At 68.2% G+C, this 57,671-nt stretch carries 50 protein-coding genes (2 of these 50 only partly in view); 15 read left to right on the top strand and 35 right to left on the bottom strand.

From position 1 onward, the window contains the following. The 3 genes from BLV57_RS02430 to BLV57_RS02420 all read left to right on the top strand — a co-directional run. Positions 1–588: the end of a glycoside hydrolase family 28 protein gene (locus BLV57_RS02430; protein ID WP_176968474.1), read on the top strand. 918 nt of this gene lie to the left of the window's left edge; the window shows 588 of its 1,506 coding nt (coding positions 919–1,506); the start codon falls outside the window, past its left edge; the stop codon is at positions 586–588. A 69-nt stretch (positions 589–657) separates the two neighbouring features. Further along, positions 658–1,221 (top strand): GIY-YIG nuclease family protein, encoded by a 564-nt coding sequence (locus BLV57_RS02425; RefSeq protein WP_091285999.1) that lies wholly within the window; start codon positions 658–660, stop codon positions 1,219–1,221. Between the two features lie 69 nt (positions 1,222–1,290). Further along, positions 1,291–2,517, top strand: a complete 1,227-nt coding sequence (locus BLV57_RS02420) for an SGNH/GDSL hydrolase family protein (RefSeq protein WP_245757109.1) — start codon at positions 1,291–1,293, stop codon at positions 2,515–2,517. 40 nt (positions 2,518–2,557) lie between these two features. On the opposite strand, the gene BLV57_RS02415 is transcribed toward BLV57_RS02420, so the two are convergent. The 3 genes from BLV57_RS02415 to BLV57_RS02405 all read right to left on the bottom strand — a co-directional run bounded on the left by BLV57_RS02415 (position 2,558) and on the right by BLV57_RS02405 (position 5,083). Further along, on the bottom strand, positions 2,558–2,968 hold the full coding sequence (locus BLV57_RS02415; protein ID WP_091285997.1) for a histone-like nucleoid-structuring protein Lsr2: 411 nt from the start codon (positions 2,966–2,968) through the stop codon (positions 2,558–2,560). A gap of 151 nt (positions 2,969–3,119) precedes the next feature. Next, entirely contained in the window at positions 3,120–4,055 is a 936-nt protein-coding gene (locus BLV57_RS02410; RefSeq protein WP_218134563.1) for a catalase, read from the bottom strand. Between the two features lie 86 nt (positions 4,056–4,141). Next, entirely contained in the window at positions 4,142–5,083 is a 942-nt protein-coding gene (locus tag BLV57_RS02405; RefSeq protein WP_176968473.1) for a PQQ-dependent sugar dehydrogenase, read from the bottom strand. 186 nt (positions 5,084–5,269) lie between these two features. Here BLV57_RS02405 and BLV57_RS02400 point away from each other — a divergent pair, with 186 nt between their 5' ends. Beyond that, a complete protein-coding gene (locus tag BLV57_RS02400; RefSeq protein ID WP_091285990.1) occupies positions 5,270–5,695 on the top strand; it encodes a pyridoxamine 5'-phosphate oxidase family protein in 426 nt (141 codons plus the stop codon). A gap of 59 nt (positions 5,696–5,754) precedes the next feature. Here the strand turns inward: BLV57_RS02400 and gcl are convergent, their stop codons facing one another. From gcl to BLV57_RS02365, 7 genes are read right to left on the bottom strand one after another with little or no spacing between them, the layout of a single operon-like run. After that, on the bottom strand, positions 5,755–7,434 hold the full coding sequence (gene gcl / locus BLV57_RS02395; protein ID WP_091285989.1) for a glyoxylate carboligase: 1,680 nt from the start codon (positions 7,432–7,434) through the stop codon (positions 5,755–5,757). 2 nt (positions 7,435–7,436) lie between these two features. After that, positions 7,437–8,327, bottom strand: a complete 891-nt coding sequence (locus tag BLV57_RS02390) for a 2-hydroxy-3-oxopropionate reductase (RefSeq protein WP_091285987.1) — start codon at positions 8,325–8,327, stop codon at positions 7,437–7,439. After that, on the bottom strand, positions 8,324–9,130 hold the full coding sequence (locus BLV57_RS02385) for a hydroxypyruvate isomerase family protein (protein ID WP_091285985.1): 807 nt from the start codon (positions 9,128–9,130) through the stop codon (positions 8,324–8,326). Before BLV57_RS02385 ends, BLV57_RS02390 begins: the two co-directional genes overlap by 4 nt. Continuing rightward, complete coding sequence (locus BLV57_RS02380; RefSeq protein WP_091285982.1) at positions 9,123–9,983, bottom strand: 2Fe-2S iron-sulfur cluster-binding protein; 861 nt, start codon at positions 9,981–9,983, stop codon at positions 9,123–9,125. Before BLV57_RS02380 ends, BLV57_RS02385 begins: the two co-directional genes overlap by 8 nt. Further along, positions 9,980–11,680, bottom strand: coding sequence for an NADH-ubiquinone oxidoreductase-F iron-sulfur binding region domain-containing protein (locus tag BLV57_RS02375; protein WP_091285981.1), 1,701 nt, complete (start codon positions 11,678–11,680; stop codon positions 9,980–9,982). Before BLV57_RS02375 ends, BLV57_RS02380 begins: the two co-directional genes overlap by 4 nt. Before the next feature lie 11 nt (positions 11,681–11,691). Then, complete coding sequence (locus tag BLV57_RS02370) at positions 11,692–13,599, bottom strand: molybdopterin oxidoreductase family protein (protein ID WP_091285978.1); 1,908 nt, start codon at positions 13,597–13,599, stop codon at positions 11,692–11,694. Next, positions 13,596–14,573, bottom strand: a complete 978-nt coding sequence (locus tag BLV57_RS02365) for a 2-dehydropantoate 2-reductase (RefSeq protein WP_091285977.1) — start codon at positions 14,571–14,573, stop codon at positions 13,596–13,598. Before BLV57_RS02365 ends, BLV57_RS02370 begins: the two co-directional genes overlap by 4 nt. Before the next feature lie 1,062 nt (positions 14,574–15,635). Between BLV57_RS02365 and BLV57_RS02360 the strand changes: the two genes are divergently transcribed. After that, positions 15,636–16,364: a GntR family transcriptional regulator gene (locus BLV57_RS02360; protein WP_091285974.1), complete on the top strand. Its 729-nt coding sequence runs from the start codon at positions 15,636–15,638 to the stop codon at positions 16,362–16,364. 208 nt (positions 16,365–16,572) lie between these two features. Here BLV57_RS02360 and BLV57_RS02355 read toward each other — a convergent pair whose 3' ends face one another. The 4 genes from BLV57_RS02355 to BLV57_RS02340 form a co-directional block, all read right to left on the bottom strand. After that, a complete protein-coding gene (locus tag BLV57_RS02355; RefSeq protein ID WP_091285973.1) occupies positions 16,573–17,946 on the bottom strand; it encodes an OFA family MFS transporter in 1,374 nt (457 codons plus the stop codon). Between the two features lie 62 nt (positions 17,947–18,008). Then, positions 18,009–20,129, bottom strand: coding sequence for an acetate--CoA ligase family protein (locus BLV57_RS02350; RefSeq protein ID WP_091285970.1), 2,121 nt, complete (start codon positions 20,127–20,129; stop codon positions 18,009–18,011). A gap of 10 nt (positions 20,130–20,139) precedes the next feature. Next, positions 20,140–21,369, bottom strand: a complete 1,230-nt coding sequence (gene frc / locus BLV57_RS02345; protein WP_091285967.1) for a formyl-CoA transferase — start codon at positions 21,367–21,369, stop codon at positions 20,140–20,142. 11 nt (positions 21,370–21,380) lie between these two features. Next, on the bottom strand, positions 21,381–23,057 hold the full coding sequence (locus tag BLV57_RS02340) for a thiamine pyrophosphate-binding protein (protein ID WP_091285964.1): 1,677 nt from the start codon (positions 23,055–23,057) through the stop codon (positions 21,381–21,383). 126 nt (positions 23,058–23,183) lie between these two features. On the opposite strand from BLV57_RS02340, the gene sucC reads away from it, so the two are divergent. Together sucC and sucD are read left to right on the top strand one after the other, a co-directional pair. After that, positions 23,184–24,329 carry an ADP-forming succinate--CoA ligase subunit beta gene (gene sucC / locus BLV57_RS02335; protein WP_091285960.1) on the top strand — a complete coding sequence of 382 codons (1,146 nt, stop codon included), beginning with the start codon at positions 23,184–23,186 and terminating at the stop codon, positions 24,327–24,329. Continuing rightward, positions 24,329–25,192 carry a succinate--CoA ligase subunit alpha gene (gene sucD / locus BLV57_RS02330; protein WP_091285958.1) on the top strand — a complete coding sequence of 288 codons (864 nt, stop codon included), beginning with the start codon at positions 24,329–24,331 and terminating at the stop codon, positions 25,190–25,192. Before sucC ends, sucD begins: the two co-directional genes overlap by 1 nt. A gap of 55 nt (positions 25,193–25,247) precedes the next feature. On the opposite strand, the gene fdhD is transcribed toward sucD, so the two are convergent. Together fdhD and BLV57_RS02320 are read right to left on the bottom strand one after the other, a co-directional pair. After that, complete coding sequence (gene fdhD / locus BLV57_RS02325) at positions 25,248–26,072, bottom strand: formate dehydrogenase accessory sulfurtransferase FdhD (protein WP_091285955.1); 825 nt, start codon at positions 26,070–26,072, stop codon at positions 25,248–25,250. Beyond that, positions 26,060–27,382: an OFA family MFS transporter gene (locus tag BLV57_RS02320; protein ID WP_091285953.1), complete on the bottom strand. Its 1,323-nt coding sequence runs from the start codon at positions 27,380–27,382 to the stop codon at positions 26,060–26,062. Before BLV57_RS02320 ends, fdhD begins: the two co-directional genes overlap by 13 nt. Before the next feature lie 96 nt (positions 27,383–27,478). Here BLV57_RS02320 and BLV57_RS02315 point away from each other — a divergent pair, with 96 nt between their 5' ends. Both BLV57_RS02315 and BLV57_RS02310 read left to right on the top strand, forming a co-directional pair. Continuing rightward, positions 27,479–28,609 carry a molybdopterin molybdotransferase MoeA gene (locus BLV57_RS02315; protein ID WP_091285951.1) on the top strand — a complete coding sequence of 377 codons (1,131 nt, stop codon included), beginning with the start codon at positions 27,479–27,481 and terminating at the stop codon, positions 28,607–28,609. 80 nt (positions 28,610–28,689) lie between these two features. After that, positions 28,690–29,403 (top strand): heparin lyase I family protein, encoded by a 714-nt coding sequence (locus BLV57_RS02310; protein ID WP_245757108.1) that lies wholly within the window; start codon positions 28,690–28,692, stop codon positions 29,401–29,403. 367 nt (positions 29,404–29,770) lie between these two features. Here BLV57_RS02310 and BLV57_RS02305 read toward each other — a convergent pair whose 3' ends face one another. The 16 genes from BLV57_RS02305 to BLV57_RS02230 form a co-directional block, all read right to left on the bottom strand. Continuing rightward, on the bottom strand, positions 29,771–30,121 hold the full coding sequence (locus BLV57_RS02305; RefSeq protein WP_091285949.1) for a ClpX C4-type zinc finger protein: 351 nt from the start codon (positions 30,119–30,121) through the stop codon (positions 29,771–29,773). A gap of 53 nt (positions 30,122–30,174) precedes the next feature. Further along, on the bottom strand, positions 30,175–30,564 hold the full coding sequence (locus BLV57_RS02300; protein ID WP_091285946.1) for a hypothetical protein: 390 nt from the start codon (positions 30,562–30,564) through the stop codon (positions 30,175–30,177). A gap of 81 nt (positions 30,565–30,645) precedes the next feature. Then, positions 30,646–32,547, bottom strand: coding sequence for an ATP-binding protein (locus tag BLV57_RS02295; protein WP_091285943.1), 1,902 nt, complete (start codon positions 32,545–32,547; stop codon positions 30,646–30,648). A gap of 31 nt (positions 32,548–32,578) precedes the next feature. After that, the gene (locus BLV57_RS02290) at positions 32,579–33,808 is read right to left on the bottom strand and encodes a styrene monooxygenase/indole monooxygenase family protein (protein WP_091285940.1); all 1,230 of its coding nucleotides are present in this window, start codon (positions 33,806–33,808) and stop codon (positions 32,579–32,581) included. A 20-nt stretch (positions 33,809–33,828) separates the two neighbouring features. Then, positions 33,829–34,428 (bottom strand): GTP-binding protein, encoded by a 600-nt coding sequence (locus tag BLV57_RS02285; protein WP_091285938.1) that lies wholly within the window; start codon positions 34,426–34,428, stop codon positions 33,829–33,831. Then, complete coding sequence (locus tag BLV57_RS02280) at positions 34,403–34,744, bottom strand: DUF742 domain-containing protein (RefSeq protein ID WP_176968525.1); 342 nt, start codon at positions 34,742–34,744, stop codon at positions 34,403–34,405. Before BLV57_RS02280 ends, BLV57_RS02285 begins: the two co-directional genes overlap by 26 nt. Before the next feature lie 46 nt (positions 34,745–34,790). Continuing rightward, positions 34,791–35,219, bottom strand: coding sequence for a roadblock/LC7 domain-containing protein (locus BLV57_RS02275; protein ID WP_091285931.1), 429 nt, complete (start codon positions 35,217–35,219; stop codon positions 34,791–34,793). Further along, positions 35,216–36,376: a sensor histidine kinase gene (locus BLV57_RS02270; protein WP_091285929.1), complete on the bottom strand. Its 1,161-nt coding sequence runs from the start codon at positions 36,374–36,376 to the stop codon at positions 35,216–35,218. The genes BLV57_RS02275 and BLV57_RS02270 overlap by 4 nt, the downstream gene beginning before the upstream one ends. Before the next feature lie 204 nt (positions 36,377–36,580). Then, on the bottom strand, positions 36,581–38,209 hold the full coding sequence (locus BLV57_RS02265; RefSeq protein ID WP_091285925.1) for an acyl-CoA dehydrogenase family protein: 1,629 nt from the start codon (positions 38,207–38,209) through the stop codon (positions 36,581–36,583). Continuing rightward, positions 38,206–38,802, bottom strand: coding sequence for a TetR/AcrR family transcriptional regulator (locus BLV57_RS02260; protein WP_091285922.1), 597 nt, complete (start codon positions 38,800–38,802; stop codon positions 38,206–38,208). Before BLV57_RS02260 ends, BLV57_RS02265 begins: the two co-directional genes overlap by 4 nt. Positions 38,803–38,830: 28 nt before the next feature. After that, a complete protein-coding gene (locus BLV57_RS02255; RefSeq protein WP_091285920.1) occupies positions 38,831–41,692 on the bottom strand; it encodes an nSTAND1 domain-containing NTPase in 2,862 nt (953 codons plus the stop codon). 154 nt (positions 41,693–41,846) lie between these two features. Further along, on the bottom strand, positions 41,847–43,547 hold the full coding sequence (locus BLV57_RS02250; protein ID WP_091285917.1) for a sensor histidine kinase: 1,701 nt from the start codon (positions 43,545–43,547) through the stop codon (positions 41,847–41,849). 68 nt (positions 43,548–43,615) lie between these two features. Further along, positions 43,616–44,269 (bottom strand): response regulator, encoded by a 654-nt coding sequence (locus tag BLV57_RS02245; RefSeq protein ID WP_091285914.1) that lies wholly within the window; start codon positions 44,267–44,269, stop codon positions 43,616–43,618. A 63-nt stretch (positions 44,270–44,332) separates the two neighbouring features. Continuing rightward, the gene (locus BLV57_RS02240) at positions 44,333–45,133 is read right to left on the bottom strand and encodes an alpha/beta hydrolase (RefSeq protein ID WP_091285912.1); all 801 of its coding nucleotides are present in this window, start codon (positions 45,131–45,133) and stop codon (positions 44,333–44,335) included. Beyond that, positions 45,130–45,735: an acyl-CoA-like ligand-binding transcription factor gene (locus BLV57_RS02235; protein WP_245757107.1), complete on the bottom strand. Its 606-nt coding sequence runs from the start codon at positions 45,733–45,735 to the stop codon at positions 45,130–45,132. The genes BLV57_RS02240 and BLV57_RS02235 overlap by 4 nt, the downstream gene beginning before the upstream one ends. Positions 45,736–45,795: 60 nt before the next feature. Continuing rightward, positions 45,796–46,038 (bottom strand): hypothetical protein, encoded by a 243-nt coding sequence (locus BLV57_RS02230; RefSeq protein WP_091285907.1) that lies wholly within the window; start codon positions 46,036–46,038, stop codon positions 45,796–45,798. A 494-nt stretch (positions 46,039–46,532) separates the two neighbouring features. Here BLV57_RS02230 and BLV57_RS02225 point away from each other — a divergent pair, with 494 nt between their 5' ends. After that, a complete protein-coding gene (locus tag BLV57_RS02225; protein WP_091285904.1) occupies positions 46,533–47,081 on the top strand; it encodes a glucosaminidase domain-containing protein in 549 nt (182 codons plus the stop codon). An 80-nt stretch (positions 47,082–47,161) separates the two neighbouring features. After that, complete coding sequence (locus BLV57_RS02220) at positions 47,162–47,794, top strand: glycoside hydrolase family 25 protein (protein ID WP_176968472.1); 633 nt, start codon at positions 47,162–47,164, stop codon at positions 47,792–47,794. Between the two features lie 37 nt (positions 47,795–47,831). Here BLV57_RS02220 and BLV57_RS02215 read toward each other — a convergent pair whose 3' ends face one another. After that, positions 47,832–48,458, bottom strand: coding sequence for a TetR/AcrR family transcriptional regulator (locus BLV57_RS02215; RefSeq protein ID WP_176968471.1), 627 nt, complete (start codon positions 48,456–48,458; stop codon positions 47,832–47,834). Positions 48,459–48,515: 57 nt separating this feature from the next. On the opposite strand from BLV57_RS02215, the gene BLV57_RS02210 reads away from it, so the two are divergent. From BLV57_RS02210 to BLV57_RS02195, 4 genes are all read left to right on the top strand, one after another. Next, positions 48,516–49,631 (top strand): glycosyltransferase, encoded by a 1,116-nt coding sequence (locus tag BLV57_RS02210; protein ID WP_091285898.1) that lies wholly within the window; start codon positions 48,516–48,518, stop codon positions 49,629–49,631. Between the two features lie 11 nt (positions 49,632–49,642). Then, positions 49,643–50,257, top strand: a complete 615-nt coding sequence (locus BLV57_RS02205) for a LuxR C-terminal-related transcriptional regulator (RefSeq protein WP_143046959.1) — start codon at positions 49,643–49,645, stop codon at positions 50,255–50,257. A gap of 43 nt (positions 50,258–50,300) precedes the next feature. Continuing rightward, entirely contained in the window at positions 50,301–51,548 is a 1,248-nt protein-coding gene (locus BLV57_RS02200; RefSeq protein WP_091285892.1) for an HNH endonuclease signature motif containing protein, read from the top strand. Between the two features lie 98 nt (positions 51,549–51,646). Next, complete coding sequence (locus tag BLV57_RS02195) at positions 51,647–52,795, top strand: alpha/beta hydrolase family protein (RefSeq protein ID WP_091285890.1); 1,149 nt, start codon at positions 51,647–51,649, stop codon at positions 52,793–52,795. A 122-nt stretch (positions 52,796–52,917) separates the two neighbouring features. Here BLV57_RS02195 and BLV57_RS02190 read toward each other — a convergent pair whose 3' ends face one another. Both BLV57_RS02190 and BLV57_RS02185 read right to left on the bottom strand, forming a co-directional pair. Then, positions 52,918–53,568, bottom strand: a complete 651-nt coding sequence (locus BLV57_RS02190; protein ID WP_091285886.1) for a GntR family transcriptional regulator — start codon at positions 53,566–53,568, stop codon at positions 52,918–52,920. Between the two features lie 29 nt (positions 53,569–53,597). Continuing rightward, positions 53,598–57,671, bottom strand: the 3' portion of a protein-coding gene (locus tag BLV57_RS02185) for a GDSL-type esterase/lipase family protein (protein ID WP_091285883.1). It continues 102 nt past the right edge of the window; 4,074 of the gene's 4,176 nt are visible here — the last part of the coding sequence; its start codon lies beyond the right edge, outside the window; its stop codon occupies positions 53,598–53,600.

Genomic DNA, 57,671 nt, shown 5'->3' with positions numbered 1-57,671 from the left:
ATCGAGAAGATCAGCTACGAGAACATCAAGCTGACCAAGACCGGCTCGCCGATCTTCCTGCACATCGGCAACCGGGGCCGCTGCCCCGGAAAGCCCGGTCCCGGCAAGATCCGCGACATCACCTTCAAGAACGTCACCGGCACCGGCCTGACCGCGCCGAAGGACATCCCCGGTGACCCCGACTACGCCAGCACCATCTCCGGGCGTACCGACTCCCCCATCGAGAACGTCACCTTCGAGTCGGTCAAGCTGACCGTCCCCGGCGGCCACCCGGCCTCCGAAGCCAGCGCCACGCCGCCCGAGGTCTCCGACGCCTACCCGCCGCGCATCTTCGGCAAGCGCCCGTCGTACGGCTTCTGGATCCGCCACGCGAAGGCGATCGGCTTCGTCGACAGCGTCTTCGAGTTCGACAAGACCGACGGCCGCCCGGCCATCCTGACCAACGACGTGGCGGGCGTGTTCCTCAGCGGCACCAAGGTCGAACGCAGCGGAGGCAGCTACGACGTCACGTGGCAGAAGAGCAGCGCGCAGCAGGTGAGCGACAGCACGACCACCAGCGGCCAAGCGTTGCGCATCCGCACGCAGTAGCGGCTTCACCGGGAAACCGGCGGGCTTCCACGGAGGCCCGCCGGTTTCGCGTTCGGGCAGACTGAGCGAATGACCGAAAGCACCGATGACTGGACCGAACGGTTGCAGCGACCATCCGCGCTGTGGACCCGAAGCCAGGTGCTCGACCGCCCGACCCCGGTGCCCGCCGTCCCCGGCATCTACGGCTGGCATTTCCTCACGCCGCCGGCCGAAGGCCTGGACGCGAACCGGTTGCTCTATGTCGGCATCGCGCCCCGGCACATGCGGACCCGGTCCAGCACCCAGACGCTGCGCCAGCGCATCCGCTACCACTTTCGCGGCAATGCCGAAGGCTCCACGCTCAGGCTCACCCTCGGCTGTCTGCTCGGTCTCGAACTGCGTCGTGTCGGAAGTGGAACCCGGATGACGTTCGGGCAGGCCGGCGAGGCCGAACTGTCCGGTTGGATGAGCGAGTACGCCAGAGTGTGTTGGTTTCCCTGCGCGGAACCCTGGACGGTCGAATCAGCGGTGATCCGCGGCGTCGACCTACCGCTCAATCTCTCGCAGAACAGCGCTCATGTTTTCCACCCTCGGCTCACGGAGGCCCGCGCCCAAGCCAGGGCGCGCGCTCGGGCGCTCCCGGTGCTCCGCTAGCCGGACAAGGACCGGACAGGAACGAAAGCAGGGGTTGAGGACCCACCTTTTCCTCTTATAGTCGGATTGTTGCCGACTGCGGGAGGTTTCGTGCGCAAGATCCGCGTTGTCGCCTTGGGAGTGTCCGCCGCCGTGGTGCTCGGCGCGGCGCAGGCAAGCGCACAGTTCCCGGCGCCACCCGATCCCGGCGCGTGGGTCGGCACCTGGGGCGCTTCGGCCGCGGGGCCGGTGCCCGGCACGGACAACGGGTACCCGAACTTCTCGATCCGCAACGTGGTCCATACCAGCGTGGGTGGCAGGTCCACCCGCGTGACGCTGTCCAACGCTTTCGGCAACTCCCCGCTGGTGCTCGGGCACAGTTCGGTCGCCGTCTCGGCGAAGGCGGGGACCGCGGACGCGAAACCGGGCACGGTCAAGGAACTCACCTTCGGCAAGCGCGCGACCGTGACGATCCCGGCGGGCGCCGAGGTGCAGAGCGACAGTGTCGACCTGGCGATTCCGGCCGACTCCGACCTGCTGGTCACCACCTATGTCCCGACGCCGTCAGGGCCGGTGACGTATCACCCCGCGGCGAGCCAGACGTCGTTCTTCACGCGCGACGGCGATCACGCGCTGGACACCGAAGGCACCGCCTACACCGAGACCACGGCCGTCTGGCATTACGTGACCGGCGTCGACGTGCGCGGATCCGGCGCGCGGGGCTCGGTGGTCACCTTGGGCGATTCGATCACCGACGGGGTCGGCTCGACCGGGAGCACCAACCGGCGCTGGCCCGACTATCTGGCCGACCGCAGCAAGAACTTCGGCGTCGTCAACTCGGGGATCTCCGCGAACCGGCTGCTGCTCGGCGGGCCCGGTGGCGCAGGGCGCAACGCATTGGCTCGGTTCAACGACGATGTCCTTACCAAAACGTCCGTTCGCACACTCATCGTGTTAGAAGGAATCAACGACATCCAGCAGGATCCGCATCAAACCGATCCGGCGCGGATCACCGCCGCTTATGAACAGCTCGTGGCCCGCGCGCACGCGCACGGAATCAAGGTCTTGGGCGGGACGCTCACACCGTTCAAAGGCTGGCGCGTGTACGACGAAACGCTGGAAGCGACCCGGCTGGCGGTGAACAAGTTCATCCGCACGAGCGGGGTGTTCGACGGCGTGGTCGATTTCGACGCGGCGATCCGGGATCCGCAGGATCCGCTCAAGATGCGGGCGCAGTTCGATTCCGGTGATCATCTGCACCCGGGCGACGCGGGTTACCGTGCGATGGCCGAAGCCGTCGACCTGGCGCGTTTGTGACAGACGTGCCAGATCGACGGCCACCAGGCGGTGGTGCTACTTACTTGGCCGAGGCCTTCTTGCGGGTGGCACGCTTACGCGGGGCCTTGTCGTCGCCAGCGTCCGCGACGGCCGCCTGGGCGGCCTCGTAGGCGTCGACGATCTCGGCGGCGAGACGACCGCGGTCGGAGACCTCGTAGCCGTTGGACTGGGCCCATTCCCGGATCTGACGGGAGCGCTCGCGGTCGGTGCCGCCGCTCGCCGCCGACTGACCGGTGGCCAGGCGCAGCTTGCGCCCGCCGGTCCGCGTTCCGGCGGAGATGAAACGAGCGAGCTCCTCGCGCAGGTGCGAAGCGTTCTCGTCGGACAGGTCGATCTCGTAGGAAACGCCGTCCAGGCTGAACGGAACAGTCTGGGTGGCGATCTCACCGTCGATGTCGTCGACCATTTCGACGACAACTTTTTGCGCCATGAAGCGCTCTCCTCATTACTCGAATGTGCGGTACATGCGTACGGTAACCGATCCGCCGTGCGGATGTGTAAGCCGCGCCGGTTTTGGTGCGAATCGAGACTCGAAACGACCGCAAATCCTTCTTGAACGCTGTTCTGATGTGACGGAAAACCTACCCGAGCCGCCGTTCGGCGGACACCGAGTAGGCATGTGGACGGAAAGCGAGCACCGTGTCATCGGATGCTTCGACACCGGGAGCGAGCCGCATCGGGTCGTAAACCTGACGTTCCCAGGCGTCCGATTCCGGGGAAAGCCCGATGATCCGAATCTCGCCGGCAGGCAGCAGCTGCCGGTGTTCCGGCCAAGCGATCGACGGATCGTGCGTGGCGTCGCCCGGCTCGGCCAGCTGCACGGCCAAGGTGAACGACACCGGACCGGCCTGCAGCCGCCTCTCCAGCTCGGCGTTGAGGAACTGCTTGTCCAGCGACGCGCCGTACGCCGAGTCGAGATCCACCTCACCCAGCTGCGGCACGAGCCGGTACCGGAACGCCCGCCGCTCACCGGCGTCATTCACGAAGATGAACGCGTGCAGCCCGTCGAACCGGGTCGTCGCGTAACTGGCGGGAGCCTTACGGGACAGGAACGCCTTGATCCCGGCGTGGCTCTCCTTGTGGTCGATCAGGAAGCTGGCGAACTTGCGGCCGGTGGTCAGCTTCGCCTTGAGAGTGTCCTCTGTGGATCCGGCGAGCGCTTCCACGAGTTCGATGAACCCCTCGGGCGTGCTGCTGGGGAACACCCGGAAGTTCGCGGCGACCAGGTCGTGGATGCCCTTGCCGTCGGCGAGGAACTTCACGGCCATACCACGGATGCCCCTGGTCCGGTCGTCGGAATCGTACTGCGGCGAGCCATTGGACAGCCGGACGACGAGTGCGGTCTCTTCGGTCAGGTGCCTGGCGTTGGTCAGGTGGCCGATCTGTCCACTGGGGACGAACTTGGCGTCGTAGTTGGCGCCGTGCGCGTGCAGGCGGCGGTCCTGGGGACGTGGGTGGGCCGCGGCCTCGATGCGGTCGATGGCCTGGGTGGCGGTCATACCGTCCGGTGTGGTCACGAGCGGAGAATACAAGGACTGCTGCCCGAGTGGGCTTTGTCCGCACGGGAACAAAGCCCACTCCGATCACATCGGGTGACGCCGGATCAGGGTGTGTAACTCACGATCTTGTCGATGCCGCCGCCGTTCGTGGATGTGAACCACAGCGAGCCGTCCTTGGCCGGTTCGACGGCGCGCAACTTGCCGAACGTACCTTCGAAAAGCGCCTCCGGCGTGCCGGTCTTACCGTCCTTTAGCGGAATGCGCCACAACCGTTTACCGAGGTTGGCCGCCATGTAGAGGCTGCCTTTGTAGTAACCGAGGTCGCTCGGTGTCGCTTCTTCGGTCTTCCACGTGACGACCGGATCGACGAAACCCGGCTTGCCACAGACGCCTTCACAGACCGGCCAACCGTAGTTCTTCCCTTTCTCTACCCGGTTGAGCTCGTCGAAGGCGTGCTCCCCCGATTCGGAGACGAACATCCGGCCTTTGTCGTCCCAGGTGATGCCCTGCGGATCGCGGTGACCGAGCGAGTAGACGAGCGTCTTGGCGCCGGGCACCGGCTTGCCATCCTTCGTCATCCGCAGCACCTTGCCGCCGAGCGACTTCGGATCCTGCGCGAGTTCGGGCCGCTGCCCGTCGCCGACGGTCGCGTACAGCCAGCCGTCCGGCCCGAACGCGAGCCTGCCGCCCTCGCGCTTCTGCCCCAGCGGCAGCCCGGTGACGATCGGCTTCGGCTTGCCGCCGAGCTTGAGCGAGGCGATCCGGTTGTCGGTTTCGGTCGAGTAGTAGATGAATACGGTCTTGTCCGCGGCATAGAGCGGCGAAACAGCGAGACCGAGCAGTCCGCTCTGCACCCCGTTCGGCTTGACCTCGGCGATCGTCTGCACCTCGCGCACGGACCCCGGCCGCACGGAAAGCACTCTCGCGCTGTCCCGTTCGGTCACCAGCGCGCTGCCGTCCGGCAGGAAGCCGATCGACCACGGATGGGTCAGCCCGGTCGCTATGTCGTGGTTCGCCGCGAGGGCCGTGAACTGGGAAGTTGCCATCGCCGCGACGGTCAGGGCCGCTGTCAGGAGGACGCGCATGACCTACAGAGCGAAGCGTTCACCCGGTGCGCTGTCAAGATCACCGGTGGCCGGTGCATCGAGCCCGGAATGTCTGGTGCGTGACTGGTGTTGTTTCCAGCCATAGAGCTCGGACATGAGCTCCCGCCCAGGGGAAGCGAGAAGCGGATGTCTTTCGTCATGACCGCCGAGGAACGTGAAGAGTTCCTCAGCGGGGTGCACGTCGGGGTACTGGCCATCGAGCGGGACGGGCGCGCGCCACTGACCGTCCCCGTCTGGTACGACTACGAAGCGGGCGGCGAGATCCTGATCTGGATGGACCGCGGATCCCAGAAGGACAAGGCGATCCAGGCCGCGGGACGGTTCAGCCTGCTCGTGCAGTCCGAGAGCTGGCCGTACAAGTACGTCACCGCAGAGGGCCCGGTCGTCGCCAACGACGGCGCCCCGACGCGGGAACAGGCCGACCGCATCGCGGCCCGCTACCTGCCGGAAGCGGACGCGAAGGCCTATGTGGACGGTGCGCTCGGCGAGGGCTCGCTGCTGGTGCGCATGCGCCCGGCCAAGTGGCTGAGCAACGACCAGAGCAAGTCCTGACCGAGGTCGTGAGTGGTATGGCCGGTTAGAACCGGCCGTACCACTCACGACCCCCACGATCAGGCTTCGAACTCCACGACGCTGTCGAGCGCTTTGCCCATGGCGGCGTTGCCTTCGCGCTCGATCATGATCTCCACCAGCACCGGCCGGTTCGTGCGCTCGACCTCCTTGCGCGCCCACTCCAGCGAAGCGCGGATCTCGCCGGGCTCGGTGACGCGCGTGCCCGCGCAGCCGTAGGCCTCCATGATCTTCACGTTGTCGGTGCCGAACGCGTCGTAGTGCAGGTCGACCTCGAAGTTCATGCCGTACCCGGTCTCCGCCTGCCGGATCAGGCCGAGATATTCGTTGTTCAGCATGATCAGCACGAAACCGACGTCGTACTGCGCGGCCACCGCGAGCTCCTCGACCAGGAACTGGAACGAGTAGTCGCCGACCAACCCGACGACTTCCGCGTCCGGCTTGGCCTTCTTGACGCCGATGGCCGCCGGGATCTCCCAGCCGAGCGGCCCGGCCTGACCGCACACTTGGTAGTGCCGGGGCCGGTGCGCGCGCTGGAACTGGCCGGACCAGATCTGGTACAGCCCGATCGCGGTGACGAAGTACGCGTTCTCGTCATAGAAGTCATTGATCTCCTTGAACACCCGCGGCGCCTTGATCGGGACGTCCTCGAAGTCCTCGCGCCGGGATAATTCCTCGCGAAGTTCACCTATTCGCCGTATCCACCGCGTCCGTGGTCCCGGTGAGCGGCCTGTGGCCAGCAGCGCCGAGAGGAACGCGCCGGTGTCCGAGACGATGCCGAGGTCCGGGCCGAACACCTTGCCGAGCTGGGTCGGCTCGATGTCGACGTGGATGAACTTCCGGTCGCCGCGGTACACGTCGAGGTCGCCGGTGTGCCGGTCGCCGAACCGGGCGCCGAGCGCGAGCACCAGGTCGGCCTCGAGGAACGCGGCGTTGGCCCAGCGCTGGGAGGTCTGGATCCCCGCCATTCCGGCGAACAGCTCGTGGTCCTCCGGGAAACTTCCTTTACCCATCAACGTGACCTGCACAGGGACACCGAGTCGCGTCGCCGCTTCGAGCAGCAACTCGCTCGCTTCGCCGAGCACGACGCCGCCCCCGGCCAGGATCAGCGGACGTTCGGCGGCCTCGAGCAGATCGAGCGCACGCGACACCCGTGCGGCCGGCGGCGAAGGCACCACGATCGGCAACGGCTCGTCGATGCCACTGTCCCATTCGATTTCCTGTTTCTGCACATCGATCGGCAGATCGATGAGCACGGGACCGGGCCGTCCTGACCGCGCGACCCGGAACGCCTCACGGAACAGCCACGGCACCTGGGCCGCTTCCTTGGCCTGGACCGCCCATTTCGTCACCGGTTTGGCGATCTCGACGATGTCCACCGCCTGGAACGCCTCGGTGTGCAGCTTGCGCGAGTCCGCTTGCCCGGTGATACAGAGGATCGGGATCGAGTCGGCCTGCGCGGTGTACAGCCCGGTGATCATGTTGGTGCCCGCCGGTCCCGACGTCCCGATCGCGACGCCGACCTTGCCGGTCGTGCGCGACCAGCCGTCGGCCATATGCGTGGCGCCTTCCTCGTGCCGGACGATCAGGTGCTCGATGCCGCTGCCCTGAAGCGCCTGGTAGAGCGGCAGGATCGCGGCTCCGGGGCAGCCGAACGCGACGTCGACACCCTCGCTGGCGAGCACCTCCACGACCGCCTGCATGACGGGGATCCTGGGCATGGTCACTCCTCCGACTTGGCACGGCCCGACAGCCGCTCGATGACCTTGAGCAGCGCCGAATGATCGAGAGAGCCGTGCCCCATGGCGCGGCAGGCGGCGATGAGCTGCGCGACCAGCGCGGTCATCGGCAACGAGACCTCCGCCTGGCGCGCGGCGGCGAGCGCGATGCCCATGTCCTTGTGGTGCAGGTCGATCCGGAAGCCCGGCTCGAACCGGCGCGCCACCATCGACTCGCGCTTGAGGTCGAGGATCCGGCTGGCGGCGAGCCCGCCGGCGAGCACGTCGAGCCCGGTCGCGGCGTCCACACCGGACGCTTCCAGCAGCACGATCGCCTCGGACACCAGGCCGTAGATCCCGCCGACCACCAGCTGATTGGCCGCCTTGACCACTTGGCCGGCGCCATGCGGCCCGACGTGGATGACCGTCTTGCCCATGACCTCGAAGATCGGGCGCGCCGCCTCGAAGTCGGCCGCCGCACCACCGGCCATGATGGACAACGCGGCCCGTTCCGCACCGGCCTGGCCGCCGGACACCGGCGCGTCCAACACCCGGATCCCGCGCGGCTCGGCGCGCCGGGCGATCTCGATCGAGGTCTCCGGGCGGATCGTGCTCATGTCGATCAGCAACGTCCCCGCCGCCGCGGACTCCAGCACCCCGCCTTGGCCGAAGACGACGGCCTCCACCTGCGGATGATCCGGCAGCATGGTGACGACGACCTCGGCGCCGGTCACCGCACCCGCGATGTCCGGCGCGGCCTGCCCGCCCGCGGCCTCGAGTTTCGCGGCGGCGTCCGGGCTCACGTCGTGGCCCCGCACGTCATGACCGGCGGCGGCCAGGTGCGCGGCCATCGGGCCGCCCATGATGCCCAGCCCGATGAAACCCAGTTTCGTCATTCCCGTCCCCTTCGTTCGAACGGCAGCCAGCCGAGCGACGCGACGGTCCCGCCGAGCGGCTTGTATTCGATGCCGACGTATCCGCGATAGCCGGCGGCCTCGGCTTTGCCCAGGTAGCCGCCGAGGTCGAGGCTTCCGGTGCCGGGCTGGTGCCTGCCGGGGGCATCCGCGATCTGCAGATGCCCGACGCGCGGGTCGGTGACCGCCGCGCCGAGGTCGTCGCGGTTGACGGCCAGGTGGTACAGATCGGCGAGCAGGCGGATGTTGTCCCGGCCGATCTCGTCGATGATCTCGGTGACGTGCGCGGCCGTCCGCAGTGGATAGTGGTCGGCGCCCGACAGCGGCTCGATCAGGATCTGCGCGTCGGCGCGCCACGCCTCCTCGGCGGCGAGATCCAGGTTCGCCAGCGCGAGCTTGTCCTGCTCCGCCGGGTCGACGTTCTCGATCCTGTTGCCGTACAAGGCATTCAAGCTGCGGCAGCCGAGGCGTTTCGCGATCCTGACCGCGACGGCGAGGCTCTCGGCGAACTCGGCTTCGCGGCCGACCCACGAGACGAGCCCGCGATCACCCGCCTCCATGTCACCCGCGTAGAGGTTCAGCCCGGTCAGCGCGACGCCGGACACCTTGATCGCGTGGATGAACCGGTCCACTTTGGCCGCGGGCGGGACGGCCTCGGTGAACGGCCACCAGAACTCGACCGCGGTGAACCCGGCGCCCGCTGCCGCCGCCGGGCGGTCGAGCAGCGGCAGTTCGGTGAACAGCAGCGAGAGGTTCGCGCTGTAGGGCAGGCCATGGTCATCCACGAGGCACCTCCGGCTTGTTCTGCACGTGCTGCCAGCCGAACCGGCCCTTGATGCACAGGTTCCCGTGCGTCACCGAGCTTTCGTGCGGCGACGTGACCTTGACGATCTCGTTGTCCTGGACGTGCAGGGTGAGGTTGCAGCCGACCCCGCAGAAGGTGCAGACCGTGGTCGTCCGGGTCTGCCTGTCCTCGTCCCAGCTGCCGTCGACGCGTTTGTCGTGCTCCGCCTTGAAACTCAGCGCGCCGGTCGGGCAGACCTCGACGCAGTTTCCACAGTAGACACACGCGCTCTCGGGGAGCGGGTTCGCGAACTCGGTGGAGATGTGCGCGCCGAACCCGCGTCCGGCCATCGTGATGGCGAAACTGTTCTGCCACTGCTCACCGCACGCGTCGACGCACTTGTAGCAGAGGATGCATTTCGAGTAGTCACGCACATAAAGCTCATTGTCGATCTTGACCGGCTGCTGGACGGTCGCCGCGTCCGGCCCGAACCGGGTGGGGTCGGCGCCTGTTTCGGTCATCCACTGATCGACCTGCGGCGTGGTGGACAGATCGGTCGCCGAGCCGAGCAGTTCCAGCACGAGCTTGCGGCTGTGCCGGGTGCGTTCGGTGTCGGTGCGCACCACCATGCCCGGTTCGACCTTGCGCGAGCAGGACGGCACGAGTGTGCGCGAACCCTCGACCTCGACCATGCAGACCCGGCACGCGTTCGCGGGCTCCAGCGTGTCGCCGTAGCACAGCGTCGGGATTCCGTCGCAGGCGTCCAAAATCGTCGCGCCCTCGGGCACCCGGACCGGTTCACCATCCACAGTGCACTCGACGAGCCTGCGCGGCAGTCCGATGTCGACACTCATGGCTTCTCCTTCAGCAGGCCGAGCCGGTCGATGGCCGACTCGATGGCGTTCCACGCGGTCTGGCCCAGCCCGCAGATCGAGGAATCCCGCATCACCTGGCCGACATCACGCAACACCGTCAGGTCGTCGCCGAGCCTGCGGCCGCCGACGATCCGGTGCAACGCCTCCTCCTGCCGGACGGTGCCGATGCGGCAGGGCACGCACTGCCCGCATGACTCGTCACGGAAGAACGCGGCGATACGCAGCAAGAACGCGCCGACATCGGCCTGATCGTCGAGCGCGAGCACGACCCCGGACCCGAGCGTGGTGCCCGCCTCGCGGGCGTCTTCCATGGTCAGGCGCAGGTCCAGCTCGTCGGGCCGGACGAACCCACCCGCCGCTCCGCCGAGCAGTACCGCCTTCAGTTCACCCGGCACGCCGCCGGCGAGGTCGAGCAGCTCCCCCAGCGTGACGCCGAACGGCACCTCGTACACGCCGGGCTCGCGAACGTTCCCGGACAGGCAGAACAGTTTCGTGCCGGTCGACCGCTCGGTGCCGATCCGCCGGTAGGCTTCGCAGCCCTCTGTGAGGATCAGCGGCACGTTGACCAGCGTCTCGACGTTGTTCACGACGGTCGGCTTGCCAAACAGCCCCTTCTCGACGGGGAACGGCGGCTTCGTGCGCGGCTCGCCGCGGTAGCCCTCGATCGAGTTGAAGATCGCGGTCTCCTCACCGCAGATGTACGCGCCCGCGCCGCGGCGGATCTCGATGTCGAACCGGAAACCGGTGTGGCCCATGATGTCCGTACCGAGATAGCCGAACTCGCGCGCCTTCTCGATCGCGCCGCGCAGCAGCCGGAACGCGCGCGGATACTCGCCACGCAGGTAGATGTAGCCCTTGCTCGCGCCGGTCGCGAACGCCGCGATGGTCATCGACTCGATCAGCGCGAACGGGTCACCCTCGATCAGCACCCGGTCCTTGAAGGTGCCGGGTTCGCTCTCGTCGGCGTTGCACACGAGATAGTGCGGCGAGACGGGCTGGCGCGCGGTCGCGTCCCATTTGCGGCCGGTCGGGAAGGCCGCGCCACCGCGTCCCATCAGCCCCGAGTCGGTCACCTCGCGGATCACCCCGGCCGGGCCGAGCAGCAACGCGGTGCGCAACGCCGTGTAGCCCCCGGTCGCCCGGTAGTCGTCCAGGCTCTCGGGATCGACAACACCGATCCTCCGCAGTAGCCGCAAACCTTCGCGCTGCCGGATCTTCGGCGGTTCGTCCACTTCGGACATCTCGGTGATCTTCTCGGCGGTCGCGGGCGCGATCAGCCGTTCGACCGGCGGGTCCCCCGCCTCGAAAGCCAGCGCCGCAGGCGCCCGCTCACAGACACCGAGACACGGGCTGCGCTCTATCGCCACGCCGTCTAGGGCGTTATACACCTGCTCTGCCCCGTTGACCTGGCAGGCGAGGTCCGTGCAGACGCGCACGATCCGAGGCGGACGTTCCGTCAGCGAGAACAGCGAGTAGAAGCTCGCCACGCCGTACGCGTCGGCGGGCGGGATCTCGAGCTTCTGGCAGATGTGGTTCAGCGCGCCCTGGCTGATCCAGCCGATCCGGTCGTTGACCGCGTGCAGCGCGGGCAGCAGCTGGTCACGGCCCGGCGGGAGGCCGTCGACCGCCGACCGTTCGGCCTCGGTCGGGCCGAAGTTCAGGAAATGCAGGTCCACTCGGACTCCCTCTACACGGGCAGCTTGTCGACGCGGATGGCGGCGGCCTTGTATTCGGCGGTGCCCGCGACCGGGCAGGTGGCCTCGATGGTGATCACGTTGACGTCGATCTCGTCGGGGAAGTGGAGGGTCATGAACGCCAGCCCCGGCCGCAGGCCTTCGTCGATCCGCACCGGAGCGACGATCGCGCCCCGCCGAGACGAGATCTGGACCATTTCGTCCTCACGGACACCCAAAGCGACGGCGTCCTGCTCGCAGAGGTCGAGCGTCTCGCCTTTGCGCAGCGGCGACGAGAAGCCGCCGGACTGGACGCCGGTGTTGTAGGAGTCCAGCCTGCGCCCGGTGGTGAGCCGGATCGGGAACTCCTCGCTGAGCAGGTCGACCGGCGGGCTGTGCTCGATCACGCTGAACGGCGCGGGGCGCCCGCGTTTCACCGGGTCCTCCTCCCACAGCCGTCCGTGCAGGAAGGTGGGTTCGAGCCGGTCTTCGTGGTAGCACGGCCATTGGATGCCACCGAGTTCCTCGAGCCGCCGATAGCTCATCCCGGCGTGCATCGGCGACAACGTGCGGAGTTCGTCCCACACCTGTTCTCCGCTGTCGTAATGCCAGTCGTGGCCGAGCCGGCGCGCGAGTTCGCACAGCAGCTGGATGTCGTCGCGCGCGCCCTCGGGCGGTTCGAGTGCCTTGCGGACGCGTTGCACCCGGCGCTCGCTGTTGGTGAACGTGCCGTCCGACTCGCACCAGGCCGCGGAGGCGGGCAGCACGACGTCGGCCAGCTGCGCGGTCTTGGTCAGGAAGATGTCCTGCACGACCAAATGGTCGATATTGGACAACCGCTTGATCGTGTGTTCACAGTCCGCTTCGGACTGCACGGGATTCTCGCCGATGATGTACACGCAGGTCAGCGCGCCCCGTTCCATCGCGTCGAGCATCTGCGTGAGGTTGAGCCCCTTGTGCGGGGGAATGTGCGAACCCCAGGCGGCGTCGAACTTCGCGCGGACGCCGGCGTCCAGGATGTTCTGGAAGCCGGGCAGCCGGTCCGGGATGGCGCCCATGTCGCCGCCGCCCTGGACGTTGTTCTGGCCACGCAAGGGGTTCAGGCCCGCGCCGTACCGGCCGACCTGCCCGGCCAAGAGCGACAGGTTGATCAGCGACAGCACGTTGTCGGTGCCGTTGTGGTGCTCGGTGATGCCGAGCGTCCACGACAGCTGCCCGCGATCGGCGCGGGCGTAGGCGTGCGCGAGTTCGCGGATGAGCTCGGCGGGCACGCCCGTCTCCTGCTCGGCGGCTTCCAGTGTCCACGGCTCGACCGACGCGGCGAACTCGGCGTACCCCTCGGTGGCGCGCTCGATGAAGCCGGTGTTGGTCAGTCCGGCGTGGATGATCTCGCGGGCGATGGCGTGCGCGAGCGGGATGTCGGTGCCGACGTTGAGCCGCAGCCACCGGTGTCCCCACTTGGCCGTGCTCGTCTGGCGCGGGTCGACCACGAAGAGTTTCGCTCCCTTGTGGACGGCCTTGAGCACGTGCTGGAAGAAGATCGGGTGCGCCTCACGCGCGTTCGATCCCCACAGGACGATCACGTCGGCGTCTTCGATCTCCTGATACGACGAGGTCCCGCCGCCACTGTCGAACACCTTCGCCAGGCCCGCGACACTCGGCGCATGGCAGGTGCGGTTGCACGAGTCGACGTTGTTGGTGCCGATCACCGAGCGCGTGAACTTCTGCGCCACGTAGTTCATCTCGTTGGTCGCCCTGGCACACGAGAACATGCCAAAGGTTTCAGGGTTGTCGAGTGTCTTGCGGAACCCCTCGGCGGCCCGGTCGAGCGCTTCGTCCCAGGTCGCCGGGCGGAGCACTCCGGAGTCGCGGACCAGCGGTTCGGTGAGCCGCACGTACGGGGTCTTTTCCTTGCGCTTCATGCGTTCGCTCCGATCCGGTTCAGCAGGCCGACGGCCGCGTGCACGTGTTTGAGCGCGGGCGCGCCGACCCCGGTCAGCTCGGCCAGCTCGACGACGGCGCCGATGATCGCGTCGATCTCCAGCGACTTGCCCGCCTCGAGGTCCTGCAGCATCGACGTCTTGTGATGACCGACGCGATGCGCGCCGTCGATCCGCTTCTCGACGGAGATCCGCGGTTCGCACCCGGTCGCGCGGGCGATCTCGATGGCCTCGGTCATCATCGTGGCGACCAGTTCGCGGGTGTCGTCGTGCTCGCAGATCTGGGCCATGGTCGCCCGGGTCAGCGCGCTGAGCGGGTTGAACGCGACGTTGCCCATCAGCTTGATCCAGATGTCGTCCCGCAGATTCGGCTCGACCGGCGCCTTGAGCCCACCCGCGATCATCGCCTCGCTGAGCCTCACGCACCGTTCCGAGATGCCGCCTTCCGGCTCCCCCAGCGAAAACCGCGTCCCTTCGAGATGCCGGATCACGCCAGGCCGCTCGATCACGGTCGAGCAGTAGACGACGCACCCAATAGCCCGTTCGACGTCGAGCACCTCACTGACGGACCCGCCGGGGTCGACGGCTTCGATGCGCGTGCCTTCGAGCTGATGTCCTTTGAGCCCGTGGAAGTACCACCACGGGATCCCGTTCTGCGCGGCCACGACCGCGGTGTCCGCCCCCAGCAACGGCTTGAGCAGCGGCCCGGCCGTCGCGTACGAATGCGCCTTCAGGCCGAGGAACACGTAGTCGGCCTCACCCACCTCGGCCGGGTCATCGGTGACCTGCGGCGCGGCCGTGAAGTCCCCGCGGGGACTCAGCACCCGCACCCCGTCCCGGCGCATGGCCGCCAGATGCGGTCCCCTGGCGATCAGATGCACCTCGACGTCGGCCCGGCACAGCGCGGCCCCGACGTACGCCCCAATGGCTCCGGCTCCGAGAACGGCCACCTTCATCACGAACCTCGCTTCCGTCGTGATTGCATACAGTATCCTGTAGACCTGCCCTTGGCCAGGCCCCACCCGGCCTATCCCGCCCGCCTCCCGGCTCTCCAGGCACGCGTCCCGACCGCTCAGACACACGCGTTCTAACCGTTCAGACACGCGCTCGAACCCTTCAGGCACGTGCGCCAACTCCTCAGGCACGCACGCGCCGACCGCTCGGGTACGCGTTCTGACCGTTAAGACACGCGGGCCGCCCCCGTCGTCCGCGGAGCGTGCCGAGCCCGCGGAGCGTGCCGAGCCCGCGGAGTGTGCCGAGTTCGCGGAGCGTGCCGAGTCCGCGCGCCGACCGTTCAGGCACGTGTGCCGACTCCCCAGGTACGCGTCCCGCCCCGCCGAACACGCATCTCGCCCCTTCCGAGACGCGCGCCCCGCCCCCCTCCCCCGCACACCTGCGCCAACTCGCGAGCCTCGTGGACAGCCCCGACCGTCACGAAACACTCACGACCCGCGGGCAACCTTTCCCCGCGTGCCACCTTTTCCTGCCCGCAAAGGAAATCGGGCCACGCGCCCAGCAAGTCGGGCACGCACTCAGGCAGCCATCACACGCACCCGAAGAGTCGGCGCACACGCCCAAACGGTTGGAACGCGCACCCACGCAGTCCGGACGCATATCCGAACAGTCCGAGCGCGCACCCGAGCAGACCGGACGCGTACCCGAGCAGACCGGACGCGTACCCAACCAGTCCGAGCGCGTACCTGAGCAGCGCGGACGCTTACCCGAATAGTCCGAGCGCCTACCGAACAGTCCGGACGGGTACCCGAAAAGCCCGCAACGCGTACCTGAGCAGTGCGGACGCGTCCCTGAGCGCACAGAGCGCATGCCTGAACCGGTCGGCGCGCGGACCTTGGCGGCCAGAACGCGGACCCTCAACGGTCGGCGCGCGGACCCGGGCGGTCGGAACGCGGACCTCAATGGTCGGCAAGCGCGCCTGAAGCGCCGGTCGTGGCTATCACGCTCGGACCCGCTTGATCGAGGTTTGGGATTTTGCATACCAAAACCTGTATGCTGATCACATGACCGAAGCCACCTCCCCCTTGCCCGAGCGCGGACCGACCGGCCGGAAGACCAAGGGGTCGTTGAGCGGAGCGGCGGCCCGGCGCGTCGAGCGGCCTGCGCCGTTGCGGCAGGCCGTGTACGAGGCGCTCGCCGAGCTGATCATCAACCGGACGCTGCAGCCGGGTCAGCATCTCGTCGAGGCGGACCTCGCCGAATACCTCGGGGTGAGCAGGCAGCCGGTGCGGGAAGCGTTGCAGCGCCTGCAGACCGAGGGCTGGGTCGACCTCCGGCCCGCGCAGGGCGCCTTCGTGCACCTGCCCACCGACGAAGAGGCGGACCAGCTGTTCAGCGTCCGAGGTGTCCTCGAGGCGCACTCCGCGCGGCTGGCCGCGGAGCACGCCACGGCCGAGGACATCGAACGGCTGTGGGAACTGCATCAGGCAGGTGTCGACGCGTTGGGCGACCAGGATGTCGAACGCCTGGTCGCGGCCAACGCGTCGTTTCACGCCTTCATCACCGAACTGTCCGGCAACAAGGTGCTCGCGGAGCTGATCGGCCAGGTCGACCGCCGGGTCCGCTGGTACTACACGGCGATCGCGCGCCCGCGCGGCGGCGAAGCGTGGGCGCAGCACGCGATGCTGATCGAGGCCATCACGGCCAAGGACGCGAAGCGTGCCGAGGAGATCATGTCCGCGCACACCGAGCAGACCCGGCAGGTCTACCTGAACCGGCCCGAGAACGACTAGCACCGCTCGAGATCTAGTGGTCGGAAACCAAACGTGGCGTCGTGAGTGTTTCGGCCGGCTCCGACCACTCGCTCGACGCACCCGCGCGGCACGTGACAAGGACCCCCTTGCGACGCTCTGGGTGACAAGGGCCGCCCTTGTCACCCAGAGCGCAGCCTGGCGAGTGCGAATAGGGCGTGCCCATTCAGCGGGCGGCATCCCCGAGGAGCTAGCCGGTGGGCGCCGGCCGGAACCGGGGCACGGGCTCGCGCTTCGGCCTCGGCCTGCCGGGCTGGCGCAGGAACAACGTCAGCACCGCGGACACCAGCGCGATCGAGCCGGCCAGGATGTACGCGCCGGTGTAACCCCACGCGCTGATCACACCTGCCGCGAGCCCGCCGCCGCCGACCCCGCCGACGAGTTTCGCGCTGTAGACCAGGCCGTAGTTGGACGCGTTGTTGTTCTCGCCGAAGTAATCGGGCACGAGCGACGCGAACAGCGGATAGAACGCGCCACCGCCGAACCCGGTCAGGAACGCGAACACCATGAACAGCGGCAGGTTGTGCGTGTTGCCCGCGTACAGCACCCCGAACTGGGCGAACGCGGCGATCACCAGCACGACCGTGAGCGTCTGCCTGCGGCCGATCCGGTCGGAGACCCAGCCGACCACCGCGCGGCCGGTCCCGTTGACGATCGACAGCACGCCCGCCGACGAAGCGGCGACGAACGGGCCGAAGTTGCTCTCCTTGGCGAAGGGGACCTGGAAGTTGATGCCGAAGAGCGAGACCCCGCCGATGATCACCAGGCTCAGCCACATCAGCGGCAGCATGCCGGTGCGGATCGCCTCCATCGGTGAGTACTGCCTGACCGCGGGCGGATTCTTGGCCAGGCTCTTCACCGCCGTGTTCTGCTTGACCCAGCTGATCGGGTCGATTTCCTTGGGCCACCAGCTCTTCGGCGGGTCCTTGAACAGGAATCCGCAGAACGCGACGACGACCAGCATGTACACGCCGATCAGGTCGAGCACGACCGCGTAGTTGCCCGGTGTCAGCAGCGCGCTGAACACATAGATGAAAGGCACGGCGCCATAGGCGAACCCGCCGTTGACGAACCCGGTACGGGCGCCACGTTTCTCGGGATACCACTTGCCGACCATGTTGATGCAGGTCGCGTACACCAGACCGGCGCCGGTGCCGCCGACGACCGAATAGCCCAGGAACGCGACCAGCAGATTCCCGCTGTGCGCGATCGTGAAGTAGCCGATGCCGCTGCAGACCGCGGCCGTCAGCATCGCGGCCTTGGCCGAGACGATGTTCTTTTCCCTGAGGCGTCCCGCCGGGAACGCCACGCCCGCCTGGAACACGGCCCAGACACTGGCCAGCCAGAACACGTCCGAGAGTGTCCAGCCGTACTTCTCCTCGAGTGTGCCCACGACGGCCCCCCAGCCGTATTCGAAGACACTGACCGCCATCATGGCGATCCAGGGCAACCAGACCATCCACGCCCGCGACCGTCCCATGAGGTCGTGCGGACTCTCCCCTATCCGGTATATCCGTCCGTTTTCGTCAGTGATCTCCTGGAAGCTCGGTGCGGCAGTGGTCATAAGAGTTCTCTTTCGTCACCGTTGACTATGTCCCTCTCGCGTGCGGGTGGTGCCGGCTCCTTTCACTTCGCGGAACGGGCCCAGCGGTATTTCGCGCCGAGCACGGCGACCGGCTTCTCGGTCGTGTACGGATACGCGGGGATGCCCCGCTGGTAGAGGTATTCGCTGGCTTCCTCGACCTCGACGTCCCCGGAAAGCGAAGCGACCACCGGCTTGTGGATGCCCTGGGCGCGGTACTCCTCGACGACCTCGGCGACGAGTTCCGCGAAGACCATAGGGGGCGTGACGATCGTGTGCCAATAGCCGAGGATCAAGGCGTGGATCCGTTCGTCCTCGAGTCCGAGCGCGACGGTATTGCGGTAGGTCGACGGCGGTTCCCCGCCGGTGATGTCGACCGGATTGCCCGCGGCGCCGAAAGGTGGGATGAACTCGCGGAACGCGGCGTCCAAATCGGACGGGATCTCCATCAGACTCAGGCCGTTGTCCACACAGGCGTCGGAGAGCAACACGCCGGAACCACCGGCGCCAGTGATGATCACGACGTTCTCACCTCGCGGCGTCGGGAGCAAGGGCAAAGCGCGGGCATACTCGAGCATGTCGTTGAGACCCGGCGCCCTGATCACGCCGCTTTGGCGCAGAATGTCGTCGTAGACCTTGTCATTGCCCGCCAAAGCACCCGTGTGCGAACTAGCCGCTTTCGCGCCTTGGGAAGTTCGCCCCGCTTTGAGCACGACAACCGGTTTCTTCGCCGAGACCCGCTTGGCCGTTTCCGCGAAGGACCGGCCGTCCTTGAGGTCTTCCAGGTGCATGGCGATGAGCTGGGTGTTGTCGTCCTGCTCGAAGAAGGTGAGCAGATCGTCCTCGTCGATGTCCGCCTTGTTGCCCACACCGACGATCGACGACACGCCCATCTTCGCCGACCGGCTGAACCCGAGTATCGCCATGCCGATACCACCGCTCTGCGACGACAGCGCGACACCGCCTTTGACGTCATAAGGCGTGCAGAACGTCGCCGAAAGGTTCTCGGGCGTGTAGTAGTAGCCGTAGATATTGGGCCCGAGAATCCGCACGCCGTGCTTGCGCGCGATGGCGACGACCTCGTCCTGCAACTCGATGTTCCCGGTCTCGCCGAACCCGGACGGGATCAGGATCGCGCCGGCGCACCCTTTCTTGCCCACCTCCTCCAAAGCCGCGGCGACGAACTTGGCCGGAATCGCGAAGATTGCCACGTCCACGTCACCGGGGACGTCCGCGATGCTCGCGTACGCCTTGCGGCCGAGAATCTCCGGCGCCTTCGGGTTGATCGGGTGGATCTCGCCCGCGTAGCCACCGTTGACCAGGTTCTTCATCACCGAGTTGCCAATCTTGCCCGCCTCGGCGGACGCGCCGATCACGGCGACCGCGGCCGGTTTCATGATCCGGGTCATCGACGCCAGGATCTCCTCCTGGCCGAACCGGACCGGCTCATGTGCCGCGTCCGGGTCGATGAGGATCCGGACATCGACGGCGGTCGCGCCCGACGGGGTCGCGAGCACCGGATTCAGGTCGACCTCGGCCAGCTGAGGGAAATCGGTGACCAGCTCGCCGATACGGTGGATGACCTCGGCCAGCGCCTCACGATTCGCCGGCGCCGCACCGCGGACGCCCTTCAGCACCTCGGCGGCCGCGATGCCGTCGATCATCGAAAGCGCTTCGGTTGTGGTCGTCGGCGCGAGCCGGAAGGTTACGTCCTTCAGCACCTCGACGAGCACCCCGCCGAGCCCGAACGCGACGATCTTGCCGAACGTCGGGTCCGTGGTCGCACCGATGATGACCTCGTGCCCTTCGCTCAGCATCCGCTGAACCTGCACACCGACGATGTCCGCATCACCGTCGTATGCCTTGGCGTTGTCGATGATGGTACGGAAACCCTCCGACACTTTTGCGGGAGTCTCAAGCCCGATCAGCACCCCGCCCGCTTCGGTCTTGTGCAGAATGTCCGGCGACACGATCTTCAACACCACCGGCAGACCGATCTCCAACGCCTGCGCGACGGCCTCGTCCGCCGTAGTCGCCAGCCGCTCTTGGGGCGTCGCGATCCCGTACGCCTCGCAGACCTGCCTGCCTTCCGGAGCCGTGAGCGAACTCCGGCCCTCGGCCGCGGCCTTCTCGAGGATCTTTTCGACGATCTCCTTGTCGGGCATGCTTTCTCCTCTAGATCACGCCTGCGGTTCGGAGGCCTTCGACCTGCTCGGCGCTGTAGCCGAGTTCCTTGAAGACCTCGTCGTTGTGCTCGCCGAGCAGCGGCGAGCGTTCGACGTCGACGGGGGAATCGGAGAGCTTGATCGGGCAGCCGACGGTCTTGAAGCTCCCCCGCTCGGGATGCTCGACCTCGACGACCGACCCGAGCTCGGCCAGCGTCTCGTCCTCGATCAGCTCCTTGGTCGACAGGATCGGCCCGCACGGCACACCGTGCGCGTTCAGCCGCTCCATGACCTCCCACTTGGTGTGCTTCTCGGTCCACGATTCGATGAGCCCGAACGCCTTGTCCAGCTTGGAAAGCCGGGCTTCCGGGGTGGCCCACTCCGGGTCATCGGCGAGCTCGGGCCTGCCGATCAGTTCGGTGATCGGCTGCCAGCCGACCGGCTGGATGATCACGTAGATGTAGTCGTTCGGCCCGCCCGGCGCGCACCGCACCGCCCAGCCGGGCTGGCCGCCACCGGAGGCGTTGCCCGAGCGTGGCACCTCGGCACCGAAGATGTCGTTCGGGTACTCGCCCAGCGGACCGTGTGTGAGCCGCTGCTGATCACGCAGCTTGACCCGGCACAGGTTGAGCACCGCGTCCTGCATCGCGACCTGCACCCGCTGGCCACGTCCGGTGTGCGTGCGCTGGTACAGCGCGGCGAGAATGCCCGCGACCAGGTGGATCCCGGTGCCGGAGTCACCGATCTGCGCGCCGGTGGCGGTCGGCGGTCCCTCCTCGAACCCGGTCGTGCTCATCGCGCCGCCCATGGCCTGCGCGATCACTTCGTAAGCCTTGAAGTCGGCGTAACGCCCAGGGCCGAACCCCTTGATGGAGGCGTAGACCAGGCCGGGGTTGAGCTCGCTCAGCTTCTCCCACGAAAACCCGAACCGGTCGACGACACCCGGCCCGAAGTTCTCGACCAGGACATCCACGGTGGACACGAGCTGGGTGAAGACCTGCTTGCCTTCAGCGCTTTTCATGTTCAGCGTGATGCTGCGCTTGTTGGCGTTCAACATCGTGAAGTACAGGCTGTCCACCCCGGGCAGATCACGCAGCTGGCCTCGGGTGATGTCACCCCGGCCGGGGGTTTCGAGCTTGATCACGTCCGCGCCGAGCCAGGCGAGGATCTGCGTGGACGAGGGTCCTGATTGGACGTGGGTCATGTCGAGGACGCGAACGCCTTCCAGTGCCTTACCCATGTTCAGGCCTCCTATTTGTACATCGTCTGGTTCATCGTTCCCGGGGCGTAGACGTCCGGGTCCACCCACACATTGATCAGCGACGGCTTGCCGGACTCGCGGGCGCGCAGCAGCGCGGGCCCGATCTGACTGGGGTCGCGCACTTCTTCACCGTGCCCGCCGAGCATCCGCGCGAACTCGTCGTAGCGGACGTCGCCGAGCGTGTTGCCGACGCGTTCACGGGGCAGGCCGTATTTCTGGGCCTGGCCGTACCGGATCTGGTTCATCGAGGAGTTGTTGCCGACGATGCCCACGAACGGCAGGTCGAACCGCACGAGGGTCTCGAAGTCCCAGCCGGTGAGGCTGAACGCGCCGTCGCCGAACAGCGCGACCACTTCCTTGTCCGGCCTGGCGAGTTTCGCGGCCATCACGAACGGGACGCCGACGCCGAGCGTGCCCAGCGGGCCGGGATCCATCCAGTGGCCCGGCGACTTCGGCTGGACGACCTGGCCCGAGAAGGTGACGATGTCGCCGCCGTCGCCGATGTAGATCGAGTCCTCGGTGAGGAACTCGTTGATCTCGTGCACCAAACGGTACGGATGGATCGGATCGGCGTCCGAATGCTGCAGCGGCAGCCGCTTCTGCTTCGCCTTGTCCTCGACGGTGTGCAGCTCCTCGAGCCAGACCTTGCGCGCCACCGCGCCGTTGTCGACCCGTCCGCTCGCCGCCTCGGCGACCGCCGCGAGCACCTGGCCCGCGTCGCCGACGATGCCGAGGTCGATGTCGCGGTTCTTGCCGACCGTGCGGTAGTCGAGGTCGATCTGCACCACCGTGGCGTCGGGTGAAAGCCGTTTGCCGTACCCCATCCGGAAATCGAACGGGGTGCCGACGATGACGATCACATCGGCGTTGTCGAAGGCGTACCGGCGCGAGAGCTGGAAATGGTGCGGGTCGCCGGGCGGGAGCGTGCCGCGGCCGGCGCCGTTCATGTACGCGGGGATGTTGAGCGTGCGCACCAGGTCGAGCGCCGCGTCGGTCGCGCGGGTCGTCCACACCTGACTGCCCAGCAGGATCGTGGGTTTCTTGGCATGCACCAGGAGATCTGCCAGCTTCTCGACGTCCGCCGGATCGCCGGCGTTGCGAGTGGACGCCCGGTACGCGCCCGCCTTGGGGATCCGGGCGGCCTCGACCGGGACCTTCGCGTCGAGCACGTCGCGCGGGATCTCCAGGAAGGACGGACCCGGCGCGCCGTGGAAGCTCTCGCGGAACGCCATCGACACCAGATCGGCCACGCGCGCGGTGGACGGCACGGTCGCGGCGAACTTGGTGATCGGCGTCATCATGTCCACATGCGGCAAGTCCTGCAGTGAGCCCATTTTGTGCTGGGTGGACGCGCCCTGGCCGCCGATCAGCAGCATCGGGCTTTCCGCGCGCAACGCGTTCGCCACCCCGGTGACGGCGTCGGTCGTGCCGGGCCCCGCGGTCACGACCGCGCATCCCGGCTTGCCGGTGACGCGGGCGTAGCCGTCGGCCGCGTGCGCGGCGACCTGCTCGTGCCGGACGTCGACGACCTGGATGTCTTCGTCGACGCAGCCGTCGTAGATGTCGATGATGTGCCCGCCGCACAAGGTGAAGATGGTTTCGACGCCCTCGGCCTTGAGTGCCTTGGCCACGAGATGCCCACCGGAGATCAGTTCCTGCTCCGCCATAGCTCTGCTCCTCTGCACAAGCGCCGGACTGTAGATTGCATACCGTATGCGGTAGGCATATAGTTACTCTCCGAGCGGCCCGCTGTCCAGGGGCTTTCGCAGGTTTCTCATCGAGACGAGGACCTCATGGATCTTTTCGAATACGAAGCCCGTGACCTGTTCGAACGGCACGGAGTGCCCGTGCCACAAGGAAAAGTCGCCGACACTCCCGAGGAGGCCCGCGCGATCGCGGCCGCGCTCGGCGTGCCTGTGGTCGTCAAAGCGCAAGTAAAGGTCGGCGGCCGCGGCAAGGCCGGCGGCGTCAAACTCGCCCGCACCCCCGACGACGCGGAGCAAGCGGCCGACGACATCCTCGGCATGGACATCAAAGGCCATACCGCGCACCGGGTTCTGGTCACCGAGGCCAGCCGGATCGCCGACGAGTACTACGTCGCGTTCCTGCTCGACCGTACGGAACGGACATTCCTCGCGATGGCCTCATCGCGGGGCGGAATGGACATCGAGCAAGTCGCTTCGGAAGCACCGGAAGCGTTGGCACGCCTGCCGATCGACCCGCGCACCGGCGTCGATCGCGCGGTCGCGGTGAAGATCGCCGAGGCGGGAGGTCTTCCGGCCAAGGCGGCTCCGGTCATCGAACGGCTGTGGACGGTGTTCGTCGCCGAGGACGCGACACTGGTCGAGGTGAATCCGCTCGCCCGCACCGCGGCGGGCGAGATCCTCGCGCTCGACGGCAAGATCACCGTCGACGAGAACGCGTCCTTCCGGCACACCGCGTTTTCTCCCGCACAGGACGGCGATCCGCTGGAACGCCTCGCCAAGGCGGAAGGCCTCAACTACGTCAAGCTCGACGGCGACATCGGCGTGATCGGCAACGGCGCGGGCCTGGTGATGTCCACTTTGGACGTCGTCGCGGCCGCCGCGGCGGCGACCGGCGCGGCCGGGCCTGCCAACTTCCTCGACATCGGCGGCGGCGCGTCGGCCGGGGTGATGACGGCCGGGCTCGGTGTCATCCTCGGCGATCCGGGCGTGCGCAGCGTGTTCGTCAACGTCTTCGGCGGCATCACCGCCTGCGACGCCGTCGCCCGCGGCATCGTCGGCTCGCTCGAGAACCTGGGCGACCGCGCGACCAAGCCGATCGTGGTCCGCCTCGACGGCAACAACGTCGACGAAGGACGGCGGCTGCTCACCGAAGCCGCCCACCCGCTGGTGACCTTGGTGGACACCATGGACGCCGCCGCCCGCGCGGCGGCCGAACTCGCAGTGGAGGCGTGATGGCGATCTTCCTGGACGAGCACAGCAAGGTGATCGTGGCCGGGATGACCGGTTCCGAGGGCCTCAAGCACACCCGCCGCATGCTCGCGGCGGGCACCCGGATCGTCGGCGGTGTCAACCCACGCAAGGCGGGCTCGACCGTCGACGGCCTCCCGGTGTTCGGCACCGTCGCGGACGCCATGGCGGCCACCGGCGCCGACGTCTCGGTCCTGTTCGTCCCGCCCCCGTTCGTCAAAGACGCGGTCCTGGAGCACGTCGACGCGGGCATCGGCCTCGCGGTGGTGATCACCGAAGGCGTCCCCGTCCACGACGCGGCGTACTTCTGGGCACACGCCCGCGCGAGCGGCACGCGCGTCATCGGCCCGAACTGCCCGGGCGTGATCAGTCCCGGCAAGTCCAACGCGGGCATCATCCCCGACGGCATCACCAAGACCGGTCGCATCGGCCTGGTGTCCAAATCGGGCACGCTGACCTACCAGCTCATGCACGAGCTTCGCGATTTCGGCTTCTCGACCTGCGTCGGCATCGGCGGCGACCCGATCATCGGCACCACCCACATCGACGCGGTGGCCGCCTTCGAGGCCGATCCCGAGACGGACCTCATCGTCCTCATCGGCGAGATCGGCGGCGACGCCGAGGAGCGCGCCGCCGGCTACATCCAGCAGCACGTCACCAAGCCGGTCGTCGCCTACGTCGCGGGTTTCACCGCCCCCGAAGGCAAGACCATGGGCCACGCGGGCGCCATCGTCTCCGGCTCGGCCGGCACCGCCCAGGCCAAGCAAAAGGCCCTCCAAGCCGCCGGCATCGCGGTCGGCGACACCCCCAGCGAAACCGCCGCACTGGCCCGAGAAGCCCTGGCCTGAAAGTCGGGATAAAGCGGGCTTTATCCCGGACGCTTTCCCCGGGATAAAGCCCGCTTCATCCCGACTCCCCCAGCCGGTCCGAGCGCGTGTAGACGTTCATCGAAAGGCCGCGCAGGAAGCCCACCAACGTCAATCCTGACTCCGCGGCCAGGTCGACGGCGAGTGACGAGGGGGCCGAAACCGCGGCCAGGAAAGGGATCCCGGCCATCACGGCCTTCTGGACCAGCTCGAACGAGGCACGGCCACTGACCATCAGCACGGTGCCCGACAGCGGCAGACCGTCCGAGCGAGTGGCCCAGCCGATGACCTTGTCGACCGCGTTGTGGCGGCCGACGTCCTCACGCAGGCACAGCAGTTCGCCCAAGGCGTCGAAGAGGCCTGCCGCGTGGAGGCCCCCGGTGCGGTCGAAGACCTTTTGGACCGCACGGAGCTTGTCAGGGAAGGTCGCGAGCAGAGCCGGGTCGACGTGCAGCGGGTCGTCGGCGACCGGCCAGGAAGCAAGGGTGCGGACCGCGTCCAAGCTCGCCTTTCCACAGAGGCCGCATGATGAGGTCATGTAGAAGTTCCGCTCCGCAGCAGGAGGCGGGACGTCGACGCCGAGCAGCACGTCGAGCACGTTGAAGGTGTTCGAGCCGTCCGCGGTGGCGCCCGCGCAGTAGCGGATCGCGAGGATGTCGGTCCCTGACCGGACGATGCCCTCGCTGACCAAGAAGCCCGCGGCGAGGTCGAAATCGTTGCCCGGGGTGCGCATGGTGATCGAAAGGGCCTTGCCGCCGACGCGGATCTCGAGTGGTTCCTCGACGGTCAGAGTGTCCGGCCGGACCGTTTCGACGCCTTCGACCAGCCGGACCACGCGACGCCTGGTGGTCAGGCGGCCCATCGGCTCACCTTCACCGGCAGCAATTGTGGCCTGCCCGGTTGCGAAAGGCGCCCCGCGAGTAGCGCACCGGCAAGGCTTAACAAGCCCGCAGCGACGAAACCGTACGAAGAAACCGCTAGGCCGATGCCTAGCACCGCGCCCGCCGCCTTGGCGCTGTAGAGGACACCGAAGTTCTGCAACGCCGAATCCTCCCCGAAGTACTCACGCACCAGGCCAACGAGCAGGGAGTAACAGCAGCCGTTGCCGAGACCGGCGAGCGCGGCGCCCACGACGAGCCCGAGCGCGTGCCGGTGCTCGCCCGAGTACAGGAGCACGAACTGCGCCACTCCCCCGGCGACGAGCGCGAGTCGGAGAATGCGCTTACGTCCCCAGTGATCCGAGAGCCAGCCGAGCAGCACCCGGCCAACGCCCGTGACCCCGGCGAGCACGCTCAACGCGACCGCCGCGAGCACCGCGCCGCCGCCGCGCGACGCGACGTAGGTCGACAGGTACGCGAGGTCGAACAACAGCACGGCCGCGGCGAGCATGACGATCGCGTACAACGCCAGCGCCGTCCGCGAGCGCAGGACCTCGCCCGGCCGGAAATGGCGAACAGCGGGACGGTTCGCGACGACGCTGCGGTTGCGGGCCTTGTCCAGCGCCCACGCACGCGGGTCCGGCGAAGCGGGCCACCAATGCGGAGGCGGATCGCGCAACAGGACACCACAAGCCGCGATCACGACCAGGACCACCACGGCGAGCATGTCCAAGACGAGAGCGCGGCGCTCGACGGTCAGCCAGAAGCCGGCCGCGAGCACGAAAGGCACACAACCGTACGCGAAAGCACCACTCACGGCGCCGACACGCGCGGCCGTGCGGTCGGGGAACCACCTCATCACCGTGCCGACGCAGGTCGCGTAGACGAGTCCGGTGCCGATGCCGCCGAGCACCGAGTACCCGAGGAACACCATCGCCAGGCTGCTCGCGTTGCCCAGCGTGAACAGGCCCGCCGCGCAGAGCATCGCGCCGAGCAGGGTCGCCTGCGCCGGCGGCAGGACGCCTCGGTCTCGCAGGCGCGCGGCCGGGAAGGCCACGCCCGCTTGGCACACCGTCCACAACCCGAGCGAGAGCACGACCTGCTCGAAGGTCCAGCCGTGCGCTCGCGTGAGGATCGGCGCGATCGCCGCGAAGCCGTATTGCTGCAGACCGGCCGCGAGCATGGCCGCCCAGCTCAGACCCATCATCCAGCCGCGCGAACGGCCGAGCAGGTCTCGATCACTCTCGCCGACCCGGTATCGGCGGCCGTAGATGTCCACAAGTTCTTGAGCCATGTTCGCCACCTGGCTATCGAATACTGTATGCAGTAGCCTTGAGTATGGCACCCGGGCGGGCTCACTGTCCACGGCTCCACCAGTGAGGAGCGGACCATGCTGACTTCGTGGCACAAGGCACGAGAGACGGCGAGGTCGCTCGCCAAGCCACTCGAAGCCGTCGAGTTGCCGCTGAAGCAGGCGCTGGGCATGGCTTTGGCAAGCCCGCTGCGCGCGTTGACCGACATGCCCGCGTTCGACAACTCCGCGATGGACGGTTTCGCCGTCGCCGGGCCCGGTCCGTGGAGGCGGGCCGGACGCGTCAGAGCGGGCGACGAACCACGGGCCGAAACCCTGCGCTCGGGTCAGTGCGTCGAGATCGCCACGGGAGCGCCTGTCCCCCACGGCGCCGACGCGGTCATCCCCATCGAAGACTGCGTACAGACCCAACACCACGTCACCGGGCCGGTCACCCTCGGACGGCACATCCGGCGTGCCGGCGAAGACTGTCACGCGGGCCTTGAACTCGTGAGCACGCACAAGACGATCACGCCCGCGATGCTCGGGCTGGCCGCGAGCGTCGGCTACGACACGCTTTTCGTGCATCGCCGTCCCACGGTCACGCTGCTCCTCACCGGCGACGAACTACTGCTCGAAGGACCACCTCGACCAGGCCGGGTGCGCGACGCGATCGGTCCCGTCCTGCCAGGCCTCATCACGAAGCACGCCGATCTCCTGAAGACCGCGTACGTTCGCGACGATCGAGCCACTCTCACCGAGGCACTCGGCGAGAGCACTGATCTCATCATCGTCTGCGGCGCGACCTCAGTCGGCCCGGCCGACCATCTCCGCGGCGCGCTCCGCGATCTGCGCGCGGACGTTCTCATCGAAGGTGTCGCCTGCCGCCCCGGTCACCCGCAACTGCTGGCCGTGCTGCCCGAAGGTCGTCGCGTGGCCGGACTTCCCGGCAACCCGTTCGCGGCGCTGGCCGCCACGCTCACGCTGGTGCGGCCCCTGCTCGCCGGTCTCGGCGGACACGAGGTCCCCGAACCGACGACAGCGCGGGTCAACGCCGTCACGACGCATCCGCGCGACACCCGGCTCGTCCCGGTCACCAGGGCCAGCGGCGAAGCCATCCCCGTCGGCCACGATCGGCCCGGCAGTCTCCGAGGCGTCGCGCTCGCCGACGCGCTCGCCGTCATCCCGTCCCACTGGGCGGGTGGCCAGGCGGAACTACTGCCACTCTGAGTCAACGATTCGCACACTCGACGCCCACGCGGTATAAAAAGATCGTCCGCCGTCACAACACCCTTGGAAGGGATGACGGCATGGACGCCAAAACCAGGCTCTTCGCGCTGCCGATGGCCGCGCTTCTCCTGCTCGCTTCGACCTCCGCCGCGCACGCCTCGACCATCTGGAACGGCGACGCCGCGGGCGGCACCGGCATCTTCGGCAACCTGAACTGCGACTCCCCCGGCAGCATCACCGCCGTCGACGAACCCGGCCACGGCAAGGTGTGGAAGTACGCGAAGCCCGGAGGCAGCAACCGCTGCGAGAACCACGGCATCTCGGTCGGCGGCAAGCGCTACGTCTTCAAAGGCGGCGAGACCTATTACTTCGGCTGGCAGAGCAAACTGTCCAGCACGGTGAACAACAACGCCAACTTCCAGTGGAAGTCCTACGGCCACCACACGCAGAACTTCCCGGTCGTGCTGAAGATGATCGGCGGCAGGATGTCGATGCTGCAAAGCCAGCCAACCGGCAGCGACAAGATCATCTGGTCCGCGCCGATCACCGCGAACACCTGGCACGACTACACCATTGGGCTCTACCTCTCGAGCGCCACCACCGGCGGCTGGGTCGAGCTGTACCTCGACGGCAAGAAGCAGACCTTCACCAACGGTACCCAGCGCTACGCCTGCCGCACGCTCGACGACATCAACGAGCCCAAGTGGGGTGTCTACGGCGCGAACGGCACCTCGGTGACGAACTACGTCGACGCGCTCAAGGTCGGCACGACCTACGAGGACGTTGCTCCCTGAGTCATGAGTGGCATGGTCGGCTATTTGGACGGAAAGCCAAACGTGGCGTGTCCGGGCGGCTGGGTGAGGGCCTCCTTCACTCACCTGCGCGGACCGGGGTCGTAAATGAGGGGATCCCCTCGCTCCACCCTGACAACGCTTGCGCGAGTGGTACCTCTGCTCCGCTAGATGCAGCGGAGGTACCACTCGCGCGGACACACCACTCTGATCTGAGCTTGATCGCGCAGCGAGGGGGCCCCGAGTGCTTATCACGCACTCGAGGGCACCCTTACGTCACAGCGCAACCTCTCGGCCAAGGAAATCCACACCGGCCAGCCCTGGAACACGCCATATTTGGCCTTCCCTCAAATAGAACCGGCCGGAACACTCACGACTCCTGGCCTCGGGAAGCCTTGTTGATCAGGTCACCCGCCGCGTCGAGGCACGCCGCGCAGATGACCGAGCCGAGTTCCTCGCAGCTCATGCGGACCAAAGGACGCCGAAACCCGAGGAAGGTCAAGCGCTCCCACCGGCCACACTGGTCGCAAGCGGCTTCGGCGTCAGGGGTCAGGCGGAGCAGCGTGGTCCCGCCCGCACTGCTGCGCGCTTCGCCATCACGGACCAGTGCGAGACCCGCCTCGACACAGGACGGGCAGATGGGGCCTTTCGGGCCGGGCGCCCGGTGCTGGCCGGCGCTCTCTTCGCGCCCGCAGAATCGGCATCGGCCGGTCGTCACCATCACGCCAGGCTAGCCCAGCGGGGATCACGTCCCCGCCGGGCTCCGGCCGAAGATCAGATCTCGCCGTCCGTGCGCAGCTGGAGGCGGACGTTGGTGTTCGCGGTGCCGTTGTTGGTCGCGCAGGCCACGTAGTAGCCGGGGCCGGGGAAGTTGCCGTAACTCGACCGGAGCTCCGCGGCGAACGAGGTCACCAGCCCGGGCGAGCCCACGATCGTGGCACCATTGAGCTGCAGCTTGAACTTCGCGCCCTGGCCGGTCGCCGATCCGTCGACGCGGACCTGGTAGCCGGCGTACTGCTGGACGCAGACCTGCTGGCCCGGGGTGAGCGTGCCGCCGTAGAACTGGTTGGCCGAGGCGGAACCGGCGCCCGCCAGCAGTGCCAGCGCGACCGCGCCGCCCGCGGCCGCGACGGTGCCGATGCGGGTGATTGTCTTGTGCGCCATGGTCTTTCTCCTTTTCGAAGGGGTTGTTCGATGGGAGAAAGGTACGGTCGGGAAATGGTCACCCACGAGACCGTTCCGCGCTCAGTCTTGGCCCAATTCCGTCCGCAACAGCTCAGTGAGCCGGGTGACGCCCGCCGTGAGATGCCTGCGGTACGTGCTCGTCGGCAGGTCGAGCAGCTCCGCCGCGCGCGCCTGCGACTCGGCGGGCTGCAGGTAGGTGTGGTGGACCGCGCGGAAGCCACGCCGGTCCTTCGGTGAGGCTTCCATCTTCGCCGCCGCCGCACGGATCAGGTCCGCCAGCGCCCGCGCGCGCTCGCGTGGTGTCTTCCCCGCCGGCGCCAGCGGCGACTCGGCCAGCCGGTCGTCCCTGGTGAAATCCCGCAGCGCCTGCTTGACCGCCGCCGCGAACTCGCCCTCGGTCAGCGCCGTCGTCTCGGGCACCGACTCGCGGTCGGCCATCAGCGCCATCCACGTCATCGGCGGCACCTCGCGCCAGTCGTGCGCGAAGATCCCGAACGCCCCGGCCTCGGGCACCGGGTGGAAGTCGGTGTACCGGAACGCCGACGCCCAGAATCCCGGGTCCGCGCAGGTCACGAACACCTGCGCCAGATCGGGCGTGGCCAGGTAGAGCCGGATCAGCACCACGGTGATGTACGTGACGACGTCCGAGACCCGCTGGTGCCCGTCGACCGACATCCAGTGCCGGACCAGCAGCACCTTGCCCTCGCGCAGCCGGGGCAGCACGGCGACCGCGGCGGGGTCGGCCCGCACGTCGGCCTCGGAGGCCGCATCCAGCGCCGGCGCGACGATCACGCCGACCGCCGATTCGGAGTCTCTGATCACCGTGACCGACGACGGCTGGCTCGCGTACCAGCGGCTCGCGATCGCCGCGGACTCGTCGCCTTCGTGCTTCTCGATGACCGCGGCCAGCGACGGCCACTCCCCCGGCGACGGCGGCCCGCTCGTCAGCTCGGGCCCGACATCGGCCAGAAACGGCCCCAGTATGGGATTCTCCCGGTAGAGGAACGCGAAATCGAGCAGTGACGCGCGTTGCGAAGCCGCGTCGGAGTCGGCGAACTGCTGCTGGTAGTACGCCCGCGCCCGGCCCCGGATTCGCTGGTATGCCTCAGGGTTACGCCAGCGCAGCTCGGTGGCGAGCGTCTCGCGCACGAAGTCGTGCGGGAACAGCCCGCGCGGCGCGTAGTCCATAATGGACAGACCGCGTAACCAGTCGAACAGCTCGCGCGCGTTGCGCAAGCCGAGCATCGCCGCCAGCAACGGTTCGGTCGTCACGAGCACCTGCGCGCTCGCTTCCAGCGCCGCGCGGTGATCCGGCGTCGGCACCGTCCCGATGAGACTGTGCAGCAGCACCCTGAGCACCTCGGGCGTGGCCGTCGTCTCCGGCAGCCCGTCCGACTGCGCGGACACGTCGGCCAGCAACGCCAGCGCGAGCGGATGACCATGGGTGAACGCCAGCGCCCGGCCGTGCAGCGTGTCCGGCACCCCGCGCATCCGCAGCAGCTCGATGCCGTGCGACCGGTCGAGGTTCGCCAGCCGGATCGGGCGGACCATACTGAGCCAGCCCGGGTCGGTGCGGAACACCACCGGCGGCGGCTCGCGCCCGCCGAGCACCACGACCGCGTCTTCGGCGAGCACCGGGAACAGCTCGTCACGCAGCCAGCGCTCCACCGGCATGATCAGTTCGGCGTTGTCGACGATCAGCACGACATGGTCGTCGTCGACGTCCGGGAGTTCGAGCTCGCGGCCGTCGAGCCGCACCACGCGCCGCCCGAGATCCTCGGCGAGCCAGCCGAACTGCCGCAGCAGCGTCGACTTGCCGACCCCGCCGGGCCCGTGCACGAACACCACGGAACCCGGCGAGCCGGGCGTGACCAGTGAACGGAACAGCTCGAGTTCCGCCTCGCGCCCGACGAAGGCCCGTCGTCGCGCGGCGGCCAGCCGATCACCCAGCTTCGCCCGCATATCCGCAAGGTCGGCCGGGACGGCCCGGGTGTTACCCGAAGCTGGCGAGGTACGCCGCCGTCTTGTCCGGGTCCATGAACCAGTGCTGGAAGTCCGTCGGGTCCGAGAAACCGTTCACGAACCGCTTGGCCACGGCGGGAATTTGCGACGCGGCGCCCAGCACCTGCTGGACGTGCGGGGGCGGCGGCTGCAGCAGCGCGTTGGTCCAGTTCGTCACGTGCTGGGCGTAGGACCAGTACGAGTCGAAGGTGGCGCGCATCCACGGCTCGTCGAAGGGCCGGTCACCCTGGCCGAGAATCGAGTCCAAATAGGACGCCGCGCACTTGGCCGCGTTGTTCGAGCCCTGGCCGGTGATCGGGTCGTTCGCGACGACCACGTCCGCCATGCCGAGCACGAGACCGCCGGACGGCGGCGTCCCGACGGGGTTGCGCACCACCGGGGTGTAGCCGCCGGCGAGCGTCGCGTTCGCGTCGGTGAGCTCGGCGTCGCGGATCCGCTCGTACTCCCACGGCAGGAACTGCTTGGCCAGCGCCTTGATGCGGTCCAGGTGCTCCTGCGGGCCGGGCCGGTCGTCGAACACGTCCAGCGGGCCGCCCGGGACGCCCTCGAAGAACAGGATGTCGCAGTTCCCGCTCAGCGTGTACGCGGGGATCATGAACAGCTCACCGGCGCCGGGAATGATGTTGAACCGCACGCCCGCCTTGTCCGGGTGCTCCGGCCGCGGCGCGACACCGTGCGTGTACGCCAGCGAAAGCGCGCGCTGCGGCGAGGTGTACGGCGACAGCTCCGGGATCCGGTCGAACAGCTGGACCAGCTCACCCTTGCCCGCCGCGACGATGACCAGGTCGTACAGCTTGGCCAGCGCGTTGAGGTCCGAGGTCGCGACGCCGTGGATGACGAGCTTGCCGCCGCGCTCCTCGAACAGCTCGAGCCAGCCCGCCATCTTGACCCGCTGGTCGACCGACTGCGCGTAGTCGTCCAGCTCGCAGAACCAGTCCAGCGCCCGGCTTCCGTCGGGCGCGGCGATCGAGACGCCGAGCCCTTCGACGTTGACCGTCTCCTCTTCCCACAGGTTCAGCTTGTGGTCCCGCTCGTGCTGCAGCGAGTTGGCGAACATGCACTGCGTCGACATGACCCGCCCCGACCGGATCTCCTCCGGCGTGCGCGCCGACATCACCGTGACGTCGTAGGAGTGCCCCAGCAGGCTCAACGCCAGCTGCAACCCCGACTGCCCGGCTCCGACGATCAGTACCCTGCGCATGTTCCTCCTACGTCGTTTCCCTAAGTCATTGCGAGTTCAGGACCGGAAAGCACTGCCAGAGAAAGCGTGTGCGAAACGAGGTGCCGCAGCGTCGCGACGGCCGACGCGCGGTTGCGGGCGTCGCAGGTGATCAGCGGGATGTCCGGCGACAACGCGAGCGCGGCGCGCACCTCGTCGAGGTCGTACTCCGGCTGGCCCTCGAACTGGTTGACCGCCACGATGAACGGCAGCTGCGAGTCGTTCTCGAAGTAGTTGATCGCCGCGAACGACTGGTCGATCCGGCTGGTGTCGACCAGCACGATCGCGCCGAGCGCGCCGCGTGAGAGGTCGTCCCACAGGAACCAGAAGCGGGCCTGGCCGGGCGTGCCGAAGAGGTACAGCAGCAGATCGTCGTGCAGGGTGATCCGGCCGAAGTCCATCGCGACGGTGGTCGTGGTCTTGGAACCGTTCGGCGGTACCTCGTCGATGTCGGCGCCCGCCTCGGTCATCCACGCTTCGGTGTTGAGCGGCGGCACCTCGGACACCGAGCCGACGAGCGTCGTCTTGCCGACCCCGAACCCGCCAGCCACAACGATCTTCGCCGAGATCGTCACATCAGACGGGGAGGCGCTTGAGCCCATCGAGGATCCTCTCAAGGACGTTCGTGTCGTTTTGGAACGCCGAAGCGGTCGGGTGGATGAAGACGGCGCCCTGCGAGGCGAGGTCGGACAGCAGCACCCGGACCACGCCGAGCGGCAGGTCGAGCTCGACCGAGAGCTCGGCGACCGAGGCCTGCCTGCGTGCGCCCTCGTACAGCCCGCGCGACTCCGGCATGAGCGAGTCGGCGAGCGACGGGTCGTACTGCGGCACCGAGATCAGCGTCTCGACCAGCAGCTGATGCCGCGTCTTGGTCCGGCCGCCGGTGAGCGCGTACGCGCGGATCCGCCTGCTCCGCATGCGGAAGGGGACGTCATCGCTGGACACGGGGATCACTTTCCTTGCCTCAGGCCTGCGGCCGACGGGCGGTGAGCACTCGCCTCAGGTCCGCGCGCACCTCGGGGGTCAGCGCGTGCCCGGCGTTGGTGACGAACTGGGTCATCTCGTAGGCGACGACCTTCATGTCGCATTCGGGCCCGGTCAGCACCGCCAGCCCGGCGCCGGCGCCGATGCCCATGAACAGGAAGTACCCGTGCGTGAGCCGGATGATGATCTGCTCGCACGCGCCCTTGCCGAACAACGTGGCGCTGCTGCCCGCGAGGCTCAGCAGCCCGCTGGCGATGGCCGCGAGCTGCTCGGCGTCGTCCGGCTCGACCGACTCGGACGCGGTCAGCGGGAAGCCGTCCGACGACATGATGAGCGCGTGGCTCACGCCGTGCACCTTGCGCACGAAATCATTGAGCAGCCAGGCGAAATCGGTATGCGCGACCGTCACCGTGTGTTTCCTTCTCCCTCGATTTCGGTCCGTGCCGCCTGCTCGCCCTCGCTGAACGCGCCCAGGTCCGCGAGTAGCTGGTCGTGGCCGTTGACGCCCTGTGCCGCCGGGGCCGGTTCGTCGGGCAGGGTGCGGATGCTGCGCGAGACCCGGCGCGGCAGGCCACTCGCGGTGATGCCGCCTTCCGACGGCGCCGCGGGCCGGGGATGCGGGGTCGGCTTGGGCTTCGGCGGCCTGGGCGGGGCGGTGGCCACCGATGCCTTGCGCGGCTTCGGTTCCGCGCGCCTGGCCTGCGCGAACACCACGGTCTGCGAGCCGGACCAGACGCTCTCCGGCAGTTCGGCCATCAACCCGGCGGGCAGCATCACCGTGGCGACGGTGCCGTTCGGTGTGCGGCGGTCGAGGCGGACCTTCATGCCGTGCCTGCCGGCGAGCCTGCCGACCACGGCGATTCCCATGTGGCGCACGGACTCGTCGTCCAGCACCGGCGCGCCGTTGAGGCGGGCGTTGAGGTCGTCGATGCGCTCGTCGGGCAGGCCGATGCCCTCGTCTTCGATGCGCAGCAGCACGCTGCCCTGTTCGGTGAGGTGCGCGCTGACGCTGACCGTGGTGTTCGGCGCGGACTGGTTCGCCGCGTTGTCGAACAGCTCCGCGAGCACCCGGCTCAGGTCTTCCGAGGCGAACCCGACGACGCCGAGCTGCACGACCCGGCCGATCGTCACGCGGGAGTAGTGGTCGATCGACGACATCGCCGCGCGCATGACGTCGACCAGCGAGGTCGGCGCGGGCGCGGGTTCGCCGGCGTCACGCCCGGCGAGCACTCGCAGGTTCTCGGCGTTGCGGCGCAGGCGGGTCGCGAGGTGATCGAGCTTGTACAGCTCGGAAAGACGGTCTTGGTTCTGCTCGCCCGACTCCATCTCCTCGAGCTGCGCGAGGAGCGCGTCGACGAGGTTCAAGTCGCGCAGCGCGACGCTGGAACAGATCCCGGCGAGCACGCCGTCGGATTCCTGCTGCTTGACCGGCGGCGCCTCGATCGCCCTCGGCGCCGCTTCGGGGCCGTGCTTCGGGGGCGCGGTGAGGAAGGTGGCGGCGGCCACCCGCGAACGGTCCAGCAAGACCCGTGAGCGATCCAGCAACTCCCGAGCCCGTAAGGCCATGTGGCGTACTTCTTTCTGATCGCGTAGATGTCCCGTTGAGCGGTCACAGTTCTGCAACGCGCGTTATGCAAGCAGAATCGAATACGCGGTGTCTACAACCCGCCGCCGATCAGTCGCTCAATGTGACACCGACACACTGCCTTCGCAGCAGGTGAGAACCTCGCGTTGCTCTATTTGGGCGAACTTGAAGCTGTGACGAGGGTCTCAACCCTGGGTAGCCGAGCGCGCAAGGATCGCCTCGGTGTCGACGCCGGAAGGCAGTGTCCCGAAGGCGATTCCCCAGTCACCGTCGAGCCTCGATGCGCAGAACGCGTCGGCGACCGCGGGGTGCCCGTGCCGGTGCAGCAGGGAACCCTGCAGCACCAAGGCCATCGACTCGACGACGCGCCGCGCCCGGTACTCGATGTCGTCGAAGTCGCTCAGCTGCTTGCGCAGCTTGGCGACCGCCTCGTCGAGCCTCGGGTCGGCGCCGGAGGCCAGTTCGACCTCGCCGAAGAACGCCTCGACCGACTCGGGCTGTTTCGCCATGGCACGCAAGGAATCCAGCGCCGCGACGTTGCCGGAGCCCTCCCAGATCGACGGCAGCGGCGACTCGCGGTAGAGCCTCGGCATCCCGGACTCTTCGACGTACCCGTTGCCGCCCAGGCATTCCAGCGCCTCGGCCGCGTGCGCGGGCGCGCGCTTGCACACCCAGTACTTGCTGACCGCGAGCCCGAGCCTGCGGAACATGGCCTCGGACTCGTCGCCCGCCATGGCGCGGTCGGTGGCTCCCGCGAGCCGCATCCCGACCACGGTGGCGGCCTCGGCTTCGACGGCGAGGTCGGCCAGCACGTTGCGCATCAACGGCTGATCGATCAGCTTGGCGCCGAACGCGCTGCGATGGGTGGCGTGATGCTGCGCCTGCGCGACGCCGATCCGCATGCCGGCGGCCGACGAGATCGCGCAGTCGAGCCTGGTCAGGTTGACCATCTGGATGATCGTCGGCACGCCGCGGCCCTCTTCGCCGACCAGCCAGCCGTGCGCGCCCTCGTACTCGATCTCCGACGAGGCGTTGGACCGGTTGCCGAGCTTGTCCTTCAAGCGCTGCAACCGGATCGCGTTGCGCGTGCCGTCGGGCAGCACACGGGGGACGAAGAAGCACGAGAGCCCGCCGGGCGCCTGCGCGAGCGTGAGGAACAGGTCGGACATCGGCGCGGAGGTGAACCACTTGTGCCCGGTCAGCACGTACGACCCATCGCCCGCCGGCTTCGCGGTGGTCGTGTTGACCCGAACGTCGGAACCGCCCTGCTTCTCGGTCATCGACATGCCCGCGATCAGGCCCTTTTTGCCGCTGGGAACGCGCAATCCGTAGTCGTAGACCGGCGAGGACAACAGCGGCTCGTACGTGTTCGCGAGCTCGGCATTGGCGCGCAACGCGGGCACGGCCGCGTAAGTCATGGAGATCGGGCAGAGGTGCCCGGCGTCGGTTTGGCCCCACACGAACAACTTCGCGGCCCTCGCGACATGCGCGCCCGCCCGGTTCTCCCGCCACGGCGCGGCGTGGACACCGTGCTCGACGGCGACCTTCATCAGGTCGTGCCAGTGCGGATGGAACTCGACCTCGTCGATCCGGTGCCCGTAGCGGTCGTGCGTGTGCAGGATCGGGTGGTTGCGCTCGACGAGCCGCGCCCACTCCTGCGCCTGCTCACCGCCGGCGAGCTTGCCCAGTTCACGCAGCTCCGGTTCGGCCCAGCCCGCGCCCTCGCGCTCGAGTCCTTCGAGCAGCGGCGCGTAGGCGGCGACGTCGTGGTCACGCAGCGGCGGGACCTGGTTGGTGACCTCGTGTGTCGTCATGCGGAGCCTCCCAGAGCTCGGAGCGTGAACTGGACCAGCGCCGGCACGGTGCCCGGGCTCGCCGCGCCGTCGACCAGCGGCCCGACCAGCGCTTCGGCACCGGCGCCGACCAGCGCGGCGGCGGTCAGGTGCGGGTCCTGCGGCGGCAGCACGCCTTGGTCGACGGCTTCGGCGATGCGCTCGGCGAACACGTCGCGGAACGCACGCCGGAAGATGAGCCGTTCCTCGTCGACGGCGGGGTCGACGGGCTCGGCGAGCAGCGCGTACGCGAGCCGCGGCGCTTTGAGGGCACGTCCGGCGAACGTCTCGATGACGGCGACGACGCGGTCGACGAGCTCGCCTTCTTGCGAGGCCTCGACGACCGCGGCGACCTCACGGGCGCAGACGGTCCGGAACAGCTCGACGGCCAGCTCGGCCTTGTTCTCGAAGTGCTGGTACATACTGCCGGTCGCGATGCCGGCCTTCGCCGCGACGGCCGCCATCGAACACCCGGCATAACCCTGCTCGGCCAGCAGCTCGATCGCGGCGTTGAGCACGCTCGCGCGCTGGGCGTCCATCCTGGCCTGCACGGCAGGCGTCCTCCGGTACGGCACCCAAGAAGTGAAGCATTGATTCAGGGCTTCAGCAAGGGCGCTCGTAAGTCACGTCCGGGAAGTACCGCTCCCACTGCTCCTCGGTGATCGGCGTGCGGACGTGCTCGCAGGCGCGGTCTATCGCCTGCTGGAAGTCGGTGTCGAGCAGCCGCGTCGTGTTGTCCCAGCTGCCGGTGGCCAGCGTGCGCCCGTCCGGGCTGAACACCGCCGAACTCACCGCGTCGGTGTGGCTGGAGAGCGTCACCATGCCGACCGGATGGCGCGGATCGGCGACATCCCACAGCTTCACCGCTCGGTCGTCTCCGGCGGAGACCAGCGTCCGCCCGTCCGGGCTGAACGACACCGCGTAGATCCCGTCGGCGTGCCCGGTGAGCGTGGCCAGCGAGGCCGGGTGGCGGGGATCGCTGACGTCCCACAGCCGCACGGTCTGGTCGTCACCGGCGGTGGCCAGCACGCGCCCGGCCGGGCTGAAGGCCGCCGCGGCGATCACCTGGGTGTGCCCGGTGATCGCCGCCAGCTGGACCGGGTCGCGGCGATCGGAGACGTCCCACAGCCACACCATCCGGTCCTTGCCCGCCGCGGCGACAAGGTTCCCGTCGGCGCTGAACACCACCTTGAGCAACGAGTCGAGCGGGCCCTTGAGCATGGCCGTCTCGGTGGGGCGGCGAGGGTCGGCGACATCCCACAGCCTCAGCGTGTGGTCGATGCTCGCGGTGGCCAGCGTGCGCCCGTCGGGGCTGAAGGCCACCGATTCGACGGCTTCGGCGTGCCCGGTGATCGTCGCCAGCCCGGCCGGGTGGGCGACGTCGGTGACATCCCACAGCCGGACGGTGCGGTCGTAGCTCCCGGACACCAGTGTGCGGCCGTCCGGGCTGAACGCCACCGAGTTGATCTCCGCGGTGTGCCCCGGCAGCGTGGTGATCGCCGCCGGATGCCGGGGATCCGCGACGTCCCAGAGCCGCACGGTGTGGTCGTCGTCGCCGGTGACCAGCGTGCGCCGGTCGGGGCTGAACGCCACCGACAGCACCTCGCTCGGATGGGTCACCACCGCGAGCGGCACGGTGCTGAGCAGGCTCTCCCGGGTCCGGGTGGTCGGTGCCATCTTGTGGGCGGCCAAGCTGAGCTGGACCGCCAGCTCCGGGTCACTGGGATAGAGCGTGACGGCTTCGCTCGCCACGATCTGCGCGCGGGCGGCGTTGCGTTCGGTCGTCGCGGTCCGCTGGGCCCGCACCGCGAAGATCGTCGCGGTGACGGCGACCAGCGAGACGACGCTGAGCAGCGCGACCAGCTGGCGCAGCCGCCTGCTGGTCTTGATCTCGACGGTCCGGCTGGCCTGCAGGAACTTGCGCTCGCGAGGTGTCAGCGCGGTGTCGTTGCGGGTCGCCCAATCGAGTGCCCTGGTCAGCCGGGTGCCCCGGTACAGCGCGCCCGAGTCGCCGCCGAGCGACTCCCAGGTGTCGGTCGCGTCGGTGAGCTGGCGGTGCAGCCGCAGGCCTTCGCGGTCGTCGTCGAGCCAGCCGCGCAGTCGCGGCCAGTGCCGGATGAGCGCCTCGTGCGCCACTTCGACGTACTCGTGGTCGAGGGTGAGCAGCCGGGCCCGCGCGAGGCGGTCGACCACGGCGCCGGTGTCCTCATCGGTGCCGAGCTCGCGCCGCGAGACCCGCCTGCGGGTGTCCGGCGCGCCGTCGCCGGGTGCGGTCAGCCGCAGGAAGAGATGGCGGACGGCGGTCTGCCGCGCCGGGCTGAGACCCGCGTACACCTCTTCGGCGGTGCGGGACACCGCGTGCTGGATGCCGCCGGTCTTGTCGTAGCCGGCGAGCGTCAGCGTCATCCCGCTGCGGCCGCGCCACGTCTGCAGCAGCGCGTGCGACAGCAGCGGCAGCACGCCGGGATGCCCGGTGGCTTCGGCGACCAGCCTGGTCACCAGCGCCGTCTCCACCGTGCAGTCCGCCGCGGCGGCAGGCCGGGTGATGGCTTCGCGAAGCTCGTCCGGGCTCATCGGCCCGATCAGGACCTGGGCGTCACGCAGCGCGGAGACCAGCGACGGGTGCCTGCCGCAGTGGCCGTAGAAGTCCGCGCGGACGCCCAGCACCACGCGTGCCCGGCTGGTCGCCACGGTGGCCGCCAGCACGAGTGCGTCGATGAACCACTCCCGCTCGGCGGACTCCTCGCAGAGGGAAAAGACCTCTTCGAACTGGTCGACGACCAGGAGCAACTCCGCGTCTTCGGCCAGTCCGGCCATCGCCTGCCGAATGCGCAGGTGCAGGTTCTCCGGATCCTGTGCCAGTTCCGCGCGCAGTTCCGGGACGGATTCGCCGAAGAGTTCGGCGAGCCGCACCGCGCATTCCTCGATCGGGTGAGCGCCGGGGGTGAACACCAGCACGCGCCGATTCGCCGCGTCTTTGCGCATCCGCGTGACCAGCCCGGCGCGCAATACCGACGACTTGCCGACGCCGGAAGCGCCGAACACACCCACGAACCGTTGTTCGCGGACGCGTTTCACGACATCGGCGATGACGGTGTCGCGGCCGAAGAACCGATCCGCGTCATCGACGTCGAAACACGCCAGCCCGGCATACGGGACGACCGAGCCCGCGATATCGGCGGGCAGTCCCGGTGACGGGGACAATTCCGCGGAAACCGCGCGCCACCGCGCTTCCCATTCCCCGCGATCGCCGTCACAGGCGTCGACAAAGGCCAGCGTGACCGCCAGACTGGGCAACTTGCGGCCCGCGGCCGCTTCGGACAGCGACGCGGCCGAATAGTGCGCACGGGCGCTGAGCTGCCGATAGGTCGGTCTGCCCGCCTTTTCCCGGAGTCGTCTCAGATCCTCGGCGAACCACGCCAGCGCGCTGTCGTCGCCCTCGATCGGGCGCTCAGGCCGTGGCACTTCAATCCCCTTTCCCGGCCGCTCATTGTTCAGACTCTGTTGATCAGCGTCCAGCGCTCGGCGGTGAACAACACATCCGAAGTAGACAAGAGCCGTTCGCCGGTTCGTTCACTCTAGGGGTGTGGACGAACCGGCAACTACGCTGCCCGCGCGCTCACCGGAGCGGGGCCGTCCACTCGACGTGCGCGCCACCCGGCCGCCCCCGGCTGATCACGAGCCGCCCGCCCGCCGACTCCGCCCGCTCCAGCAGGTTCCGCAGGCCGCGATGCTCGGCGTCGGCCGGGATCCCGATCCCGTCGTCCCCCACCGCGATCCGGAGCTCGTCGCCCCGCACGCCGATGTTCACCATCAGGTTCGACGCCCGCGCGTGCCGCACCGCGTTCCCGACCGCCTCGCGGACCACCGCTTCGGCGTGCTTGGCGAGCATGGGCGCGAGCGTGTCGAGCGTCCCTGCCATGCTGACCGTCGGATGCAGCGAGGTGTCGTCGGTCAGCTCGGCGATGATGTCGTGCAGCCGGTTGCGCAGCCGCAGGCCGGTCTGGCCGCCGTGCAGGTCGAAGATCGCGGTCCTGATCTCGTGGACGATCTCGTGCATCTCGTCGATGCTCTCGCCCAGGCGCTGCTGCAGCTCGGGTGACTTCGTCCGCCGGTGCGTGCTCTGCATGGCCAGGCCGACCGCGAACAGCCGCTGGATCACGTGATCGTGCAGGTCACGTGCGATGCGATCCCGGTCGGCCAGCACGTCGAGCTCCCGCGCGGTGCGTTGCTGGGCCGCGAGGCGCAACGCCAGCGCGGCCTGGTCGGCGAACGAGGCCAGCACCGGCAACTGCCGTGAGTAGAACACCGGCGCACCAGCCTGGCGGGCCGCCACCAGCACCCCGGACGTCCGGTCACCCGCTCGCAACGGCACCAGCAGCGTCGGCCCGAACGACACCCCGCCGGGCAAGGTCAGCGCGGGCACGGTGCGTGGTGTCCGGTCCCGGTACACCGCCCCCGGCACCGACGACCCGGTGTCGATCCGGACGCCGGTCAGCTCACCGGCCCCCGCGCAGACGGTGACCGTGAGCTCGTCCGCTTCGGTGTCCTCGTCCAGCCGCGGGTCAGGGAGCGCGAGGAACGTGACGTGCGAGCCGGTGAGTTCGAGCGCTCGGGCGGCGATGAGGTTCAGCGCGTCGGCCGGGTCGGTGCCCGCCAGCAGCTCGGTGGTCACCTCGCTGGTCGCGCCCAGCCACTGCTGCCGGATCCGGGCCTGCTGGTAGAGATGCGCGTTCTCGATGGCGATCCCGGCCGCGGCGGCGAGCGCCTGCACGATCACCTCGTCGTCGTCGGTGAACTGCCCGCCGTCGTTCTTCTCGGTCAGATAGAGATTGCCGAAGACCTCGTCGCGCACCCGTACCGGCACCCCGAGGAACGAGCGCATCGGCGGATGGTGCGGCGGGAAGCCCGCCGAGGCCGGGTGCTGGGACAGGTCGCTGAGCCGCAACGGGTCGATCTCGTCGGTCACCGCCCTGAGCAAGCCATGTCCCTCAGGCAGGTGCCCGATCCGCTCGCGGGTGTCCGCGTCGATGCCCCGATAGATGAACTCGGCGAGCGAACCGTCTTCGGCCACCACGCCGAGGGCTCCGTACCGCGCTTCACCGAGGTCGACCGCCGCCCGCACGATGCGTCGCAACGTGGTGTCGAGCTCGAGTCCCGAGGCCACCGCCAGCACGGCGTCGAGCAGGCCGTCCATCTTGTCGCGGGTGCCGATGAGCGACTCGATGCGCTCGTGCAGGTCATGCAGGACCTCACGGACCCGGAGTTGCGCAAGCGTGCCCGCCAGGCGTCGCACGCCTTCGGGTTCCGACCCGGCCATCCCGCCAACCCTTCACCCCCGGCGCTCCCAGTGTGCAGCGAATTGTCGGTGAATGGGAGTGCCGAGGGTCAGGTTTCCGAGTCGGTGTCATGCTGGCCGCGCAGCTCGGTCGCGAGCACCGCGGCCTGGGTGCGGCGCTGCATCCCGAGTTTGGTGAGCATCCGGGAGACGTAGTTCTTGACCGTCTTTTCGGCCAGGAACATGCGTTCCGCGATCTGGCGGTTGGTCAGTCCCTCCCCGATCAGCTCCAGCAGCGTGCGTTCCTGGTCGGTGAGCTGCGCGAGCGGTCCTTTCTTCTGACCGCCTTCACGGAGCTTGTCCATCAGCATCGCGGCCGCCCTGGTGTCGAGCAGCGACCGCCCGGCGCCGACCTCGTGCACGGCCGAGATCAGGTCCATGCCCCTGATGTCCTTGATGACGTACCCACTCGCGCCTGCCATCACCGCGTCGAGCATGGCCTGCTCGTCGGTATAGGACGTGAGCATCAGGCATTTCACGCCCGGCAGCTTCGACAGGAGCTCGCGCGCGAGCTCGATGCCGTTGCCGTCCGGCAGCCGGACGTCGAGCACGACGACGTCCGGCCGTAACGCCGGAATCCGGGCCAGTGCTTGGGAAACGCTCCCCGCCTGGCCCACGACGGTCAGCCCGCCGTCTTCGTCCAGCAGGTTCGAAACCCCACGCCGGACCACCTCATGGTCATCGACCAGGAACACCCGGAGCATCGCACTCTCCCCACGGGTTGACGTGACGAGCGTACGACTTGCCCGGCGTGATGACCAAAATCGTCAGCCACGCGTGAGCACCCCGGCGAGCCGCTCGGCGAACTCGGCCGCGTGCGGCGGGGCGTATCCGATGTGGTCACCGGGGAAATCGACCACCTCGGCGCCGAATCGGTCCGCCAGCACGACATTCGGCAGGTAGGGCATGTGCTCCTTGGATTCCAGCCCGCCCGCGAGCACGATCCGGTCCTTCAGCGTGTCCAGCGCCTCGAGGTCCGGCACCAAGCTGGGGTACACGAGCAGTTCGTGCCGCATCCAGAAGTGCATGTTGGCGCTCATCCTGGCCATCATCTCCTTGACCGCCTGCGGGACTTCGGCCGCGGCCGGCTCCTGCCGCTGTCCCATGCCCATCGCGGTGCCGAACTTCCGCATCGCGGGCACGAGGCCTTCCGCGCGGTAGGTGTCGTGGATGTCCTGGAAGACGGCCAGCCATTTGTCGCCGTCCGGGAGCAGTGGCGCGAGTGGCGGTTCGTGCGCCACCACCGTCTTGACGCGGTCCGGGTGCCGGACGAGCAGATGCAGGGCGACGATCGCGCCCGAGCTGCTGCCGAACACGAAGGCGGGCTGATCGGTGAACTCGTTCAGCAGCCCGAGCGCGTCCTCGACGTCGACGTCCAGCCGCTTCGCGTCGTCGGGTTCGCCCTCGAGCGGGCTGCGCGAGAAGCCGCGCCGGTCGTAGGTGACGGTCGTGAACCGATCGGCCAGGTGGTGGGAGACGTGGCTGTACGGCCCGGCGTCCCCGTTGCCGCCCGGAATGAACAGCAGCACCGGGCCGCTGCCTCGTGATTCGTGGTGGATCCCGTTCATCGTGTTCCCCTTGGTTCCGGCAGGCCGGCCGCGAGCAGGCGCAGCGCCTCCCGCAGTTCCGGCCAGAGTGGTATCGGCGGGTCCGCGTGCAGCCAGCGTTCGGTCGCGACATGCTGCGCGGCCCCGACCGCGCTCGCGACCAGCCGGGGATAGAGATCGCGACCGGCGTCGGTGCCGGTGCGCGCGGCGACAGCCTTCGAGAACGCGTTCTCCGCGGCGAAGGTCGCCTTGATCATCTCCGCCTGCAACGCGGGTTCGGCCAGCACGACGCGAAGCGAGGCGAGCACCTCGGTGCTGCGCTCGCGCTGCTTCCCCATGATCGCGGCCAGCACATGTTCGATGGAGTCCCACAGCGGCTCGCCGGCAGGACGTTCGAGCAGCGCGGCGGCGGCCTCGACCATGCGGTCGAAGTGCCGGGCGGTGAGCGCTTCGTACTTGCTGGAGAAGTAGTTGCGGAAGGTCCGCTCGGACACGCCCGCCGTGGCGGCGATGTCCTCGACGCGCACGTTTTCCAGCCCGCGTTCCAGCGCGAGGTTGAGCGCAGCCCAGCTCAATGCCTGCCGGGTGGCCACCTTCTTGCGTTCACGCAGTCCCTCGCTCACACCACCGAGGATACAGAAACTTGCCGGTTCGGCAAGATTGCCGAACCGGCAATTTTTGACTCAGTGTCCGCCGTCGAGATCACGCCGCTCGCGATGCCTGACGCCCTCACGCGACCGGGTGCGCCCATCCGGCGAAAACGCGACCCAGCTGTGCCGCCACTCCTCACCCGGCCGCCAGACGTTCCCGACACCCGCTCCGTCGTTCGCGCCGAAGTAGACGAACGGCCGGTTCAGGTCAAGCGCTGGACTCGAATTGGTGATTCCACTACCGCCGGACACAGCGCCGTGGACCTCGGTCTCCACTCTCACGTCATATGTCACGACCCGGCCGAGTCGACCCTGTGGTGTTCCCAAGCCTAATTCGTCGACACTCGATTTCGCCAATTCGAAAGAGAACCGCGGCCAATCGTATTTCTGTCGTTCACCCGCCGCATTGGCTCCCCCGTTCCCGACCAGTACCGCAGCCGCCAGCACCAGGACGGCCACACTGCCAGACCCACGCCGCACGATCGCTTCACCACCATTTCTGGCTTTACTTTCTCGCAAGCGGTTTCCCAGGCCCGGGGAATTGACTTCGATCTTCACCATATGGCGCGGTTCGAGCACAGCAAACCGGACCTGCGGCAGTCCGTCAACTGCCTGGCGAGCAATTCAGGCCACCGGGTATCACGCAAGGCCGAACGACTCATGCCTGACAAATTTCCTGCCCATTCCCGCCAGTCGACCGTATGGGTGACGCCCGAGTCGCGTGATCAACTTCGAGCGGCCAGGCTCCCGTGAAAAACGGAAACGGGTCTATGCGCACACTTCTTCCACTCCTCGCACTGGTGCTGCTCGGCGGCACTCTGTCCACGCCGGCCGAGGCCGCCGACGTGCTCGTCGTCGACCCGGCCACGGCCACCGCCTTCATCGATTCCGCCGGTCCGGCCGCGCAGCGCGGCAAGTCCGACTACGGCGTGCCCGCGTCGGTCACCGTCGCGCAGGCGATCCTCGAATCGGGCTGGGGACGCTCGGCGGTGAACAACAACTACTTCGGCATCAAATGCGGTTCATCGGGGCCCGGCCCGATCGCGCTCGGCTGCTCTGACTTCATCACCCTCGAGTGCTGCCCGGTCCACGAGGTGCTCGCCTCCTTCCGGACGTACGCGTCCATGGAGGACTCGTTCCGCGACCACGGGCTCTTCCTCGCCAGCCGCGCGCGCTACGCGAAGGCGTTCGACTACCCCGACGACCCGAACCAATTCATCCGCGAGGTGCACGCCGCCGGTTACGCCACCGACCCCGGCTATTCGGACAAGGTCATCGGGCTGATGCAGAAGTACGGGCTCTACCGGTTCGACGGCTGAGCGTCGGATTTCCGACTCCACACGGTGACTCTTCCGGATCCTTGCGACACTGGGAGTGACACCTGCGGAAGGATCCGGCAGTGACGGACTACGGCATCGACGTGTCGCACTGGAACAACGTTTACGACTGGTACGCCGTCAGCGACGACGGCATCGGCTTCGCCAGCCTCAAACTCACCGAAGGCACCGGCTGGGTCGACAACACCAGCGCCGACCGGGTGCCCGCCGCGATCGACGCGGGCGTCGTGCCCGGTGGCTACCACTTCGCGAGACCGGGCGACGTCAGCGCCCAGGTCGACCATTTCGTCGGCCAGCTCGACGCGGCGGGCCTGCTCACACCCGGTTGCCTGGCGCCGATGCTCGACATGGAGGACGCGTCACTGCGGCCGTACGCCGACGATTACGTCGGTGAGTTCATCGAGCTGATGCGTGATCGCACGGAGGTCAGCCGGATCCTGGTGTACGCGAACCTCGACTGGTACACGCGCGTGCTGCGGCCGGATTACTGGGCCGACGACGAGGTACGCCTGTGGATCGCCCGCTACAACGGCGATCCGGGTAATCCCGGCTGGGAACATCCTTTGCTGGCAGTGCATCAGCACACCCAGACCGGCAAAGTCAGTGGCGTCGCGGGCAATGTGGACCGCAACGCGACCGTCGACGACTTCGCCATCGACGATCTGCTGGTCGAGGAGTACGAGTACGCGGACTAGAGCGCCGCCGGCGGATCGCGCGTGCTAGAGCAGTGCGCTAGAGCAGTGCCCGCACGAGCGCGCCCGCTATCCACGCCGCGGTGTCCTCACCGGACCAGCCGCGGTCCTGGATGAGCGACCGATAGACGTCGTAGGTCGTGATCGCGTACATGATGTCGGCGGCCCGCTCGGCGCTGAGCCCCGCCTGCAGCGCACCCCGCTCGGCGAGCGCGGCGGTGATGTGCCGGGGCCCGTCATACCGCCCACGCTCCGCCGTGGTCAGGAAGCTCGCGACGTCGGGATCCGCCGCGGCCGTTACGCGCATGACGTCGAGCAGGCCCATGTAGCGCTCCGAAACCTCGCGCATGTGGTTGCTGTAGAGCTCGAGCTGCCGCGCCGGATCAGGCTCGGCGAACAGCTCGGCGACCCACGCGCGCTCCGGTGGCGGGGTGGCTGCCTCCTCTTGCGGCCCGGCGACGAGCACGGCCGCGGCCTCCGCGAGGACGGCGACTTTCGTGCCGAACGCCTGGTAGATCGTCTGGACGTGCACCCCGGCCTCATCCGCGACGGCCTGCAACGTGGTCGCGGCGTACCCGCGGTCCGCGAACAACCGCGCGGCGGCCTCCGCGACCTTCCGTCTCGTGGCTCGCCTGCGGCTGCTGCCCGGGCTCGTGGCGCTTGACATGTCCGCCAGCATACCTATAGTTCACTATATAGTTGACTATAGATTTGGGGAGCCGGCATGCGAATCCTCTGCTCGACCACGCCGATGGAAGGCGTCTTCGCCCCGGTCTTGCCCTTGTTGCGCTCCCGCACCGGCGACGACGTACTGGTCGCGACCGGCCCCGATCTGGTCGACCGTGTCCGCTCCGCTGGTCTGACGGCGGTCGCCGCCGGCCCTGCCGCCCCTGCGGCCGCGGCCCGTGCGATGACCGACCCGATGTTCACAGCCGGCTCCGAGCCTTGGCGCATCGGCGCGGTGATGTTCTCCCGGGTGATGGCCCCGGAGAAGCTCCCGGCCCTGACCGCGATCGCGGACGACTTCGCTCCCGACGTCATCCTTCATCCCCCGGTCGACCTGGCCGCCCCGTTGCTCGCGGCGAGGCGGGGAATCCCGTCGATCACCTACGGCACCGGATTGCTGCTGGAGCCCGAACTAGTGTCGGCGATGGCGCGATGGGTTGCTCCCCTGTGGACGGACTCCGGTTTGTCACCCGACACTCACGCGGGCCTGTACCGTCATCGCTACCTGAACCCGGTGCCCGCGAGCCTGCAGCCCGACCTGGGCCCGGCGTCCGCTTGCGCGTCCCAGATCCGCCCAGCCGTACCAGGTTCCACCGACGATCTGCCGCCGTGGGCATCCCAGCTCGGTGACCGTCCTGTCATCTACGTTTCCTTGGGCACCATCCCGATTTTCAACCAGCCCTCCTTCTTCGCGCCGATCCTGGAAGCACTCGACGACGTCGACGTGATCGTCACCATCGGTCACACCGCCACCGTGGATTCCCTCGGCCCGTTACCACCCAACATCCACGCCGAGAACTGGCTTTCCCTGGCCGCGGTCCTCCCCCGCTGCGACGCAGTCGTCTGCCACAGCGGCGCGGGAACCACACTCGCGGCCCTGTCGTCCGGCCTCCCGTTGGTCTTGCTCCCTCGCGGCGCCGACCAGTTCCCGACGGCGGCCGCCTGCGAACGCGCGGGTGCGGCCCAGGTGATCACCCCGGACCGGCTGACAGCCGATGCAGTCCGCCACGCGGTCGCCACGGTGCTCAAGGACGACTCTTACCGCTCGGCCGCGCGCGGCCTTCAAACCGAGATCAACGCCATGCCCACCGCCGCCACCGTCGAGCTACCGTGACGGTCCGCGTCATGCTGGCCGAACGCCAGCCGGTCATGCGGACGGCCCTGCGTATTCTATTGTCCACAGTAGACGGAATCAGTGTCGTCTCCACGCTACCCCACGCCACCGACATTCCCCGCGAAGCGGCCTCCCACAACCCCGACGTCATCATCCTCGACATCGGCGCGCACACCACGATCACGACGATCCGCGCGTCCGCTCCCCGAGCCGCCATCGTTGTCTTCACGGTCTCAGAAGACGACGTCCACGCAGCACTCCGCGCAGGCGCCCGTGGCTACCTCCTGAAAAGCACCGAGCCGGCCGACATCGTCCACGCGATCCACAGCGTCGCGGCCGGCGCGACGATATTGGGGCCTACCGTGAAAACCAGCTTCACTGACATGTTTTCCTTTGGCCAGAACCCGTTTCCTCAACTGAGCACGCGCGACCGGGAGCTACTCGACCTCCTCGCGTCCGGCATGGACAACCACTCGCTCGCGCGCCATTTCCACCTGTCCCCCAAGACAATCCGCAACCGGACCTCGTCGATCTTCAGTAAGCTAGGCGTTTCCACGAGAGCTGAGGCCATCGTGCACGCTCGCCAAGTCGGACTCGGCCATAAAGGTGGTTCGCAGCCACCTTAAAGTGTGATCGCACGAGTGTTCGACCACGCGTAGCGTGGAACGCATGGACACCACTGATGCTCCCGAGACGTGGCGCTTGAGCCCGTCGGAGCTTGCCGCCGCACTGCGCGAGGAGATCCGCATCTCCCGCGTCGCAGAAGCGCGCGCCGGTGCGTTGATCGCCGAGATCGAGACCCGCGGTATCAAAGCCATGTACGGCTACCACACCACCGCGACGTTCCTCATGCACTTGTTGAACATCTCCCGATCCGAAGCGAACCAACGTGTCAGACGCGCCCGAGCCCTCAACCCAGCACGCGGCCGCGAGGATGGGAACCCCATCCCCGCGGCCGCCCCGACCACAGGAGCCGCCGCCAGCGAAGGCGCCATCAGCGACAACCACATCGATGTCATCCTGAACGCGCTGAAGAAAGCACCGCCCTCAGTCGCTCCCAAGGAACGCGAGTCCGGAGAAAAGGTCCTCGGCGATCTGGCCCGCGAGGTCGATCCGGTCACCCTCGCCAAAGCCGCCGCGGCACTACTCACCAATCTCGGTCCCGACAGACCCGTGCCGCACGACACACCACCAAAGGAACCCACCAACGAAGCCCGCCGCAGGCTACGCGCGGACGGACGGGTGGAATGGACCCTGACGCTCACCGGCGTCGCCGCCGCCCAAGCCGAGCTCTACACCAGCGAACGCACCCCACCCGCCACCGACGACGAGACCGACACCCGCAGCCACGCGGAGAAACTCGGCGACACCTGGGCGGAGGTCATCTCCCACGCCATCGGCGACCCCGAACTGCCGAGCAATGACGGCATCCCCTTACAGCTCACCCTCACGACCACGATCTCCGAACTCCTCGCCGAATCGGGCACCGTCCCGCTCGAAGGCGGCCGGAACATCACCGCCCGCGAAGCACGCCGGGTATGCTGCGAGGCCGACGTCTACGTAGCGATCCTTTCCGGCACCGACGTCCCGCTCGACCTTTCAAGGCTTCAGCGCTATGCCAGCCCCGGCCAGCGGCGCGCATTGGCCTTGCGGGACCAAGGCTGCGCCTTCCCCGGCTGCCGCCGCACGCCCCGCGACTGCGACGCCCACCACGTGATCCACTGGCTCAACGACGGCGAAACCAAGCTCGAGAACCTCTGTCTTCTCTGCCCGCACCACCACCAGCTCATCCACACCTCACCTTGGGAAGTCCACATCGCCGACGACGGCAAGCCCACCTTCACCCCGCCCGACGACCTCGACCCCCAGCGAAGACCCCAGCGCAACACTGCCCACGACACCTCCGCCGTCACCTGACCGCGGCAAGGTGAGGGTGGCGCTCAACCTCGAATCAACCGGCCACTCCAACCCCGGCTGCACGACGCGACCCCCGTCCCCACAGCAAGCTCACCGCCATGTTCCAGAAAATCACCGCACTCACCCTCGCGGCGCTCCTGGCCACCACGGGCGTCGCCCAAGCAAGCGACAAATACACCCTCGACCTGCCGCCCCCGAACGGTCCCTACAAGGTCGGCACCACAGCACTCCACCTCAAGGATCCAGCAAGGCAGGACCCATGGAACCCCGCGCTCCGCAGGGAACTCATGGTCTCGGTGTACTACCCGGCCTCCGACACCCGAGGCCGGGTGGTCGCGCCGCAGTTCACGCCTGGAGCCGCCGAGAGTTTCGGAGCGTTCGATACCGTCTACCTGCATCCGCAGTTGCCGCAAGGCAAGGTCGACTGGGGCGCCACTAAGACCCACTCCTACCTTGACGCGCCCGCACAACGCACCAAGCGCCCCATCATTTTCTACACGCCCGGCGGAGCAGAGCCGCGGACGCTGGGCAGCGGGATCGCCGAGGATCTGGCGAGCCGGGGATTCGTGGTGGTGACCATGGATCACACGGGAGAGGCGAGTGAGGTCGAGTTCCCGGACGGGGTGCGGCCGATCCAGCTGCCGCCGGACCCGGCCGAGTTCCCCCAGACCATCCGGAAGTCGCTCGACACGAGGGTGGCTGACACCAAGTTCGTGCTCGATCAGCTCGAACTGCTGGCCGGCGGCTCTAACCCGGATGTGGACGGAAAGCCGTTGCCTGCCAACCTGAACCGGGCGGTGGACATGCGACGGGTCGGGATGTACGGACACTCGCTCGGCGGGGGCGCCGCGGTCAAGGCCACATATGAGGATCCGCGCATCGACGCCACTGTCAGCATGGAGAGCTACCTCAGCTACTGGCCCGCCCCGCAGGGCCAGCCTCGTGAGATCTTCCCCGTCGCGCAGGAGGGAACCCAGCGGCCGCTGCTGCTCTTGACCTCCGAGCGCGGGCAGGACGACGACATGCGCAGCGACTGGTCACACCTGCTCGCCTCCGGCCAGGCACGGCGCGTGCACTACGACGACGCCGCGCACTACGTCTTCACCGACTACGGCCCGATGGCCCAGCAGTTGCACCGGGCCGGGCTCATGACCACCGAAGGCACGGCCGCCCTGGTGGGCACGACGGACTACACCCGCGCGATCCGTAAGACGATCGCCGACTTCTTCACCTGCGCCCTCCGCTAGCCGAGGTCGCCTCCGCTAGTCCGGGTTGCCTCCGCTAGTCCGGGTCGTCGGTGTGGCGGGCGGTTCTCGCCGCCCGCCACACTCACGATCCCCACACTCACGACCCCACGTCGCGCGGATCGTCACAGCCGGGCCAGAATGCGGTCGCGGGCTGTTTCGAGGTGATGCTTCATCGCGTCTTTGGCGGCTTTGGGGCGGCGGGCGATCAAGGCTTCGGCGATGGCGTGGTGTTCGTCGATCGTCTGCTCGCCGAAGGGCTGGTTGTAAGACAGGCGGAAGAAGTGCAGGTGGCAGTGGGTGCGGGTGATGGCCTGCTCAACCGCCTCGTTGCCTGCCATGTGGAGGATCAGCTGATGGAGACGGGCGTCGTGGGCGGTGAGGGCCTTGTACCCCTCATAGTTTCCGCTGGTCGGCGCCGCCGGGCAGGTCTGTAGCTCGGCTCGCAGGGCTAAAGCCAGCGGCTCGGTCATCTTCGTCGCGGCCTTGCCCGCGGCTTGAGGCTCAAGGAGGAGCCGGAGTTCGTAGAGGTCTGCGATCTCCTGCGGCGTTAGGAGCTCGGTGGCCCGGTAGCCGCGCAAGGGAAGGCGCGAGACCAGGCCTTCCGACTCCAAGCGGGCCAGTGCCTCGCGGACGGGGGTGCCTGAGACCTGCAGCTCCCGGGCGACCTCGTCGATATTGACGCGGTCGCCCGGGGAGATGCCATGGTTCATGATGAGCGCGCGGATCTGCTCGTACACACTGTCGGCGAGCACCTGCCTGCTCGGCAATTCCATGGACCCAGTATATCGTGCATGATCCACGATCACAGGGAGCCCAGGTCGATCGCCGCCGCGAGTGCCTCGTTGCCCGCGTCCGAGGGATGCAGCTTGTCCTCCGCCGAGTACTCCGGCTTCATGCGCAGGGGGTCCTGCGAGTCGGCGATCGCGGCGGCGAAGTCGACGACGCCGTCGAAGATGCCGCTGGTGCGGATGAACTCGTTGACCGCCGTGCGGGTGGCCTCCAGCCCGGTGTCCCAGCCCCACCAGCCCTTGAACGGGGTGATCGTCGCACCGATCACGCGGATCCCCTTGGCGTGCAGGCGATCCACCAGCGCACGGTACCCTGCGGCGAACTTGGCCGGATCGTTCTGGCGTGGATCCTGGAGCATGTCGTTGATGCCCTCCAACAGGATCACCGTGCGCACGGCCGTCCGATCGAGCGCGTCGTCGTCCACACGCGACAGTCCGCTGCGGCCGTACGCGAGCTCGCCGCCGTCGAGCAGCAGCCGGTTCGCGCTGATCCCGGAGTTGAGCACGCCGAAACGCTGACCCAGCCGGTCCGCCAGATAGTCCGGCCAGCGGTGATTGGCACTCGATGTCGAGTAGCCGCCGTCGGTGATCGAGTCGCCGAACGCGAGCACGCTCGCCGACGCGGCCGAACCGCGGACGTCGATTTCCTTGACGTAGAACCAGGATCCGACCTGCCAGCCGAACGCGGCGCCCGAGACGTCACCGACATGGTCGCCCGTTCCCGCGAACGAGGTCTGGCTCGCGGCCGGGTGATACGTCGCCGGTCCCGACGACGGTGTGTATGTGGTCACCAGCAGGTCCCCGTCCGCGGGCACCGCGAAGTCCAGCGGATCGCTGCGTACATCCTGACCAGCGGGAACAGTCACCGTGGCACGCCCGGCGAAGGTCAGGCGGCGCAGCGAGCCAGGCACGGCGTCGGCGGCCTGCCCAGCGCGCAGCGCGACGCTCGCGCTCAGCAGCAGTGGCGACGTGCCGAACTTGTTGCTCAGGGTGACCCGCGCCGACGTCCCGGCCACGCTGGTGTGCACGATGTTGCGCACCGACTGCCCGGCCCGTGACTCGCCACCCGCCGCGGGTGCCGTGCCCCAGGTTCCGACCCAGCCTTCGTCAGCGGCCGGGGTACCGAATACCTGGACCTCGGCCAGTGACAAATAGTCTCGGCGAGCGAGCTGCACCATCACGTACCGCCCGGTCACCGACAGCGGCACGGAAGCGGAGCCGCTCAGCCGCTGCGACCACACGCCAGGGCGCGCGGCCTGCTGTTCCGGGGTCAACGAGGTGTCGAACGGGTGCGCCGAGACGAACAGCCAATAGTCGTTGAGCCGTTCGGAACAGCAATCCGTGCGGTTCCAGACGTTGACCGTGCTCATGGGACCGACCGCGCCCAGGTCGACCTGCCACCACGGATGCGCTTCGAGATCGGTGTGGCTCACGGAGTTGTAGCCGAACACGCCATTGGTGTCACCGTCGACCGCGTGTGAGGCGAGGCCACCCCATGCTTCCGACGACTGCGTGGCGATCTTGCCCAACGCCAGGTCCGGACTTCCCGCAAGGCCAACGGAGAAGATGTGCAGCTTGGGCGAATCCGGGAGGCGGACGGTCTTGACCGTCTTGTGCGGATCCAGCTTCACCACGGCGAAGAACACGTGCACCGGCCGGTTGTCGCGGCCGCCGGGTCCGTTGCGGTACGGCATGCTCACCACCGGGACCACCGACGGCGTGCCTTCCCAATTGGGGCTGCCGATCGTGAAGTCCTGGTTGCTGCCGTCCGTGTACTGCACCCTGCCCATGCCTTGCGTGTCCAGTGTGCCCGAGGTGCTGGCCAGCAGGAACCCGAGGGTGTCGGAGGCGCCGCTGACCCCGACAAGCTGGCCGCGCGAGATCGCGTTGTCCGGCGAGCCCGTTGGCCAGGTGAACTTGATGCCGTGCGACGAGATCAGCGCACCCGGGGTCACGCCCTTGGCCGCCAGGGCCTCGGCCGAGTAGCTGTAGCCATACCCGTCGACGTTGCCGCGCGAGGTGTCACCGTCGCGCGTGATGCCCACGTTGTCGAAGCGCGTGCTCAGCCCGGCGCACAGCGAAGACGCCACGGCCGAACTCGTTCCGGAAGCAGTGCTCACGGTGACCGTGCCACCCGCGGGTGCCGACACCGTCAGGTGGTTCGGCGACACATAGACCGGCGGAACGCTTTTGCCGCCGACGGTCACGGCCGAGTCCGGGGTGAAGCCGGAACCCGACAGCAGCAGGTCGCCCGTGCAGGATGGCGAAACCAGCACGAGGACCGGTGGACGCGAGGTCGTCAGGTCGCGGAACGCCGGTTCGAGGCCGGCCGCCGCCAGCACCTCGGCGGGGATCTCGCCGGCCTGCGGGTTCGGTGAGATCAGGCGGTTGCCGCCCAGGTCCTCGAGGCCGACCGGGGCCGGCGCGCACGGGAACGAGTTGAGCGGGCCGACGTGGTAGTTGTCCTTGAGCCGCACGTGTCCTGTGGTCGAGCAGCCGCCGTTGAAACCACCGCCGTCGTCGTACTGGACGTTTCCGGTGATGGTGACGTAGTCGCCGCCTTCGTCGTTGTAGACGGTGTTCGCGGTCTTCTTCCCGCTGAAGTTGACGTTCCCGGTGACCGTCAGCCCGTGCTCGTAGCTCGTGCCCTGGGGCCCATTGGTGTAGACGGCACCGCCGTCGTAGCGGACGAGCATGTCGCGGTAGACGAGGTTGTTCGAGATCGTGTTGTCCGCGTTGATGTTCGGGTTCTCACCGGGGAACACCGAATTGGTACGCCAGCCACCCCAGCCCGAAGAGATGCCGGTGTACGGCACGTCGCCGATCTCGTTGTGCACAATGGACGTCCCGCGTGAGTAGCCGTTGACGATCGCGGGCGCGCCGGTGAACTCGACGCCGGTGTGGCGCAGCAGGTTGTTCCGGATCGTGTTCCCTGTCGCGATCTCCGCCTCGGTGGCGGGCCGGGGATCGTCGACCGCGCCGAGCAGGATGCCGATACCCGACACGTCGGTGACGACGTTCCCTTCGATCAGGTCCCGCTGGACGCCGTGCTGCAGGCCGAGCCCCGCTCCTCCGAGATGCGTGAAAGTGTTGCGCACGAACGAAACGTCGCGAGTGCCGGTGAGGTCGACCGCCGCGTCCGGCCGCGTCCACGACGCGAACGGGCAGGTTCCCTTGGGCACCGAGTACTCACAGAGGCCCTGGCTCTTCGAAGCGCCCGGCCCGGTGAGCGTGAAGTTGGCCTGCATCTCGACGAATCCGTCATCGCCGCTCGGCCGCAACCAGGTCGCGTACGCGAACTCGATGCCTTCGAACGTCATGTCGTGCAGCGGTGCGGCGGCCGAGGTCGACGTGCGCATCAGCTGCTCCAGCTTGGGTGCGACGAAATGCATCGACCGTACGTTCTCGCCGGGTTTGGGCTGGTAGTAGACGACGTGCTGGGCCTCGTCGAGGTACCACTCCCCTGGGCTGAGCAGCTCGAACGCGTTCTCGACGCGGCTCGGCACCGCGTCGGACGGGTAGGTCGGGAAGCCCCCGGCCGGGTTGTCGCCGAACGGTCCGCGCGGCTGGTCGGCGAGCTTCATGTTGTCCCAGCAGGGCTGCCGCATCGTGACGGCCGAGCCCTGGATCGACGCGACGCCGCACCTGGGCTCGCTCCACGAACCATGTCCGTCGCCGAGCACGAACTCGATCGACGACGGATTGCGCCACGACGCCATCGCCGGGCTGTCGAAACCGGCCGGCGTCTGCTTCATCGGGACTTCGCCCTGGGCGCGTGGGAGGCGGACCCCGTCGGCGTAGAGCTGGCGCGTGCGCAGGTCAGCGGGCACGCGCGCACTCCACAGGCCGCCCGACTCGCGCCAGCCCGTGACCGGGAGCCCGCCGCTGAACACGGGTTTCTGGCCCGGCGCGGCCTGCCAGCGCACACCGGAGTCCTCGGCGCCGAACACGAGCGGCGCGGTCAGCGAATAGGTGCCGCCCGCGAGCCGGACCACGACGTCGGCGTACCGCGAAAGCTGACGGGCCCGTTGCTGAGCAGTGGTGACCGAGCACGGCAGCATGGCCGCGCACAACGGCCCGACTCCGTT

The sequence above is a fragment of the Amycolatopsis xylanica genome, from assembly GCF_900107045.1.
In the GTDB taxonomy this organism is placed as follows: Bacteria; Actinomycetota; Actinomycetes; order Mycobacteriales; family Pseudonocardiaceae; genus Amycolatopsis; species Amycolatopsis xylanica.
Note: the sequence above shows the minus strand (reverse complement) of the source record. Positions and strands in the feature narration are given on the sequence as shown.

Excerpts from the sequence above, each read along its gene's own strand:
- BLV57_RS02300 (WP_091285946.1), bottom strand. The coding sequence starts at position 30,564 with ATGGCGCACAAGACAATCACCCGCATCGGCACCGTCGCGGCCGCGGGC.
- BLV57_RS02245 (WP_091285914.1), bottom strand. The coding sequence starts at position 44,269 with ATGCTCCGGGTGTTCCTGGTCGATGACCATGAGGTGGTCCGGCGTGGG.
- BLV57_RS02190 (WP_091285886.1), bottom strand. The coding sequence starts at position 53,568 with ATGGAATTGCCGAGCAGGCAGGTGCTCGCCGACAGTGTGTACGAGCAG.
- BLV57_RS02195 (WP_091285890.1), top strand. The coding sequence starts at position 51,647 with ATGTTCCAGAAAATCACCGCACTCACCCTCGCGGCGCTCCTGGCCACC.
- BLV57_RS02315 (WP_091285951.1), top strand. The coding sequence starts at position 27,479 with ATGCTGACTTCGTGGCACAAGGCACGAGAGACGGCGAGGTCGCTCGCC.
- BLV57_RS02365 (WP_091285977.1), bottom strand. The coding sequence starts at position 14,573 with ATGAAGGTGGCCGTTCTCGGAGCCGGAGCCATTGGGGCGTACGTCGGG.
- BLV57_RS02310 (WP_245757108.1), top strand. The coding sequence starts at position 28,690 with ATGGACGCCAAAACCAGGCTCTTCGCGCTGCCGATGGCCGCGCTTCTC.
- BLV57_RS02340 (WP_091285964.1), bottom strand. The coding sequence starts at position 23,057 with ATGGCGGAGCAGGAACTGATCTCCGGTGGGCATCTCGTGGCCAAGGCA.
- BLV57_RS02280 (WP_176968525.1), bottom strand. The coding sequence starts at position 34,744 with ATGCGGAGCAGGCGGATCCGCGCGTACGCGCTCACCGGCGGCCGGACC.
- BLV57_RS02425 (WP_091285999.1), top strand. The coding sequence starts at position 658 with ATGACCGAAAGCACCGATGACTGGACCGAACGGTTGCAGCGACCATCC.
- BLV57_RS02415 (WP_091285997.1), bottom strand. The coding sequence starts at position 2,968 with ATGGCGCAAAAAGTTGTCGTCGAAATGGTCGACGACATCGACGGTGAG.
- BLV57_RS02350 (WP_091285970.1), bottom strand. The coding sequence starts at position 20,129 with ATGCCCGACAAGGAGATCGTCGAAAAGATCCTCGAGAAGGCCGCGGCC.
- BLV57_RS02355 (WP_091285973.1), bottom strand. The coding sequence starts at position 17,946 with ATGACCACTGCCGCACCGAGCTTCCAGGAGATCACTGACGAAAACGGA.
- BLV57_RS02265 (WP_091285925.1), bottom strand. The coding sequence starts at position 38,209 with ATGACGACACACGAGGTCACCAACCAGGTCCCGCCGCTGCGTGACCAC.
- BLV57_RS02295 (WP_091285943.1), bottom strand. The coding sequence starts at position 32,547 with ATGCGGGCGAAGCTGGGTGATCGGCTGGCCGCCGCGCGACGACGGGCC.
- BLV57_RS02270 (WP_091285929.1), bottom strand. The coding sequence starts at position 36,376 with ATGGCCTTACGGGCTCGGGAGTTGCTGGATCGCTCACGGGTCTTGCTG.
- BLV57_RS02250 (WP_091285917.1), bottom strand. The coding sequence starts at position 43,547 with ATGGCCGGGTCGGAACCCGAAGGCGTGCGACGCCTGGCGGGCACGCTT.
- BLV57_RS02285 (WP_091285938.1), bottom strand. The coding sequence starts at position 34,428 with ATGGGCTCAAGCGCCTCCCCGTCTGATGTGACGATCTCGGCGAAGATC.
- BLV57_RS02240 (WP_091285912.1), bottom strand. The coding sequence starts at position 45,133 with ATGAACGGGATCCACCACGAATCACGAGGCAGCGGCCCGGTGCTGCTG.
- BLV57_RS02400 (WP_091285990.1), top strand. The coding sequence starts at position 5,270 with ATGTCTTTCGTCATGACCGCCGAGGAACGTGAAGAGTTCCTCAGCGGG.
- BLV57_RS02200 (WP_091285892.1), top strand. The coding sequence starts at position 50,301 with ATGGACACCACTGATGCTCCCGAGACGTGGCGCTTGAGCCCGTCGGAG.
- frc (WP_091285967.1), bottom strand. The coding sequence starts at position 21,369 with ATGGGTAAGGCACTGGAAGGCGTTCGCGTCCTCGACATGACCCACGTC.
- BLV57_RS02360 (WP_091285974.1), top strand. The coding sequence starts at position 15,636 with ATGACCGAAGCCACCTCCCCCTTGCCCGAGCGCGGACCGACCGGCCGG.
- BLV57_RS02380 (WP_091285982.1), bottom strand. The coding sequence starts at position 9,983 with ATGAGTGTCGACATCGGACTGCCGCGCAGGCTCGTCGAGTGCACTGTG.
- BLV57_RS02210 (WP_091285898.1), top strand. The coding sequence starts at position 48,516 with ATGCGAATCCTCTGCTCGACCACGCCGATGGAAGGCGTCTTCGCCCCG.
- BLV57_RS02370 (WP_091285978.1), bottom strand. The coding sequence starts at position 13,599 with ATGAAGCGCAAGGAAAAGACCCCGTACGTGCGGCTCACCGAACCGCTG.
- BLV57_RS02205 (WP_143046959.1), top strand. The coding sequence starts at position 49,643 with ATGCTGGCCGAACGCCAGCCGGTCATGCGGACGGCCCTGCGTATTCTA.
- BLV57_RS02290 (WP_091285940.1), bottom strand. The coding sequence starts at position 33,808 with ATGCGCAGGGTACTGATCGTCGGAGCCGGGCAGTCGGGGTTGCAGCTG.
- BLV57_RS02305 (WP_091285949.1), bottom strand. The coding sequence starts at position 30,121 with ATGGTGACGACCGGCCGATGCCGATTCTGCGGGCGCGAAGAGAGCGCC.
- BLV57_RS02405 (WP_176968473.1), bottom strand. The coding sequence starts at position 5,083 with ATGGCAACTTCCCAGTTCACGGCCCTCGCGGCGAACCACGACATAGCG.
- fdhD (WP_091285955.1), bottom strand. The coding sequence starts at position 26,072 with ATGGGCCGCCTGACCACCAGGCGTCGCGTGGTCCGGCTGGTCGAAGGC.
- sucC (WP_091285960.1), top strand. The coding sequence starts at position 23,184 with ATGGATCTTTTCGAATACGAAGCCCGTGACCTGTTCGAACGGCACGGA.
- BLV57_RS02320 (WP_091285953.1), bottom strand. The coding sequence starts at position 27,382 with ATGGCTCAAGAACTTGTGGACATCTACGGCCGCCGATACCGGGTCGGC.
- BLV57_RS02390 (WP_091285987.1), bottom strand. The coding sequence starts at position 8,327 with ATGACGAAACTGGGTTTCATCGGGCTGGGCATCATGGGCGGCCCGATG.
- BLV57_RS02215 (WP_176968471.1), bottom strand. The coding sequence starts at position 48,458 with ATGTCAAGCGCCACGAGCCCGGGCAGCAGCCGCAGGCGAGCCACGAGA.
- BLV57_RS02225 (WP_091285904.1), top strand. The coding sequence starts at position 46,533 with ATGCGCACACTTCTTCCACTCCTCGCACTGGTGCTGCTCGGCGGCACT.
- sucD (WP_091285958.1), top strand. The coding sequence starts at position 24,329 with ATGGCGATCTTCCTGGACGAGCACAGCAAGGTGATCGTGGCCGGGATG.
- gcl (WP_091285989.1), bottom strand. The coding sequence starts at position 7,434 with ATGCCCAGGATCCCCGTCATGCAGGCGGTCGTGGAGGTGCTCGCCAGC.